The organism is Nesiotobacter zosterae (assembly GCF_033843645.1).
Lineage (GTDB): Bacteria > Pseudomonadota > Alphaproteobacteria > Rhizobiales > Stappiaceae > Pseudovibrio > Pseudovibrio zosterae.
Window position 1 is genome coordinate 285,276 of the sequence record NZ_JAWXVZ010000003.1, and the last position, 57,671, is coordinate 342,946.

Consider the following 57,671-nt stretch of genomic DNA (forward strand, 5'->3'; position numbering starts at 1 on the left):
GAAGGCTTTTTGGCAGGGTGTCCGTCAACCTCAATTGTGCCACGCAAAATGGCATCTCGAGCGCGGGCACGTGTTTCAAACTGTCCCCGCTCCACCAGATATTGGTCCAGGCGCATTGTTTATTGTTGTCCTTGGCTCAGGCCATAAAACACAGTCATGTTGCCTTTGGTGGCAACTATTGGCGCATCAATACGTGATGGAGTGCCGCTGCACCAGAACCCAAGCCGGGAAATCCAGCGTTTTGGTGTGCAAGCCATGGGTTAGGTATCCAGACCCCGGTCAATTGAGAGGTTTGGGGCCTGACTTTTAGAGCCATACCTGACAACCGCGCTCTTTAGGTGAGCTGCTGTTTAGCCTTGCTCAATCAGTTTGCGAATCTTTTCGACGGCTGCGTTGTGGGGTTCGCCATAGCTGATTGTGCCAAGAAACTCCTGCGCTGGGTTCATCATGTAAACGCCCGCAGTGTGGTCCATGGTGTAATCGCCATCGTCCAATTCAACCCGGCGCGCATACACCCGATAAGATTTCACCACTTCAGCAATCTGTTCAGGTGTACCTGTGAGCGGGGTGATCCGGCTGTCAAATGCAGAGACATAATCGGACATGACCTCAGGTGTGTCGCGTTCCGGGTCAACGCTGACGAAAACATAGTTCAGCTTGTCTGCTTCCGCACCCAGCTCCTCAATCCAGCCCTGCATTTCAAAGAGGGTGGTTGGACACACATCCGGGCAATATGTGAAGCCAAAGAACATGAGCGACGGTTTGCCCTTCAGGTCTTCCTGCGTGACGGTTTTTCCTTCGCCGTTCACAAGCGTAAAGGGGCCACCAATGTTGGCGACCGGTGCCATGGGAATTGTGCTGTCAGAGCGCCAACTGATCAGGGAAACAGCGGCGACCGCAAAGGCGAGGGCAGCGACTGCTGCCCAAGCTGTGTAACGGATAATCCGAGACGTTTTCATGGCGACCTCAATGAGTTGAATGGTGCTTCATGGCAGACTTGGAGCCCATTTTGTGAACAGGCATCTGAACGTCAACCGGGCCGCCCGGTTCAAACATGAGCGTTACCGATACCGTTTCACCCTCGGTGAATGCTTCATGAATACCCATGAACATCACGTGGTAGCCGCCGGGTTTCAGCTCCAGTGTTTCGCCTGGAGCGATGGAGAGGCCATCTTTCATTTCCCGCATCTTCATGATGCCGTCAGTAACCGCCATTTCGTGAATTTCGGTACGCTTGGCCACATCGGAAGCTGCGCTCTTGAGCACGACGGCTTGGGAACCGTCATTTGCAATGGTCAGAAAGCCGCCACCAGCTTTTGCCTTTGGAGGGGTGGCGCGGGTCCAAGCGTTGGAGATGGATACCTCGCCTAGCTTGATATCATGGGCCTGTGCAAACGACAGAGGTGAAAGTGCGAGCGCCAGCGCAATGCCAGCGGTTTTCAGGTTCAACATGGTCTTTTCCTTGAGTGTTTGATCTGGTCGTTGGTCTAAGGAGATCAAACAGCCAAAGGTGGGCCACGAATGCTGAAGTGGGAAAACGGCTTCTCAAAGGTGCTGTGGTTCTGTGGTGGCGCTAGCGTTCCAGCAACTTTAACCGCACCAGCTTGAACGACAGGAAGGTCGCTGAGATGCGTGAAGAGCTTGCTCGCGGTGTTTTGCGCGCACAAGACGCCGCACAGACATAAATCTGCTGTGGGCTCCTGATCAGAAACAGGCGTTTGTGCTGAATATCCGGAAGGGGCACATAGGTGCCCCAGACCGGCAAGAGCTGGGTCGGATGCGCTTATGACCCCGAGAGACAACAGCAACACGCGTGCTGCGAGAGCCAGCCCCGCCAGTATCGCGAGAGGCTTGCGCTCAAGTCGCAGTTGTTGCAGGAAACCCGGAGTCCTCACCATGGTGGTGATATAAGCAATTTTGGCTAGGCCTGTCCATCTTCCTTTTGTTCAACAGGGGTGAACTCCTGCTCAGGATTATGGAAGTCCTGAACAAAGTACTCGCCCTCTTCTTCGGTGGAAATGGACATGGCTTCATCGGCTGCCAACGCATCCTCGCCGTCATAGGCGGGGAATTCTTCCGGCGCGATAACGTTGTCGGCTTCAGGGTCAAGCGGTTCTGGTGTGATGGTGGCACCAACGTTTGCAGTCGACGTGAACTCGAAGTCTGTTTTGTCGGCTTCTTCCACGGCTGGACGCACAAACAGGCGGCTCACCACGTAAAGCACCAGCACCACCTCTACAACGGCAACCCAAACGAAAAGGCCGCCGGGGCCGATGGAAACCATCAAGGCGGAGGCGGCAATAGGGCCCACGATTGAGCCCACGCCATAAGCCATCAAAATGCCGGAGGAGGTCTGCACGTACTCGTCTGCTGCCGTATGGTCGAATGCGTGGGCAACGATAACGGCATAAATTGGCTGAGTGGCCATGCCGAGCAAGATGAAAACCACCATGGTGATGGCGAAGGCAGGGCTCGGAATGAAGAACAGCATTGCCGCGGTCACCGCAGAGGCAATGCCAAGACCAACAATCACCAAGCGGCGGTCGACCTTGTCTGAAAGACGTCCCACTGGCCACTGGATGACTGCGCCGCCAACAACTACGGCTGCGGCGAGGTAAGCTACTTGGCTGGTTCCAAACTGCATTTGAGACGCGTAGAGCGGTACCAGCGTCCAGACGGAGGAGTTGGCAAGACCGATCAACAAACACCCGAACAGCGCAATCGCGGAGGTGTTGTAGAGCTTGATGGGGTTAAAGCTGACGACTGCGAGCGGTGCGGGCTGGGTCGCGTTGGTCATGGCGACAGGCACCACGGCCATGCTCACCAGCACCGAGGCAACAGCAAAGGGCGCAAAGGTTGCGATATCGAAGCCGATCATGCTCAGCTGGCCGACAATAACCGCCAGGAAGGTGAGCACAACATAGATCGACATCACCGCGCCACGGTTCTCGTTGCTTGTCCGTTCATTCAGCCAGCTCTCGACGACAAGGTTCATACCAGCAAAGCAAAAGCCGGTCAGGCAACGGAAGGCAAACCACCAAACTGGATCAACGATCAGCGGATGCAGCAGGGCCGCGCCCGACATGATGGAAACAAGGGCCGTAAACGTGCGAATGTGCCCCGCCCGCATGATGAAAGTGTGAGAGTAAAAACAGGCAGCAACATAGCCGATGTAAAACGACGATGAGATCAGGCCGATCGAGAAGTCGCTGAAGGAAGCCAGTTCCGCGCGAAGTGGGATCAGGGTGGAACTCAAGCCATGTCCGGCAAGAATGAGGACCACTGAGATCAGCAATGCGCCGATCGGGACCAGTAGCTGCGCCATGGGCAAACTTTCAGGAACGTTAGTTCGTTTCAACTAAACAGGAGATGAGTATACTACGTCGGCGCATCGAGCCAGAAAGCTCGATGACAATCAAGTGCGGGATCGCATCGTGAAAGAGTTTATGCCAGTTTTGCAGAGCTTTCCTCAGAACGCCCCAAGGCCTCGAATACCTGTTTCATGATGCCTGCGGAAGTGAGCTGCGCATCTGCGTACATGATCTCTGGCTTGTTGTGGTCTTGATAGGTGTCTGGCAGCGTCATGCAGCGCACTTTGAGGCCACGATCCAGCAAGCCTGCGTTCACCAACGACTGCGCCACATGGCTGCCGAAACCGCCAATAGAGCCTTCTTCAATCGTAATCAGGACATCGTGGTTGGTGGCAAGCTGGCGCAGAAGGTCAACATCCAGGGGCTTTGCAAAGCGTGCATCTGCAACAGTTGTGCTCAAGCCTGCTGCATCGAGGTTCTCGGCGGCGTCCAAACATTCTTGCAAGCGCGTGCCGAATGAGAGGAGGGCTACGCGGGTTCCTTCCTTGACGATGCGACCTTTGCCAATTTCAAGCACGGTGCCGCGGTCTGGCAGTTCCATGCCGACGCCTTCGCCACGAGGATAGCGGAAGGAGATCGGCCCTTCGTCGTAAGCAGCTGCGGTTGCCACCATATGCATGAGTTCGGTTTCATCGCTTGCAGCCATCACCACAAAACCGGGCAGGCAGCTCAAGTAGGCTGTGTCGAAAGACCCCGCATGGGTCGCGCCATCGGCACCAACAAGACCAGCGCGATCAATTGGGAAACGGACCGGTAGCTTTTGAATGGCCACATCATGGACCACTTGATCATAGGCGCGTTGCAAGAACGTAGAGTAGATCGCACAAAACGGCTTGTACCCTTCCGTGGCAAGGCCTGCAGCAAAAGTCACTGCATGTTGCTCGGCAATTCCGACATCAAAAGTCCGTTTCGGAAACGCTTGGCCAAACAGGTCCATGCCAGTTCCATCTGGCATTGCGGCTGTGATGCCGACGATCTTGTCATCGCGTTTGGCTTCTTCAATGAGGCTTTGCGCGAACACCTTGGTGTAGCTGGGCGCGTTCGCCTTTGGCTTGGACTGCTTGCCGGTGACCACATCGAACTTAGCAACGGCATGATATTTGTTGCTCGCGCTTTCTGCGGGCAGGTAGCCTTTGCCTTTCTGGGTGACAACGTGCACCAGAATGGGTCCATCTTGCGCATCACGCACGTTCTTCAGGATCGGTAGCAGATGATCCAGATTGTGGCCGTCAACTGGACCAACGTAATAGAAGCCAAGCTCTTCAAACAGGGTTCCACCCGCCAGGAAGCCGCGAGCATATTCTTCAGCCAGAGCGGCCTTTTCCTGAAGCGGCTTTGGCAGTGCGCGTGCCAGATTTTTGGCTACATCGCGGATAGAGGTGTAGGTCTTCCCGGACACGAGGCGTGCGAGGGAAGCCGACAGGGCACCGGTTGGTGGAGCAATCGACATGTCGTTGTCGTTCAAGATCACGATCAAGCGGCTCTTCAACGCTCCGGCGTTGTTCATGGCTTCATAGGCCATGCCAGCGGACATCGCACCATCGCCAATGACAGCGATCACGTTGTTGTCGTCTCCGGACAAGTCTCGCGCCACAGCCATGCCGAGCCCGGCAGAGATAGACGTTGAGGAGTGTCCTGCGCCAAACGGATCGTATTCGCTTTCTGCGCGCTTGGTGAATCCAGACAGGCCGCCAGCCTGGCGCAGTGTGCGTATCCGGTCACGGCGTTCCGTTAAAATCTTGTGGGGATAGCACTGGTGACCCACGTCCCAGATCAAGCGATCTTTCGGCGTATCGAAGATGTAGTGAAGGGCGAGCGTCAGCTCAACAACACCCAAGCCGGCGCCCAGGTGACCACCGGTCACCGAAACTGCGTCGATCAACTCACCTCTCAGCTCGTCCGCGAGATCCCGCAGTTTGTTTTCGGGAATGTGCTTCAGATCAGCTGGACTGGAGATGCTGTCGAGCAAAGGAAATTTCATTCTTGTCACCGGTACTTGAGTCTTTATTGATGCCCGTCTTCGACCTCCACGCTTACAATAGTCGTTTAACGCAGGCAATTATTAGATAGGTTCACGCACTCAAGTTAGGCAAGGGGCGGTGAAATATTGGTCAATTTGGTTAGATTACTTAAATTTTGGGAGTTCTATCGGAAATTGCGGAGATCTCACCCCGTAGGGTGATGCATTTTGTCGTAAAACCGCTTATCCCATTCTCCGTGGTCGATGGGGCCACGTGCACAGTGATCGACTTAGGGCCGTGTTTTTACGCGGCCCTCTTTTTTGTCTAGGCCCCAGAAACCATGCTTTCCAGCATTTCATTTCACTAGAGCACTATCAATAACATACCCGTATACGTGAATCGTTTACGTGGGTTATATGATTAATTTATGAATGAATGCCGTTATAGCTGAATCGTTGTTATCTATTTCTTTGGTCGGCCAATTTAAGTCTTGTGCTCCAGTCCCCTAAGCGGGTGCAGCTCAAAGTTGTTGACCTGTAGCTAGCATGCAAATTTCGTGGGGATATATTAGGAATCGATTCTTCTGGGTGCGATATGGCCCGCGATCTTGCACGGTGAATCAAAAAACCCGCCGAAGCGGGTTTGATAATTTTCAGGGCACGTCGCCAGACTACTCGCCCAATGGCTCAGCGCCAGCGGCCTTTCCGGCCGTATCAAGTTGGATTTTTTCTACACGCGCCTCGGCAGCTTTGAGGAGTTTGTCGCAGTGCTTGCGCAAAGCTTCGCCGCGCGTATAAAGCTCGATGCTCTTTTCCAGAGGCACGTTACCCTGTTCCAAGTCGCGAACGATTGTTTCGAGCTGCGCCAGAGCTGTTTCGAAAGACAAAGCCTCAACAGAGGTCTGTTCGTTTTCGTCTGTCGTCACGTATTCTCTTTCCGATTTTTATTGCCACAAGTGATGTCAGCCCGAGTCAAACTCTCACTGGTTCATCAAAGTCATTACATGCGCAGCGACAGACCGCGCAAGACCTTCAAGATCATAACCGCCTTCCAGCAGCGACACAACGCGCCGCTCGCAGTGTTTGTCGGCAATGTCCATCAGGACTTGGGTGGCCCAGGCAAAATCAACCTCTTTCAAACGCAGGCCGCCCAGCGGGTCCCGTTCATGGGCGTCAAAGCCTGCGGATATGACGATAAGGTCAGGTTCAAACGCCCGAATTTTGGGAAGAATGACAGAATTCATGGCATCTCGGAACTCGTCACTGCCCATACCCTCTGTCATTGGCGCGTTGACAATCGTTTCATGCTCACCGCACTCGGTCTTGTGCCCGGTGCCGGGGTAGAGTGGCATCTGGTGAGTTGAGGTATACATGACCGTGGGGTCGTCCCAGAAGATTTCCTGTGTACCGTTGCCGTGGTGCACGTCGAAGTCCATGATGGCGACTCGTTCCGCCCCATGTTCCTGTTGGGCATGGCGCGCTGCAATGGCTGCATTGTTAAAGTAACAAAAGCCCATGGCGCGTGCGCGCTCGGCGTGATGCCCCGGTGGCCGTATGCTGGCAAAGGCGTTCACAACCTTGCCGGTCATCACCTCATTCACCGCTTGGCAGGAGGCTCCAACGCCGCGCATAGCCGCTTCCCATGTGCCGGGCGACATGGTGGTATCATGATCGATATGCACGAGGCCTTCATCTGGGGAGAGCGTGTGCAGCCGATTGATAAAGGCAGAAGGGTGTACCCTTGCTGCGTCAATAAAACGGCCAATGGGCGCGAGATCGCGCTCTAGTGTTTGAAAGCGTTCATTTTCCAAAATGCGGTCAATGGCACGCAGGCGGTCTGGGCGTTCTGGATGCCCAATGGGCGTCAGATGCTCCAGAAAACTCGGATGATGCAGATAAAGTGTAGACAATAGACCTGTCCAAGAAGCATGGCTTAAGTATTGTCCTTAGAAGCACCAGAGTGTCACCAATCTGTCAACTCCAGATCAGCTGGATTAGAGCCAGTCTAGACCAATTGCCGAGAGGGCTTTGCAAAACAAAACCCTACGTCTTCCGTATGATAACGCTAGGAAAGAAAGTGCCGGGACGTGTAGTACGCACACCGCCCCGGGCCAAGGTGCGAGCATGCCTTCATGCTCGTGGGGGAGGTCCGCAGCATCGCTCACTTCATGTATTTAATGGTAAACAACAAAGGTTAACTTGGGAACCGCTGAGAAGGTCTTAAGTCAAACTATCGTGCGTGATCTAAGGTTATTTGCGTATTTTTGGGATGAGTGTTGCCTGATTGCAATAGTTCTGATCAGCAATTACAATTTTATCTATTGCTATTTGTTGGGATGTTTCTTGCAGGTTGTGGAGTTGTTCATGTCCGCGGCGCTGCAGCGCGACTGAGCCGGTCGTTGATTGCTTCCCCGAGCCCCTCTTCTGGCACGGGGACGACGGCTATTCCCACAGTTGTTGCTTTGTCCGCTTCCCGCAGAGCGATGAACAAGCGACTTGCCGCTTCAGTTAGCGAGCCCTCAGTGCTTAGATTGATGACCGCCGCTGCCTTGTCCTGACCGGCCAACTGTGCTGAGCCGAAGTTGATCAATGCTTCCCCTTCATGCACTTCGCTGGCATTCAGGCGCACATAGCCCCGTGGGGCGTAGTGGGATGTCAGCATGCCGGGCGCTGCTGGGGCGCTATCATCTGTACCAGCCCGCACCAACTTCTTGCCCAGCACCTTCTCAACGTCTTCGCGTGCAATGCCGCCGGGGCGCAGCAGGGTTGGCTGTTCCCCGATCAGGGAGATGATGGTGCTCTCAACCCCAACTGTGGTTGCGCCAGCATCGATAATGAATGCAAGGTGCGCCTCAAGGTCGTTGATCACGTCGTCGGCTGTCGTGCCGCTTATGCGACCGGAGAGGTTAGCGCTTGGAGCGGCCAGAGGGCAGCCGGTGGCTCGGGCAAGCGCCTGCATGATCGGTGCATTGGGAACGCGGATGGCAATGCTGTCGAGACCCGCTGTGGCGAGTGTGCTTACATTGGATGTTTCGCGGCGCGGCAACACAAGGGTGAGTGGTCCCGGCCAAAAGGCAGCTGCCAGTTTCTCAGCATCCTCATTGAAGACACCGTGCAAACGTGCAGCCTCTACACTTTCCACGTGCGAGATGAGCGGATTGAACTGAGGGCGTCCCTTCGCCTCATAAATGCCAGCACAAGCCAGTCCATTGGTAGCATCTGCGGCAAGGCCGTAAACGGTTTCGGTAGGCACCGCGACCAGTTGCCCAGCCTTTAATGCCTCGCAAACACGAGCAAATCTCTCATCCTTTTCAAAATCAAGGTTTGAGGGTGCCAGCCGCCAGCGTTCCATACTCTAATCCGTAGTTCGACCAATGTAGAGGTGTATCTGCCCCAGCGGAAAGCTTGACGATAAGGTTAAGCGTACTAATGTCCGAGGCAACACGAGTTAACTGCGGCGTTTTGGGGGGCAAATTGCTTTTCGTCAAGCCGCTGTTCGGGAGGATGACAAAATGTATCGCGCACCAGTTAATGAAATTGCTTTTACCCTTAGAGAAGTGACCGGCCTCAAGCAGCTTCAGGGCATGCCGGGAAATGAAGAGCTGACGGATGATCTGGTGGACGCAATTCTTTCTGAAGCAGCCAAGTTTGCAGAGGAAGAGATCGCGCCATTGAACCGCAAAGGCGACCTGGATGGTGCCAAGCTGGTAGATGGGTGGGTGAAAACCACGCCAGGCTGGAAAGAGTGTTACACCAACTGGTATCAGGGCGGCTGGAACTCGCTGACGGGTTCGCCTGAGTTCGGCGGGCAGGGTCTGCCCAACATGCTTCATGTGGCTGTGATGGAGATGTGGAACTCCGGCAGCATGGCCTTTACGCTCGGCCCGACCCTGACAATCGGGGCGGTGGAGGCGATTGAAGCCCATGGCTCCGATTACCTCAAGTCCACCTACCTGCCAAAACTGATTTCAGGTGAGTGGACCGGCACGATGAACCTTACTGAGCCTCAGGCGGGGTCCGATCTTAGTGCGCTGCGCTCGCGGGCAGAGCCTCAAGGGGATGGCACCTACAAGATCTTTGGCCAAAAGATCTACATCACCTATGGCGACCACGACATGACCGACAACATCGTTCATCTTGTGTTGGCGCGCCTTCCGGATGCGCCTGCAGGCACACGCGGCATCTCTTTGTTTGTGGTGCCGAAGTACATGGTCAACGAAGATGGCTCGCTTGGAGAGCTGAATGACGTCCGTGTAGCAGGTGTCGAGCACAAGCTCGGTATCCATGGCTCGCCAACTTGCACAATGGTTTATGGAGACGAGGGCGGCGCCATTGGCTACCTCGTTGGTGAAGAAAACCGCGGCCTTGCCTGCATGTTTACCATGATGAACAACGCCCGCCTCGCTGTTGGTGTGCAGGGCCTTGGCATTGCAGAGCTCGCCTTCCAGGAAGCGCTGGCCTATGCCCTTGAGCGTCGTCAAGGCAAGGCACCGGGCTCCACTGAGGAAGGCATGAGCCCGATTGCTGAGCTGCCGGACGTCAAGCGCATGCTTCTTTCCATGAAGTCCAAGGCACAAGTCGCCCGTGCTATCTGTTTCGCTTGTGCCCACGCCTTGGATATGGCGAAAGCGGCAACAGACCCAGAGCAGAAAAAGTTCTGGAGTGAGCGTGCTGGTCTGCTGACTCCAATCGCAAAGGGTTACTCCACCGATATCGGTGTAGATGTTGCCTCCATCGGCATTCAGGTGCACGGAGGCATGGGGTTTGTAGAAGAAACTGGTGCCGCCCAGCATCTCAGAGATGCGCGTATTGCACCAATCTATGAAGGGACCAACGGCATTCAGGCCATGGACCTCGTCATGCGCAAGTTGCCTCTGTCTGGCGGTGAGCACCTCAAGGCGTTTGTTGCAGAGCTGCGTGAGGTGGAAGCCGCCGTGAGCGCAGAAAACACCTCTGATCTCGGCCATACTGCTCGCAAGCTGAAGTCCGCAATTGATGACTTTGAAGCTGCAGCCTTTTGGCTTCTGGAGGCGCAAGGCGCGGGCAAAACCGGCGAAGCCCTTGCTGGTGCAACTCCGTTCCTGAAGCTTGCGGGCCTCACTCTGGGTGGTGCAATGCTCGCCAAGGGCGCAATTGCGTCTAAGGGGGAAGATGAACTTGCCCACAAACGTCGTGTACAGCTGGCACGTGCCTTCGCAGAGACAGAACTCGGTGAAACAGCAGGCCTGAAGGAAGCCGTGATTGAATCAGGCGAAGGCGTACTTTCGGTCAATATGGCGGAATTCGCTTAATCCTCGAAAGGGCTGCTACATGATTACCATCGAAATGAAGGGCGCGGTTCAGGTCATCCGGATGGACCGCGCTGAAAAGAAGAACGCAATCACCTCAGATATGTACAAGGGCATCACCGAGGCATTGAGCCGTGATGACGATACTGTCGGGTGTAATCTGATCTTGGGCGTTCCAGGGGCGTTCTCTTCTGGCAACGACATTGGCGACTTCATGAAGTTCGCAATGGGTGGCGAAGTTGGTGGCTGGGTAGCCGAGTTTCTCAAGGTTCTGCCGAACCTGCCAAAGCCGACAATTGCGGGCGTCGACGGCCTGGCCGTCGGTGTGGGAACCACAATGCTGATGCATTGTGACATGGTCGTTGCCTCTACTCAGGCCACTTTCAAAACGCCATTTGTCAATCTCGGTCTGGTGCCGGAAGCGGGTTCCACTTTGCTGGCTCCTGCGATCATGGGGCATCAGCGCGCGTTCGAGTTGCTGTGTCTTGGCGAAAAGTTCGACGCTGAGCGCGCACGTGAAGCGGGGCTCGTCAACAAGGTGGTCTCTCCAGAAGACCTCGAAACGGAAGCGCTGGAACTGGCAACGCGCATTTCGCAGATGCCTGCTGAGGCAATGAAGCTGTCACGCGATTTGGTGCGCGGCAACAGGGCACCTCTGGAAGCCCGAATTGCGGAAGAAATCGGCCTGTTCGGCGAGCGCTTGCGCTCGGAGGAAGCCAAGCAGGCGTTCATCGCGTTCATGCAGAAGTAGTCCTGCGCACTATTTTTTTAGGGAGGGGACAAATGTCCTTAAAAGGTAAAACACTTTTCATCACCGGCGCTTCTCGCGGCATCGGTTTGGCCATTGGTTTGAAGGCCGCTCAAGATGGTGCCAACGTCACCATCGCAGCCAAGACGGCGGAGCCACATCCAAAGCTAGAAGGCACCATCTACACCGCAGCAGAGCAAATCGAAAAGGCGGGCGGCAAGGCTCTGCCACTGGTAGTGGATGTGCGCGATGATGAGTCCGTCGCTGCAGCCATGGCGAAAACCGCTGAAACCTTTGGCGGCATCGATATTGTGGTCAACAACGCCAGCGCTATTAATCTGACCCCTGTTGAAGCGATTGACATGAAGCGCTTTGACCTCATGCACCAAATCAATACCCGTGGCACCCTTTTGTGCTCAAAGCTGGCGATCCCTTATCTGAAGAACTCGGATAACCCGCATATCTTGATGCTGTCACCGCCGCTCGACATGCAGGAAAAGTGGTTCAAGAACCACACCGCGTACTCCATAGCCAAATATGGCATGAGCCTTGTGGTTCTTGGTCTTGCCGGGGAACTGCGCCCCAAGGGCATTGCCGTCAATGCCTTGTGGCCGCGCACTTCCATCGCAACAGCTGCGGTCAACAACCTGCTCGGTGGCGATCAGATGATGCAGGCCAGCCGCACGCCGCAAATCATGGCGGACGCCGCCTATGAGATCTTCAACCGTTCCTCGAAAGAATGCTCAGGCAACTTCTTCATCGATGACAACCTGCTGGCTGACACCGGTGTTACTGATTTCGATCAGTACCGCGTCAACCCGGAGATGGATCTGTTCCAGGACTTCTTCGTACCAGATGACATTCCGGCACCCGCCTCGTTAAAGGCGGTCGTCAAGGACTAGCTCAAACTAAAAAGCCCGCCAACTCGGCGGGCTTTCTTTGGGGGCAGGACCGCGCCCTAATCGTATTCAGGGCCGCGCGCCTTGTAAGGTGCAACTTCCTTCCACGCCTTCATGAGCGTGTTGAGTTCGTCGTCCTGGCGCTCAGGCATCTTGATGCGCAAAGTGATGTAGATGTCACCACGTCCGCCGGACTTCTTCGGCAAACCCTTCTCACGAAGGCGCATCACCTTGCCGCCGCTGGCATACTCAGGAACGGTAAGATTTACGGCACCATCCAACGTCGGCACCTTCACCTTGGCACCAAGCACCGCTTCATAAAGGGCAATCGGCAAATCAACGCGCAGGTCATCGCCATCAACGGTGTAGATCGGGTGCTCCTCAAACCGGATTTCAACGAGTGCATCACCCGCAGGGCCACCGGGCTCGCTCGCAAAACCGAGGCCCTTAAGGCGGATCTTGTCACCTTCACGGGTGCCCGGAGGGATCTTGACCTCAACGGTCTTCTTGTTCGGCAGCTTGACGCGGGTCTTGCCGCTCTGGACCAGATCCTCCAAGGGAACACGGGTCACAATGCTTGCGTCCGCGCCGCGCTTTGCCTGACGCGCTTTGCCGCCTGCTGCGCCGGCTTGAGAGAAGTCACCAGCGCCTGCGCTGCCGCTCCATGCACTGCGCCGCCGGCCGCCGCCAAAACCGCCGAGAATGTCATTTAGAATGTCGTCGAAACCGCCGCCGCCGCCGCCGCGGGCCTGATCGAAGCGAAAGCCACCTCGAGGGTCGGCCGTTTCATTGTAGCCATGGAAGCCTTCAAAGCCACCGCTGTAGAAGCGCTGCTTGCCATCTGCATCAATCTCGCCACGATCAAACTGGGCGCGCTTTTCCGCGTCACCAAGGATCTCATAGGCTGAGTTTATTTCGGCAAACTTCTCCTGAGCCTTCGGATTGTCCTTGTTCTGGTCAGGATGATATTTTTTAGCCAGCTTTCGGAATGCGCTCTTGATGTCAGCAGCAGTTGCTTTCTTGTCGATACCGAGAACGGAATAGGGATCTCTCATAGGTCAGCCATCAGAACACAAGGGTTAAGTGTGCGTGCGCACATGTACACATGCCAGATTGTCAGGAGGCATTAGAGTACTACTCAATGTAGGAAGCAATGATTAGTTTCTCCAGAGGCCCGTCGCCAAACTGATGTATAGCCAGTTCGTTAAGAAAAGGCAGCCGTTTGCAGCTGGTTCGGGCGCTATCCCAGAGTATTAGCCTTGTCCGCCGCTGGAGAAGGGGGCAAGACGCACTATTTTCTGGTTGTTGGCACCGTCTGGGCAGGTTCGGCCATGATAGGCACGTACACCGCCCACGGTGTTGGCACTGGTGATGAAGTCGGCGCAGCCTGACATGCCTTCAACATCGATCTGGAAGATGGAGGTTATGGTGCCACTGTTGCCACTGCGCGGATTGTTCCAGGCGACGGGTTCTGCGGTGTAAACACCGTTTTCCTTCTCCTGCAGTGCCTCGGCGATTTTTAAGGTAATCAGATCCCGATCGGTGCCATCTATTGCTGCTTCCGGTTGGGCTTCGGTCGAAGAAAGTGTCTCCGTAAGGTCCTTGGGCTCGGTGTATTCAGAGTTTCCCAAGGTGAAGGACATCTGTGAACAGCCTGACACTAAAAGCAGCGAAAGCACGCATAGACCAATCTGGCTGAGTTGTCGCAGTTTGCTATAAGTAACTTTCAACACTTGCATCGGACCGTCGGCCCTCTCTAAAACGCTTATCTAGTGATTGCCTGAATTTCACAGATCCATGCCCAAAGCTGCGAGAACACAACAATGAGCGATGTAAACGAAAATCTAGAAAACTTGTTTACAAAAGGTTACCCGGATGACGAGGACATACCTTTTAGACTGTTTGCGGATTGGCTGAAAGAAGCTGAGAAATCAGAGATCAATGACCCAAATGCCATGTCACTCGCTACGGTTGATGAGACCGGCCTGCCGAACGTCCGCATGGTTCTCTTGAAGGGAATTGATGAAAAGGGCTTTGTTTTCTACACAAACTTCGACAGCGCCAAAGGGGAGGAGCTGTTGTCTCACCCAAAAGCGGCCCTGTGTTTCCATTGGAAGAGTCTGCGCCGTCAGATTCGGGTACGCGGTCCGGTTGTACGGGTGACCGATGAAGAGGCGGACGATTACTACAAGTCCCGTCCGCGCGGCAGCCGCATCGGAGCATGGGCTTCAAAGCAATCTCGGCCGCTGGAAAGCAGATTCGCTTTGGAGAAGGAAGTGGCGCGCTACGCCGCAAAATTCGCAATCGGCGACATTCCGCGCCCGGACCATTGGTCAGGCTTCCGCGTCGAGCCACTCGAAATCGAGTTCTGGCACGACAGAACGTTCCGCCTTCACGACCGGTTCGTCTTCCGTCGTTCAACGCTGGAAGACGGTTGGGATAAAGAGCGCCTTTATCCGTAAGCTAAAACAGCAAAGAGACAGTCCATGTGGAGGACTGTCTCTTGCGTAAGAACTTATCAGTCTGTTGGGAGCGGATACTCGAAGCTGCGATCCTTGGCGGACGTCTGCTTCTTTTCCTTGGAGCAGCAGCAGTCGCAGCTTGCTGCATTGATGGCATTGATGCCGACCGGCTTGTAGTAAGCGTCGAGGTCTGGCTTTTCGGATTTCTTCGGTGCAAGTGCTTGTGCGCTAACCATCTATTTTGTCCCTCAGGACTCTGCTGCTGGCGAGAGACCGCATCTTCTGCGTGCAGTTCCCCGCGTCATTTCGTGTATAGGGTTCCACCTAAAGGAATGCTCTCCAAATCAGGCAAGATCATGATGAACCCATTCCGGTTAACGAAACTACAGGACGGAATGTCTCGGTCTATGTTTCCCACATATGTTGTTTTACATAATTACCTTTACGGAATAGATTCTGAGGGAGGGGCAGTATGCAAGGAAATACAAGGACCTAGACCTTCGGCGAGCGACTTCGTGTCACGTTGAAGCGAACCTTTCTCAGAATCGGGAATTTTCCTGAGTGACAATTGATCGCGTGATGTTGCCCGCTGGGCACACCAGCTCCCCGGCAAGCCGTAGGTTTGAACCCGTAGTTTCAGCCACAGACGCCGACTTACCTTAATGCTGTGCCATTAGTGGCACATCCTGCCGCGCGCAATCCAAGACCCAAACCAACCTCTCGCAAAGAGAAAGAAGGCCCCTTTGACTATCAAAGCCATTGTTTTTGACCGTGACGGAACCCTTACCGACCTGAATCGCACATGGGCTCCGGCATACAAGTACATGCTGTCCAATCTCGCGGATGGAGATGAGGCTCTGGCGCACGAAATGGGTGAGGCAGCTGGCTATGATTTCCACGCCGGAGCGTTTCACCCTCACAGCCCGATCCGCGTCACCACGCTCGTTGAACAGAGCAAGCCTTGGCTGAAAATGCTCGGGCGCGAGGGCGACATGGAACTGGTTTCCCAAATCGAACGTTGGACCGTTGAGAAGGCCGCCGAAACCATTACCGCTTTTCCAGATGTGAAAGAGGTGTTGGAACGGATCAACCAGGCGGGCTTGCCGATTGGCCTTGCGACGAACGGCAGCGAAGAATCGGCGATCTCTCAGTTGAAACAACTTGGCCTTGCAGATTACTTCTGCTTTATCGCTGGCTTTGACAGCGGTTTTGGCGCCAAGCCGGAAGCAGGGCAGCTCCTTGCCTTTGCGGACCGTGTTGGCGTTGAGCCAAAGCACATCGCCATGGTGGGCGACAGTCTTCATGACATGCATGCAGCTCACAAGGCGGGGATGGTTCGCGTTGGTGTTGCCACGGGCGTGTTGTCTGCGGAAGAATTTGAAGGCCACAGTGACGTGACCCTTTCAACTCTTGCTGGGCTGAAACAGGTGCTGGGCCTGCGGGACATGGCGCTGAACCTCTGATCACGTCCGAAGCAATTGAAATAAATGTCTCTTATCCGCCCATTTGGTAAGGGCCTTTGACTAGACAGAGCATAGTTCCCCTTGGCAGAGTGTTCCGTAAACGGAAACATGACAGTCCAATACAATATGGGGGGAACTATGTTAGGTCTCATGCAAGACTGGCCACTGGTGTGTTCAAAACTGATTGACCACGCAGCGCTGAATTTTCCAAATAGAGAGTTTGTAACGCGTTCGGTTGAGGGTGATATCACCCGGGTCAACTACGCTCAATTGCGGGCGCGTTCGCTGCAGCTGGCCAAAAGGCTGGATCAGAGTGGTGTGAAAATGGGGGACCGCATCGCCACGCTCGCGTGGAACACCAGCCGCCACGTTGAGGCCTGGTTCGGCATCATGGGCGTTGGAGCGATCTACCACACGGTCAATCCGCGGCTGTTTCCAGAGCAGATTGCATGGATCATCAATCACGCCGAAGATCGAATGATCTTTGTCGACCTGACTTTCGTTCCGCTGGTTGAAGCCATTTGGGACAAGCTGAACACGGTTGAGAAGGTCGTTGTTCTCACGGATGATGCACATATGCCAGCTACGGATCTGCCGGCAGTCGCGTACGAGAGCTTCATTGCCGCAGCAGACAGTGACTTCCGTTGGCTAGAGTTGGACGAAAACGCAGCTGCAGGCCTGTGCTACACCTCCGGCACAACAGGAAACCCCAAGGGGGTCCTGTACTCGCACCGCTCCAACATTTTGCATGCCATGACAGGCTGCCTGCCAGACATGATGGGTCTGGGCAGTAGAGACCGCATTCTGCCTGTGGTGCCGATGTTCCATGCCAATGGTTGGGCCTTGCCATTTGTTGCGGCTCTTAATGGCTCTGGAATGGTGCTGCCGGGCGCGCGCATGGATGGCGAAGCCATTTGGGAACTGTTGGACAGCGAAAAGGTAACCTTCACGGCGGCCGTGCCGACTGTTTGGCTCATGCTGCTTCAGTACCTTGAGAAAAGTGGCAAGGAACTCCCGCATCTTGAGCGTGTTCTGATTGGTGGTGCCGCGTGCCCTCGCACGATCATGGAGGCCTTTGAAAACAAGTATGGCGTTCACGTCATGCATGCATGGGGCATGACAGAGATGAGCCCCTTGGGCACCATTTGCTCCATCAAGCCGGAACTGGCCCATCTGGAGGGGGATGCCCGTCTCGACCTTCAGGAAAAACAAGGGCATGCGCCGTTTGGTGTTGAAATGAAGATCACAGACGATGAGGGCAACCGACAGCCGTGGGATGGCAAGACCTACGGCAAGCTCATGGTGCGCGGGCCAGCCATTACCAAGTCCTACTTCAAGGGCGAGGGCGGTAATCCTCTCGATGACGAAGGCTACTTCGACACCGGCGATGTGGCCCATATTGATGAATATGGCTACATGCAAATCACTGACCGCTCCAAAGACGTGATCAAGTCCGGCGGCGAGTGGATTTCTTCCATTGAGTTGGAAAACCTTGCTGTTGGGCATCCACAAGTGGCGGAAGCCGCTGTGATTGGCATTCATCACCCCAAGTGGGATGAGCGCCCTCTGCTGGTCATCGTACCAAAACAGGGGGAAGAGATTGCCAAGGATAGCATTTTTTCATTTATGGAGGGTAAGATCGCCAAGTGGTGGATGCCGGATGATGTGGTGTTTGTAGAAGAGCTGCCACACACGGCAACCGGTAAGATCAAGAAAACGGCGCTTCGTGAACAGTTCCGGGAGTATGAACTGCCGACTGTCTGAGCCTGTAGAAATTGGGGCGCGGTCTTTGCCGGGCCCCATAAGACTTGGAACAGGGAGTAGACAGGGTGATTGTCAGCCGCTTGCCATTGCGAATCTCCAAGGCCGCATGGCGAAGCCGTCAGATCGGCGCTGTTTCCATTCCCACGCTCGTCGTTGCGGTTCTTGCCCACCGGTGGGAACTCATTAACGCCAACACTCTCGTCATCGTGATGTTGTTTGGGAGTGCGCTGGCTGGCCTCTCCATTCTTATGTCGCTTTATGCGGTGGTGGACCTGTGGCGCGATGGCGGAAAAGGTTTCGCCAATGCCTTCTGGGGGTTCCTTTACGGCTGTATTGCATTGGTTCCATTGGCTTTTGGGGTTTGGAGTGCCTCTGTCTATCCAAACATCAATGACGTCTCAACCGACATGGTGAACCCGCCTCCGCTTACCATTGGCGCGACAGCCAGCGATCGATTTACTCCGCAGCACCAGGACCTGCAAAAAACCGGCTATCCGGATGTAGTGCCACGTAGATTCCGCATTTCGCCGCATGAATTGCACCGTGCCGCGCAAGAAACAATGGGCCGTCTCGGATGGGAAATCGTCAGCAACCAGCCGCCTGATCTTGCGGATGAGCCTTCCTTGCTGTTGGCGGAGGTGACAACGCCAGTGATTGCCTTCAAGGATGACTTCTCCATGCGGATCACGCCAGACCGTGTTGGCGCGTTGATGGACATTCGCTCCGCTTCACGGTTCGGTCAGCATGACCTAGGCGCTAATGCGCGCCATATCCGGGAATTTTTGGAGTTATTGGACAGCGTACTGCTTGAAACCTACGGCGTCACACCGGTTTTCGAAGCTGAGGCGGCTGTAAGTGATGATGAGCCTCTGTCCGATGTCGGACCAATGCCGGACTTTCTCGAGGAAGATCCCATCTCAGACTTCACACCTGTACCCGGTTTGAAGCCCACGCTGAACTAGCACAAAAAAAGCCGCCCTCAATGAGCGGCCTTCTTTCTTAGGTGTTCGCAACAGGTTAGCCGATTGTGGCCTGCGTACGAAGGTCTTCAAACACGTGCTCAATGCGCCCGAGTGCGTCCTTCACCACGCTCGTTGGGCAGGCCAGATTGAAGCGCATGAACTGCTCGCCGCCCTTGCCGAACGCTGCTCCCAGATTGGTCGCGATCTGGGCTTTTTGTTCGATACGGTTGACGATCTCCTTGAACTCCAAATCTACGCCCGACATATCGACCCAGGAGAGGTAAGTGCTTGGCATCCGCATGACTTTTGCGCCGGGAATAGCTGCCTCTAATCCCTCCGCGAACCTTTCCTCATTGTGTTTGAGATAGGGGAGTAACGCTTCAAGCCACAGCTCGCCATGATCGTATGCGGCAACGGTTGCAAGAATGCCGAGCCGGTTCGGCCCAAGTCCGCAAGCATGTACCTGCCTTACATATTTTCTGCGGATTTCCGGGTTGGAAATGATCGCCGCAGCGGTCATGAAACCTGCCAGATTAAAGGTCTTGGATGCAGCAGCAAAGGTGATGGTGTTGGCTGCAATTTCCTCAGACAGGGTGGCCGTTATAACATGCCGGTGCCCATCGAACACCAGATCGTGGTGCACTTCATCAGAGATGATAAGTATATTGCGTTTGAGGCAGAAGTCGCAGAGTTCGCGCAGCTCTTCCTCGGTCCAAACGCGCCCACCCGGATTGTGCGGAGAGCACAACAGAAGGATCTTGGTGCGCTCGTCAACCAGATCAGCAAGGCCTTCAAAGTCCATGTGATACTGGCCATCCCTTTGAACCAATTCACTTTCTACAACTTTGCGGCCATTGGCCTCAATCGCGCGGCCGAATGCATGATACACCGGTGAGAACACGAGTACGCCGTCGCCCGGTTCTGAGAATGCCTGAATGGCGAGGGAATAACCGGGAACCACACCGGGGACAGTAGTGATCCAAGCGGGATCAACCGTGTACCCATGGCGCCGGTCCAACCAGGATACAATGGCATTTTGGTAGGAGCTCTCATCTCCATAATAGCCGTTGATGCCGTGGGCCGCATTCGCCTGAAGCATCTCGTTGACAGCATCCGGCGGCAGAAAGTCCATGTCCGCAACCCACATTGGAATGCCGGTGTCCTTGGAAACTCCATAACGCGCTTCCATCAGATCCCACTTCAGGGAATTGGTGTTTCGACGGTCGATTATTCTATCAAAATCAAAGGTCATGGATGTCCACGTCTAGGGGGATAAGGGGGTTAAAGACTATTCAGCCATCAACGCTAAAAGGTGCGCTGTTTTTTTCCAAGGCCTCAAGACGACAAAACCGCCATGGCCCTTCGCAATACGCCTGAGTTTTACGCCAGAAAGCGGTAGTAACTCTCAAGAGAGATGGGGCCTTCGCAGTCAACCTCACCGCGTGCGCACAGCTCCTCAAGGTGAGCCAGAACGTTCAGGGCGGCCGCGCCGTGGAGGTTCCTGGCCACGTCGGCGTAGATCACTTCAACCATCTCGGGAATGGTCTTGTCGCCCGCCTTCAGGCGCTCAATGATGGCGGCTTCCCGGCTCAGCCGGTGCGCGCGCAGGCCCTCAAGGTATTGATGCGCCTTTGCAATTTCGCCGCCATGTGCAGGAAGGTATCTTCGCTCCGGGCGCTCCAAGAGGCGCTCGATCGAGTTCATGTAAAGGCCCATCGCGCCGTCTGGCGGAGCGACCACCGTCGTCGCCCATGCCATCACATGGTCAGCAGGAAACAGGAGGTCCTGCTCGGTGAGCGCAAAGGCCAAATGGTTCACGGTATGACCGGGAGTTGGCACTACTTCCAGCTCCAGCGAATCCACATGAAAACGCTCGCCTTCGCCAAGGATTCGGTCTGGCTGATAGTCCAGATCAGCACTCGCCTCCATGGGATTTTCGGGCATATCTGAAAAGGCTTCAGCACGCATGTGAGGGGGACAACCGAAAATTGGCGCCTTGGTTTTGGCCTGCAGCTTCCGTGAGAGCGGAGAATGGTCCACATGGGTGTGGCTGACCAGAATGGCCTTCACAGGCCGCCCGCCAATAGCCGAAAGAAGAGCCGCCAAGTGATCGTCATTTTCGGGCCCGGGATCAAGAACAGCGACCTCATTTTCACCAATCAGATAGGAGTTGGTGCCGAAAAACGTAAGCGGGCTAGGGTTTTGGCAGGTCACGCGTTGAACCCGAGGTGCAACTTGCACAGCGCTTCCGTAGGCGGGATCGAAGTCACGATCAAAGGTGAGTTCTGTCATTCTGTCGTCTCCCCAGTTGGGGCAGTCATAGAATGCGCGCGCGGCAAGCGCAACTAAACGTTGGTTTGCATGAAAGGCGTATTTTTTGCGCTGGCGGGCGTTGTTTTGCGTTGGCCAGCGCAGACCTGAGCGCATGCGTCGCGGCACCGTTGGTGAAGCGTTAAGAATGCCGAGAAATGCGTAGGACGAAATGACCTTACCGTAATGACGGGGCTCACCACTTGGTGTAGTCAAACTGTCTTGTGCCACCTTTAATTGTTAGATGGTTACTTTCTCGGGGGCGATCAAATTTGGAGGAGAAGTCGGAGATGCTCATGGCTGATCATCAGTCCTTCATGCATGGCAGTCGCCAAGAATGCACCTATCACATGTTGCTCCCGTGTGCTCCTGAAACAGCATTCAAGGTGTTTGAGCGTGAAATCGATCGCTGGTGGCCCATGGAGTATCGATTCTCCGAGATGGGGCAAGGCGTCGTGGGCATGGAGGCTAGAGAGGGCGGGCTGTGCTTTGAGGACCTGCCGGATGGCCGCCGTCTGATATGGGGCACTGTCCTTAAACGGCTGCCCGGTGACTCGCTCCGCATTGCTTGGCAAATCTCCCCGAACAGCCTGCTCATTCCCCTGCCAGAGGAAGCAGGTGAAGTCATCTTTCGCTTTGCGCCTGTAGGCAATAATACGCGCTTCGAAGTCAAACATGTTCACTTCGAACGGTATGGCGAAGGGTGGCCAGGCTATCTGGAGGCGATGAGCTCCGGAGCAGGGTGGGCCTTCATTCTGAGGGGCTTCAAAAAGCGCATTCAGAACGATCGTTGAGCATTCCTCAGTTTAAAAACTAGATTTAGCCGGTCATCTTGTTGTGCTGGCGGATGCTGGCGTCGTTTCGTGGTTTTTCATGAGATTATTTGCTGGCTATCATGTTTGATTAAATTCTGTTTATATTTCACAGGCTCCGAAGCGTCTCGTCTTGCACGTTAGATACTATTGCGTAGAGCAAAATATTGTTTGGCGGCTAAAATGAGTAAAGATCGTCAACACCCTACGAAATCAGCAGTATAAGACCTGCGAAATTTGGCTTTCTCGTCGCGAGAATGTCATGCAGGCTCTGCTAAGCTTCGGCAATTACTCGTCGAGTTGTCGGTCCCACCGTGAGCCGTCGTGCGTTAAAAAAATAATTGGTCTTAAATGTCCGAAGAGTATTCAGAGCGTCCCCAGCTGTCTAATGAGCCCCTTGGAATACGGCTCAATCGGCAAACAGTTTACAGAAAGACCATCGATGTTCGGTGGGTTCTGCTGGCTGTTGCGCTGGTGTTTGGACTGTTTCAAGTCGCATTCAATGTGCCGCTCTGGGCTGCTTTCACCGGTTTTGCTCTGGTGTTCACGGTGATTATTGGGGGCGGCATGAAAAGCCGCACAATTCTTAAGCCCCCAAGCGGGGCGTCCCGGCGCGCCGCCGAGGAGATCGTGGATCGCGGCATGAAATCTGCGGTGAACGCGCTGCCGAATCCCTGCTTCGTTGTCGATGACCGGGGAACGACGCGCTATGTGAATCTGGCCGCGCAAAAACGCTTCGGCATGATCGCCGTCGGTGACCCACTCTCCTTTCGCATTCGCGCGCCTTCCTTGCTGGAGGCTTTGGACCGCGTCAGCGAAGGTGGCCCCTCCGAGATTATTGAGTGGTCTGAGAAGGTGCCCATGGAACTTTGGCTGGAAGCGCATATTGCTCCGCTGTGGTCTGTGTCCGGCACGCGCAATCAATCAACGGGCCAATCCCGACCCGGTCTAATACTTGTCGTGATCCGGGACCTTACGGAATCACGCCGCCTCGAACGTATGCGTGCGGACTTCGTGGCCAATGCCAGCCATGAGCTGCGCACTCCGCTTGCCTCCATGACAGGTTTCATTGAAACCTTGCAGGGGCCCGCTCGGGAAGATGCGCAGGCCAGAGATCGCTTTCTCCAGATCATGTTGGATCAGGGGGAGCGCATGCGACGGCTCATTGATGACCTTCTGTCTCTGTCTCGCATTGAAATGAAGGTGCACGTTCAACCGGAATCAGTGTTGGACTTGCGTCATGTGATTCAACATTCCTCGGATGCGCTGGCGCCGCTTGCGCGAGAGCAGGGTGTTACTGTTAATTTATCCCTGCCTGATGCGCGGGTTGATGTGCGCGGCGAGCGTGACGAGCTTGTGCAGGTGATCGATAACCTGATTGAGAACGCTCTGAAGTACGGCGGGAGCGGTGGGCGAGTCGACGTGACCCTCAAAAGGGATCAAGAGCGGCAGGAAGGCGTCAGCTGGATCGTCGAGGTTCGTGATTATGGGCCGGGAATTGATCAGGAGCACCTGCCCAGATTGACGGAGCGTTTCTATCGCGCTGACACTGAAACCAGCCGTCAAATGAAGGGCACCGGCCTCGGATTAGCTATTGTAAAACACATCCTTACGCGCCACAGAGCTCGCTTGGAAATTGAGAGTGAGCCAGGTTCCGGGGCCTCATTTTCCGTGTTAATTCCGGGCGCTGTAAAACATTTAACTGACTTGGAAACCTAATCATTACCCTAGAGTTTTCAAGGCCTTGGTGTGTCATTAAACTGAAATAAAACCTTCATATAAACATCACCCGTGACGGTTAGGTTACGCGGGACTCGCAGGGATGGCCGCGGGTTCTCATTCAGTTTACAACCTAGACTCCCAAGGAGACTTAAGGTGAAAATCAAAGCATTCGCAGGCGTTGCAGCGCTCGCTCTTGCTGGAACCATTGCAGCAGGTTCCGCACAGGCACGTGATCAGATCCAGATCGTTGGTTCTTCTACAGTTTTCCCGTTCTCTACAGCAGTTGCTGAGCAGTTCGGTCAGAAGACTGAATTCAAAACTCCAGTAGTAGAATCCACTGGCTCTGGCGGCGGCATCAAGCTGTTCTGTGAAGGCGTCGGTGAAGGTACTCCAGACATTACCAATGCTTCTCGTCGTATGAAGGAGAAGGAACTGGTATCTTGTCAGGGTAACGGTGTAACTCCAGTAGAAGTTACCGTTGGTTTCGACGGTATCGTACTTGCAAACGCGATCACTGGTCCTTCCATGGACGTAACTCGCGAGCAGATCTTCCTGGCACTTGCAAAGCAGGTTCCAGTTGACGGCAAGCTGGTTGCAAACCCATACACCAACTGGTCTGAAATCGATCCTTCTCTGCCAAACGAGAAGATCGAAGTTCTCGGTCCTCCTCCGACCTCCGGTACCCGTGACGCTTTCGAAGAACTGGTCATGGAAGAAGGCTGTGAAGCAGTTCCTGGCGCAGCAGAAGCTGGCCTGGAAGGCGACGTTTGCACCGAAATCCGTGAAGACGGCGGTTATGTTGAAGCTGGCGAAAACGACAACCTGATCGTTCAGAAGCTCAACGCTAACCCAGCTGCTTTCGGCATCTTCGGCTTCTCCTTCCTTGATCAGAATGCTGACAAGGTTAAGGGCGCAAGCATCGGTGGCGTTGCACCAACTTTCGAAGCTATCTCTGACGCTTCTTACCCAGTATCTCGCTCTTTGTACTTCTACGTGAAGAAAGAGCACGTTGGCGTGATCCCAGGCATCGCAGAATACGTTGCTGAGTTCACCAACGAAGACACTTGGGGTAGCGAAGGTTACCTGGCTGACAAGGGTCTGATCCCGCTGTCAGACGAGCGTCGTGCAGAAGTTGCAGCTTCCGCAGCAGCGATGACTCCACTGAAGTTCTAATTGCTTGATTAGAACGGGCCGGTCCGCGTTTGCGGGCCGGCTCTTTTTGGCTTCCGATCCAGCCGAATTTTGTACCGATCTCTTTAAAAGGGCCAGATTTAGATGTTCTGGACTTACTTCTTCATCCTAATTGCAGTGTTTGTTCTGGCCACTTTCTATGGCCGATCGAGATCACTCCAAGTTGTTAACGGTCAGTTGTCCGCTTTGCATTCCCGCCCTGGTTACCATGGCGGTTTTCTTGCAATTGTGACCGTGGTTCCAGCGCTGATTGCCCTTATTGTCTGGGTGATTGTTGCGCCTAACATCATGAACAACATTGTGAGCAGCCAGAGCGCCGACATCATGAGCGGGTTGTCCAAACCTGCAGTGGAAGCGTTCCTGCGTGATGCCCGTGCGCTTGCGTTCGGCGGCATTGTTGGCTTCGTGGATGCTGGCAAAGAACATGCAGCTGAGATTTACAAGAGTTTGAACACGACAAGTAACATCCTCATGGGTGTTATCATGGCGCTTCTGGTCGCGGGTGGCTTCTTCTATGGTGTTCGCACCATTCAGCCGCAAATGCGGGCGCGTCACTTCGTCGAACGCTCTGTGATGGCTTTGCTCATCCTGTGTTCCGCAGTGGCGATCTTCACCACCATCGGCATTGTTCTGTCTCTCATTTTTGAAAGCCTTCGCTTCTTCCAGCAGGTTCCGATTCTTGATTTCGTGTTTGGAACTCACTGGAGCCCGCAGAGCGCGTTCATTGGCGCAGGCGCAGAAGCAACCGGAACCAACTCAGAAGTGTTTGGCGCGATCCCACTGCTCGTGGGCACCATGCTGATCACCTTCATTGCTATCCTTGTAGCAGCACCAGTTGGTCTTCTCTCAGCTATCTACCTGTCAGATTATGCCGCCCAGCCGGTGCGCGCCGTTGCCAAGCCCATGCTTGAAATTCTGGCCGGTATCCCGACTGTGGTCTACGGCTTCTTTGCCGCGTTGGCGGTGGCGCCGTTCATCCGCGGTTGGGGTGAAAGCTTTGGTCTCACCGTTTCCTCCGAGTCTGCTCTTGCAGCTGGCGTGGTGATGGGCATCATGATCATTCCGTTCGTTTCCTCCCTTTCGGACGACGTGATCAATGCAGTGCCCCAGTCCTTGCGCGACGGTTCCGCAGGCCTTGGCGCAACAAAGTCTGAAACCATTCGCCGTGTTGTTCTTCCAGCAGCGCTGCCGGGCATTGTTTCTGCTCTGATCCTGGCAATCTCCCGCGCCATTGGTGAGACCATGATCGTGGTGATGGCCGCAGGCCTTGCTGCGAACATGACAATCAATCCGCTTGAAGCTGTAACCACCGTGACCGTGCAGATCGTGACCCTGCTTGTTGGTGACCAGGAGTTTGACAGCGCAAAGACCCTAGCTGCGTTCGCGCTTGGTCTGCTGCTCTTCTGTATCACCCTTGCACTCAATGTTTTCGCACTGCGCGTCGTGAAGAAGTACAGGGAACAGTATGACTAGTCTTGCCCAACAGAACACAGCTTCTTCTCGTGTGGGTATTCATACCTCGGATGAAGCTCGTAAGCGTCTCAAGGCCCGCTATGGGACAGAGGCACGCTTCAAAGCTTATGGCCTGAGCGCGATCCTTGTAGCTGCGGCCTTTCTGGTGCTGCTGCTCACGACGATCGTCAGCCAGGGCATTCCGGCGTTCTACTATAACTACGTGACGCTCGACCTGAACCTGACGGAAGAAGAGGTGGATCCTTCCAATCCGGGTTCTGCTTCCTACAACACCATCATCCGTGATGGTCTCAAGGAGGCTGTACCTTTCGCGACCAGTCGTACAGACCGCCGCGTTCTTTATGGTCTGGTTTCTTCTGGTGCCAACATCATCCTGCGCAATGAAGTGCTGGATGATCCGTCGATACTGGGCTCCAAGGGACCGGTTCAGGTGCCGCTCTCTGACTTCGCTGATCTTTATGCGAAGGGGTTGGTCACTGAGATCAACACCAAGGAGACCACCGGTACGGCGACCGTTTCCGGGACCGAAGGAACCATATCCGTTACTTCAGATGACGGCGACTTTGACTTCATTCGGGACCAGCTTCGTGCATATCTCGAAAGCCAGCTGGCCGCAGTACAGCGCGACCTTACCCTGCGCGGTACATCTGAGGACAGCCTGAACGCGCGCATCTCCGGTCTGCAAGAGCAAATGGCCGATGCGGACGAGTTGGTGCGTCAGCGTCTTGAAAATGAGATTTCTGCAACCGAAGACATGAAAAGCCGTCTTCAGGTCGCCATTCAGGGCATTGAGGCTGATCTCGCCGAGCTTCAGGGTCGCCTGAACTCTCTGGAACAGCGTCAGGTACTGAGCTCCCGTCTGCCGTCCTTCCTGATCAACGTCAATGGTGGTACGGCGAAGGTTACAGCAATTGATGCGACCTCAGTGGAAGCTGAAGTGCTGGTGCCGTTCAGCATCGCTGGCACAATCCCTGCCGGTGAGTGGACCATCGATGAGATCGAAACACCGGAAGCATTGCGCAAGTTCAACGACCAGGAAATCGCATATACCGATTACCTGCTCGAGCAGGGCGCGATCACATCCAGTGTGAACTCCATCTTCTTCTCCGCAGGTGCAAGCCGTGAACCTGAAATGGCGGGTATCTGGGGTGCAGTTGTCGGGTCCTTCTGGACCATGGTTGTCACTCTGGCTCTGTCCTTCCCAATCGGTGTGGCGGCTGCCATCTATCTGGAAGAGTTCGCCCCAAAGAACCGTTGGACGCACCTCATTGAGGTGAACATCAACAACCTTGCGGCTGTTCCTTCCATCGTGTTTGGTTTGCTTGGTCTTGCCGTGTTCCTGAACGCCTTCGGTCTGCCGCGCTCTGCGCCGATCGTAGGTGGTATGGTGCTGGCACTCATGACCCTGCCAACCATCATCATTGCGTCCCGCGCAGCTTTGAAAGCCGTGCCACCATCCATCCGCGAAGCGGCTCTGGGTGTGGGGGCATCCCGTCTTCAGGCCGTGTTGCACCACGTGCTGCCACTGGCAATGCCAGGCATCTTTACCGGTACCATCATCGGTATGGCGCAGGCACTTGGTGAAACCGCTCCTCTGCTGATGATCGGTATGGTCGCGTTTATCGTGGACATTCCGGGTGGTCCGGTCGATCCGTCTACCGTTCTGCCGGTGCAGATCTTCATGTGGGCAGACTTCCCGGAACCTGCCTTCCAGCAGAAAACGTCCGCAGCCATCATGGTTCTGCTGGGCTTCCTGATCACAATGAACGCCATTGCTATCGTTCTGCGCAAGCGCTTTGAACGCCGTTGGTAATAATGAAAGGCTGAGGTTATGGCTATGGAAATGACTGCAGGCAACGTACAACAAGCAGACCTGAACGGCGCCCTTCCAGTGACTGAAGATGGTGTGCCGATCAAGATGCGCGCCAACCAGGTGACTGTCCACTACGGTGAAAAGCAGGCGCTTTTCGGTGTGGATCTCAACGTGCGCAAAAGCAACGTGACAGCCCTGATCGGCCCATCTGGCTGTGGTAAGTCCACGTTCCTGCGCTGCTTGAACCGTATGAACGACACCATCGACATTTGCCGCGTAGGCGGTGAGATCGTGCTCGACAACGAAGACATCTACGATCCGAAGATCGACGTTGTGGAACTGCGTGCCCGCGTTGGCATGGTGTTCCAGAAGCCGAACCCGTTCCCGAAGTCCATCTTCGAGAACGTAGCTTACGGTCCGCGCATTCACGGTCTGGCACAGTCCAAGAGTGACCTTGAAGAGATCGTTGCGACATCGCTTCAAAAGGCTGGTCTTTTTGAGGAAGTGAAAGACCGCCTAGATGAGCCGGGCACTGGCCTTTCTGGTGGTCAGCAGCAGCGTCTTTGCATTGCGCGTGCAATTGCAGTGTCCCCGGAAGTCATTCTGATGGACGAACCATGTTCCGCGCTTGACCCGATCGCTACCGCGAAAGTTGAGGAGCTGATCGACGAATTGCGTGAAAACTATACCATTGTTATCGTAACCCACTCGATGCAGCAGGCCGCCCGTGTCTCGCAGCGCACTGCGTTCTTCCACCTCGGCTATCTGGTGGAAGAAGGTAAGACCAATGATATCTTCACTAACCCGAAGGATCAGCGTACTCAGGATTACATCACTGGTCGTTTCGGCTAGCATCTCGATTAACTGCGACAACTAACAGGTAAAAAAATGAGCGATCATATCGTCTCCTCTTTCAATGAGGACCTGAAGGATCTGGCGAGCCGTATTGTTGAGATGGGTGGCTTGGCTGAAACTCTCGTCAACGACTCTGTGCAGGCGCTTCTGCGCCATGACCTGGCTCTTGCCGAGCGCACCATCGAAGCAGACAAGCGACTGGACGAAATGCAGATCCAGCTCGAAGAGCGTTGCATCGTGGTCATCGCCCGTCGCCAGCCAGTAGCGCGCGACCTTCGCGAGATCTTTGCTGCCCTGCGCATCTCCAACGATCTGGAGCGCGTGGGCGACATGGCAAAGAACATCGCCAAGCGCGCTCAGGCAATCGAGAGTGACTTCAATAACAAGACACTGGCAGTAGGTGTTGAACACATGGCTGAGCTGGCTCTTGCTCAGCTGAAAGCTGTTCTTGATGCCTATACCACCGGTGATCTGGAAGCTGTCGAGCAGGTACAAAAAGGAGACAAGCAGATTGACTCCATGTACACTTCTCTCTTCCGTCAGCTTCTGACCTACATGATGGAAGATCCGCGTAACATCACCATGTGTGCGCACCTTCTGTTCTGCGCAAAGAACATTGAACGCATCGGCGACCATGCGACCAATATTGCGGAGAACATTTACTTCATGGTTTCTGGCGACCACTTGCCTGCAGATCGTCCCAAGAAAGACGAAACTGACGTAACGCTGCCATAAGCTGTGCTTGATGTGAAAGAGACTAACTGGAATGCCTGAAATTCTGATCGTGGAAGACGAAGAGCCGTTAAGCCTTCTTCTGCGTTACAATTTGGAAGCTGAAGGGTACAAGGTTGACGTTTGCGACCGCGGTGATGAGGCGGAGCTGCGACTACAGGAGAGTCAACCAGATCTCCTTCTTCTGGACTGGATGCTCCCTGGCCTCTCCGGCATTGAATTGTGCCGACGCCTGAGAGCGCGGACTGAAACGGAACGCATGCCAATCATAATGCTCACCGCGCGCGGTGAGGAATCTGAGCGGGTGCGTGGTCTCGCAACGGGGGCGGATGACTATGTGGTCAAACCGTTCTCCATTCCGGAGCTGATGGCACGCGTGCGTGCCATCTTGCGCCGCACCAAACCTGAGAGCGTATCTACCGTTCTCAAGGCCGGTGACATTGAGCTGGATCGTGAAACCCACCGGGTCCATCGGACGGGCAAGGAAATTCACCTTGGCCCTACTGAGTTCCGCCTGCTGGAATTTCTCATGTCCTCACCGGGGCGTGTGTACTCCCGCGAGCAGCTCTTGGATGGTGTCTGGGGGCACGACGTTTACGTGGACGAACGCACAGTGGACGTACACGTTGGACGCCTGCGCAAGGCAATCAACAAGGGGCGGATGAAGGACCCGATCCGCACCGTTCGCGGTGCAGGCTACGCCTTCAATGACCAGTTCCTGAACAGCTGATCAGATGCGGGTGCCTGCCGCAGACAGAGCAGGGCACAGCATTTTGAAAGGCAAAAGAAAGAACCCCGTCACATCGTGGCGGGGTTTTTCATAGGCTCGCCCGGCGCTGCTGGCCAAACCCTTGCGCCTCATGTCCCTGCATACCGGCCTCCGCCTTTGTCGTAAGGCGCCGCTTTTCCAAATGCGCCCGGGTTGCCTGCAACACGATGGCAAGGCCAATGATGATCACGCCGACACTCTTCCTTGTCAAAGATGGCGGGCTTTCTCTCATAATGGGAGACGCTGCGGATAGTTTGCGGCGTATGGTTCGCGCCAACACTTGTGGGGCGGCAGACCATTAGCTTGACAGGATTGCCGAACAGTGATCACTGGCACGCGTCTTTATGCGAGCTGTGAAAGAGATATGATGGCAAAGGTTGCTCTGATTTTGACCGAAGGGTTTGCCGACTGGGAGTATGCGCTGATTGCGGGTACTGGCGGTCCTTACTATGGAGCGGAAACGCGTTTTTTTGCCCATAGAGCAGGCGAGGTTACCTCTCTCGGCGGGTTGAAGGCCATGGTGCCTCACGGGCTTGATGAGCTGGCAGCTTGGAAGCCTGAGGTTGTTGTTGTCGTCGGCGGCAGCATTTGGGAAACCGAAAGCGCTCCGGATATTGCTGATCTTCTGGCCCGGTGTCACAAAGAGGGCGCGACCATCGCGGGTATTTGCGGAGGTACATTGGCGCTCGCACGTGCCGGGTTGTTGAACGGTGTCGCCCACACCTCCAATGCTCTGGAGTTTTTGCAAACCCACGTGACGGACTACAACGGCGCAGAAAATTACAAGGAAACGCCAAAGGCAGTATCCAGCGACCGAGTTGTTACTGCGGCCGGAACGTCCCCTGTGACTTTTGCTGCTGAAGTTCTGAAAAGTGCTGGGGTTCCTGAAGCGGCATTGGGTGAATTGCAGAACTGGCTGGCCGCCGAACATGCGTAAGCGCTCAGGGCCATGATGGATGTAGTAAAAAAGCCGCCTCATTGGGCGGCTTTTTGAATTCTTTATAGCTGTTGCTCAGGCGCTCTTGCGTTCTCTGCGACGGTCGTTAACCGGCTGATACGCGATCGTGCGATGATACTCGCAATAAGGAGAGGCGGCATCACAGGAGTGACCGCAGAAGTGGAAGTCCTCATCCGTCGGGTCGCCGATTGGCCATTTGCAGGTGCGTTCGGTCAGCGTCAGAATTGAAGCACGCTCAGACACAGGAACAACCACTTCGGTGGCTGCAACTGGGGTGAGATCGCCGACAATGTCGTCTTCTTCCGGCGTGATTTTCAACGCGGTCGCACCTGCGACAGCGGGTTGAATGGTCCGGCGCTGCACGCTGGCCGCAACCTTGGTAACTGCGATGGGTGCTTCCGCTGCTGGCGCGCTCTCTGCTATGGCAGCGGCTGGCTTTGCAGCAGTTTCGGCTGCTGGCGCTGCTGCACGGCGAGGCTTTGCGGTTGAGCTAGAAGACTTGGCCCGACCGGAAAGGCCAAGGCGATGTACTTTACCGATTACGGCGTTTCTGGTGACATTCCCGAGTTCCGCTGCGATCTGGCTGGCGCTTAATCCCTCTGCCCAAAGTTTGGTTAAGAGTTCCACGCGTTCTGTCGTCCAGCTCATAAATAGGCCCCCGTCTTCCCTTAGGTCTTGCTGCGCAAGTCATTGCAGTGCCGAGTTTTCTCGTTTGGCCCTTACCCCGGGCACAACATCTGCAGCAACAGTATATACGAGATGATGTATCGCTAAGGCCGCACCATACTATATGGCGACTTGGCTGAGCAAGGAGGCCTCCATACTGATATGGGGATGACCATCCTTTTCCCCAGAATAGGCAAGGCGCTACAAGCCCTCCAATTCCGCAGATTGCCAGCAATACACGACCCGGAAACACAGGTGTTTCCAAGCTTCAAAAGGCCAGAAAAACCGCCGCTTGGCTGGCCCTCTCGTCTGACGCTGAGACCCTTAAACACTATCAGCACGAACGTCAAACAAAAGTGGCAAATATTGTTTTCCGGCTCTTTTCACAGCAAAACGCAGGGCTTAAAACTGTGTTCTGTGCAGAACTCTGGTGATGACCGCGCTCAGGGCTGGTAAAGGCGGAAAGAGCAGAGTTTGCCTGAAAGGCCCGTGGGGCAAGAGGCAGGTAAATCCAGAGTTTGAACTTGAGTTTACAAGAGAAAAGCTCGAGGCATGGATGATTGACAAGTGAAATATCTTGGGTTTTAACCTTGAGGTTCTAATCCTCCTGATCGCTGTTGGTGGCGATCTTTCCTGACACAATCTGAGCAAAAAATGGTTTCGCTCACAACGGCCCGGCCGTTCCAAAAGGGAGTATCCTAATGTCGACTTCGTCGCTTTTTCAGACCTATGCACGCGCGGACATCGAGTTCGAGCGCGGTGAAGGCGTCTGGCTGATTGCGACCGATGGCCGACGATACATGGATTGCGCCTCTGGCATTGCGGTGAGCGGATTGGGGCACTCCCATCCCAAACTTGTTGAGGCGCTGCAGGAACAAGCCGGCAAGCTTTGGCACGTGTCAAACCTTTATCAGGTAAAGGGGCAGGAAGAGCTTGGCGCTCTGCTGGTCGAAAATACGTTCGCGGACCGGGTTTTCTTCTGTAACTCCGGCGCTGAAGCGATTGAAGGTGCGCTGAAGACCGCGCGCCGCTACCATTATGCGCAAGGGCATCCGGAAAAGTCTCGTGTCATCACTTTCGAAGGCGCGTTCCATGGCCGGACCATGACCGCGCTGGCAGCAGGCGGACAGCAAAAGTACCTTGAAGGCTTTGGCCCGGCGCCGGAAGGCTTTGACCAGGTGCCTTTGGGGGATCTGGAGGCGGTGAAGGCAGCGATCACCCCTGAGACGGCGGCAATCTTGATCGAGCCTGTGCAGGGCGAGGGCGGCGTTCGCCCGGTGGAACTTTCATTCTTGCGTGCCCTGCGTGAACTGTGTGACGAGCACGGGCTGCTTTTGGTGTTGGACGAGATCCAATGCGGTGTGGGCCGAACTGGCAAGCTCTTCGCCCATGAGTGGGCAGGGATCACGCCAGATATCATGGCCATTGCAAAAGGCATTGGCGGTGGCTTTCCGGTTGGAGCCTTCCTGGCAACGGATGAAGCTGCTTCTGCCATGGTGCCCGGTACGCACGGCACCACCTATGGCGGCAACCTCTTGGCCATGTCCGTTGGCAAAGCGGTGATGGAGGTGGTGACAGAACCCGGCTTTCTGGAAGGTGTTCAGAACAAGAGCCTGTTGCTGAAGCAAAGCCTGGCGGAAGTGGTCGACCGTCATCCCGAGGTCTTTGAGGAGCTGCGCGGCTCTGGCCTGATGCTGGGCCTGAAGTGCAAACCGCAGGTGGCTGAAGTGCTCGGGGCCATGCGCTCGGTGGGACTGCTGCCAGTGCCCGCCGGAGACAACGTGCTGCGCATCATGCCGCCGATGACAATCACGGCAGAGGAGATCAGGCTGCTCACTGAAATGATTTCCGAGGCGGCCTCGAAAGTTGAGGCCAAAGACTGAGTTGAGGGGGCCGGGCTGGAAATGAGCACCGGCCCTTTTCACATCTCGGTGCCAAACAGCAAGTTGGTGCGGGTCAGAAGGTGACAAACGACCTTTGATCCGGCATAACCGCGCGTGAGCGCTGGCGTGCGTAACACCCGCCACCCTAGTAATTTGGAGGGCAGTGCCTATTTTACTGCCTTCTGGCTCATCGCAAACGCGACACGACCCTTTGGTTGTGAACGAGCCCAATTTTGATAGAACGAGAGGCAGACAACCGACCTCGCGCATCGGCTTGATTGAGGTGTGTGGGGGAGCGGACTTGCTGCCGGAGGCATATACTGTGGATCAGAACTCAACTGCCAATCAACCGCTGGCCGGAGATGACGCCGTCGTTCCGTTCGCCGTTGAAACCTTGGATGTTCGTGGCCGGGCAGTGACCCTTGGCCCGGTGCTGGACAGCATTCTGGGCCGTCACAACTATCCAGAGGCGGTGAACAAGCTGCTGGCACAGGCGGTAACGCTGACTGCGATGCTGGGCAGCACCTTGAAATTTGACGGGCGTTTGACGCTGCAAACCCAGACGGACGGGGCGGTCTCCATGATGGTGGTGGACTTCAACGCGCCTGATGGCCTGCGCGCAACCGCAACCTTCGACGCCAACCAAGTGGCAGAAGTCGCCGCCAAGGAGGACTTCCGTCCGGAATTCCTGCTGGGCCGCGGCCATCTGGCTTTCACCATCGATCAAGGCCAATACCCAAGCCGCTATCAGGGCATTGTGGTGCTGGACGGCATTTCTCTGGAAGAGGCAGCGCACGATTACTTCTTGCGCTCCGAACAGATTCCGACCCGTGTGCGCTTGGCCGTGGGCGAAGTGTTGACCCGTCAGGACGAAGGCCCGAACACGCACCAGTGGCGTGCAGGGGGCATCATGGTGCAGTTCCTGCCCCATTCACCCGAGCGGATGCGACAGGCCGACATTCATCCGGGCGACGCCCCGCATGGCACCGAGATGCACGAGATCGACGAGGATGATGCGTGGTTGGAAGCGCGCTCGCTGGTGGATACGGTACGGGATGTGGAGCTGACCGATCCGGCCCTGCCCGTTGAACAGCTGCTGTTCAGGCTGTTCCACGAGCGCGGTGTGAAGGCGTTCGAACCGCACGTGATGAGTGATCGCTGCACTTGTTCGGAAGACAAGATTGTCTCCATGCTGCAGGGGCTGGGCGAGCAGGATCGTTCCGAAATGACTGAGGAAGGTGCCATCGCGGTGAAGTGCGATTTCTGCGGTACGGATTACAATCTGGACCCGGAAGTGGTCTTCAAGGCCTAATCGATTGGCGCAGCTCAAGAAGATGTGAAGGGCGGATCCTCGGATCTGCCCTTTTTTACATCAAACTTCCTAGGTGCATTTACACTTTGTCACACTTTAAAGCTTGCTGGATAATCCAAGCTGCGGCAACTAATGTAGAAACCTAGTGAAACACTTGAGCTGTTGCTCGCCGTGGTGACGGTCGTCATCACAAGGACAGGCGAAGCTATTTGATCGGTAGGCCCGTGGTATGCTGAATTCGTTGGAAGATGAGGCCAAACAAAACAGAGGTGCAGATGCTCTTCAGCCACGCACTGCAAACACGCCCACTCATCACCGCCGGTCACCTCTTGTCAAAACGGGAAAGGCCTTCCTTCAAGGGCTGATTGCGCTGGTTATTCTGATGATCGCCGTAATGGGGATGCGCTATCTGATCGCGACCAAGCCGGAAGTGGCAACGCGCCCTGCCGCCGAACGGGAGTTTGCCGTTAGGGCCATGGCGGTCGAGATCGGAGACTACGCCCCCTTGCTCACCGTCTATGGAGAGGTGGTCGCGGGGCGCGAAGTGGATCTGCGGGCGCTTGTGGGCGGCGAAGTGGACATGGTGAGCCCAAATCTTCGCTCTGGCGGAGTGGTTGGCGCTGGCGAAGCGCTGCTCCAGATCGACCCATTCTCTTACGAAGGGGCGCGGACGGAAGCGATGGCCACACTGGCGGAAGCACGAGCCCGCCTCGTTCAGCTGGAAAGCCAGCTTCGCATCGAGAAGAACAACATTGTGCGTATTGAAGAACAGGTTGCGTTCGCAGATCGCGATCTGGTGCGTGTAGAGGAGCTGTTTCAGCGCGGCGCTGCAACAGAGCGGTCCGTGGATGAACGCAAGCTGATCCTTTCGCAAAGACAGCAGAACCTGGAACAGACGCTTAACACCTTGGCAGTGGAAGAAGCCAAGATCGAGCAGCAGAAAGCGGCGATCGAACGGGCGCAATGGCAGCTTGAACAGGCAGAACGCAACGTTGAGGACACCACCCTGTTGGCACCGTTTGAAGGCGTGGTGCGCACAGAGGCCGTGGAAATGGGCCGCATGATCAACCAGAATGACGTGGTAGCCGTGCTCTATGACCGCAATTTCCTGGAGGTGCGCTTCACCCTGTCCGATGCCCAGTACGGTCGCTTGTTGGCCGACAGGGAACCGTTGGCGGGCCGTCCGGTGAAAGTGATCTGGAACATTGGAGACACGCCGCTGGAGTATGACGCCGTGATTGAACGCGCGGGGGCGGACATTGCCCGTTCGCGCGGCGGCGTCGACGTTTTTGCGCGCTTGTCACTTGAGGACAAGGACCTTCTGATCCGACCCGGTGCGTTCGTGCAGGTAGAGCTGCCGGATCGCACCTACACCGGCGTGGCCCGTATTCCCGAAGAAGCCCTTTATGACGGCAACAAGGTCTATGTGATCGATGCGGACAGCCGCATGGAACGGCGTGATGTCCAGCCGCTCGCCTTTGACGACAATGCCATTTTGGTGCGCGGAGACCTGCAAAGCGGTGAGCGGTTGGTATCCTCTCGCATTCCCGAAGCTGGGCCGGGCCTAAAACTGCGCGTAGTCAGTGAACAGGCCGCGGGCACTAATTGATCTGTTTGAGTGATTGACGAAGAGATGAGGGAGACCCTGAACCATGCTTCAGGCCAGAGAGTCTACGGTCAGCCTGATTGGCGCGTTTGTGCGCCATCGCAATGCTGCCAATCTGCTCATGACCGTGCTGGTGCTCTTCGGGGTGTTTGCTCTCGTCAAGTTGAACACGCAGTTCTTTCCAACCATCACCACAAGCTCCATCACGGTTAGCATTTCATGGCCCGGCTCCAGCGCCGAAGATGTGGAAGCCAACATTCTGGCTGCTGTCGAACCGGAGCTGCGCTTTCTTGACAGTCTGGATGAGGTGACCTCATACGCTCGGGAAGGTGGCGGCACCATTTCTCTCGATTTTATCGAGGGGACCGACATGCAAAAGGCGCTGTCCGATGTGGAGCAGGCCGTCAGCTCCATCACAACGCTGCCGGACGACGCGGACACGCCAGAAGTCTCCTTCGCAGCTTATTATGATAACGTTGCCCGCATTGCGCTTAGAGGGCCGTTCACCGAACAGGCACTGAAGATCTTTGCCAAAGACATCCGCGATGATCTCATCGCGCGGGGTATCGACAAGGTGACAATTACCGGGATGCGCGATGAGGAGTATCTGGTTGAGGTGCCGGAAGAAAACCTGCGCCGCCTCAACCTGACCGTGGCGGATATCGCCAGCCGCATTGAGGAGAACTCCGAGGACATTCCTGCTGGCAACCTGACAGGTGCGGTGGAACGGCAGGTGCGCGCGGTCGCGGATACTTCCGATCCGATGGACATTGCCAAGATCGCGGTCAAGACTTTTCCGAGCGGCGAAAAGGTGCGGCTTGCGGACATTGGCAGCGTGGAACGCAACCTTGACGATGATGACGTGCTTGGTCTTTCACGAAAGGACCCGGCCATTGAGCTGCGTATTCAACGCGCTGAAAACTCGGACACGCTGGAAGCCTCCGCCATTGTGAAGGGGTATCTGGAAGAAATCCGGCCGCAGCTACCGCAGAGCCTTGAACTGGTCATGTACAACGTTTCCGCCGACCGGGTGGAAGGGCGCATCATGCTACTGGTCAAAAACGGCCTTGGCGGTCTCCTGATCGTGATTGCGGTCCTGTTCCTTTTCCTCAATGCGCGAGTGGCGTTCTGGGTTGCCGCCGGTATTCCGGTGGCCATCATGGCGACCCTCGGCATCATGTGGGGGCTGGGACAGAGTATCAACATGATCTCCTGTTTCGCATTGATCATGATGCTTGGGGTGATCGTGGATGACGCCATTGTGGTGGGGGAACACACGGCGACCTTGTCGAGCAGGGGCGAGCCGCCCATCACAGCCGCCATCCTGGGAGCCAACACCATGTTCTGGCCCATCATTGCGGCTGGAACCACCACAATCGCTGCCTTTGGCCCCATTCTCATGCTGGGCGACACCATGGGTCAGATCATGGGTGTGCTTCCCGTGGTGGTGATTGCCGTGGTAATCGCCAGTCTGCTGGAGTGCTTCTTTGTTTTGCCCGGCCATTTGGCGCACTCGCTGAACTCCAAGCCAGGTTGGAGCTGGTGGCGCGTGATCTTTGTTGGAGCCGTACCTGCCGTGTTCCTGCTGACCATTGCTGCAGCAGATCCAGCCTCCATCGCGCCCTGGCTGAAACCGCTGGCCGCAAGCATCGGTGGACTGAAGCAGACCTTTGGTTTCACCTTCGAACTTGCCCTGATGGTGGCGCTCTTTGGTCTTGCACTGGCCCTTGAAACGCTCTTGATGATCATGCGCCAGCGCAAGGAACGCATGGGCCTTGACCACAATGACCGGGGCGGGTTCCGTGAAGCGTTTGATCGGGGCTTTGCATGGTTTCGTGACAAGCCGGTACAGTCGTTTTTGCGCGCAACCTTCAAGTACCGCTACATCACAGTTGCCGTGGCCATTTCCACGCTGATCCTGTCAGTAGGCATGATGCAGGGGGGGCGTGTGGGCTTCACCTTCTTCCCCTCTCCGGAGTCCGAGAATATTCGGGCAAGCATCACCTTCCACTCCGGCATTTCGGAGCAGAAAGCCCGTGAGAACATCGGACTTATTGAAGACGCGCTTTACGAAGTGGCGTCAGACCTGTCTGGGGGCGACCCGAACTCACTGATCGAAGCGACTTTCACGACCCTTGGCCAAAGCGGCAACAACCGCGGCGACAACGTGGCACGGCTGAACGTGCAGCTGACCTCCTCAGAGGTGCGGGACGTGCGCACACCGACGATCGTCACTGCATGGCGCAAGGCGATCCCACAGATGCCGGAGTTGTCCCGCATTGCCATTCAGCAAACACGTGGCGGGCCTCCCGGCAAAGATCTCGACATTCGGTTGACGGGTACCTCATTGGCAAACCTGAAAGAAGCAGCGGACATCTTGCAGGTCGCGCTCTCAGGATTCCCGGGCGTGACCGGGGTTGAGGACGATCTGCCCTATGGCAAGCCGGAGCTGGTGCTGGCGCTCACCGATCGGGGCAGGGCGCTGGGCTTCACGGTGGAAAGCGCTGCCCGTCAGGTGCGCTATGCAATTGAAGGCGCCATACCCCGTCGCTTTGCAGAGGGCGATGAAGAAATCACGGTCAAGGTGCGCCAGACCAACAACGGCGAGGGACTGGCCGGATTGCGGGATCTTTATCTGCGCTCTCCGGATGGCGAGTTCGTGCCCATGACAGAAGTCGTGTCTTTGCGGGACAAGCAGGGGTACTCCCTGATCTTGCGCCGCGACGGCAAAATCACCGTGAGTGTGGTGGCGGATGTGGACCCGGATGTGACCAGTCGCGCCGAGATTTCCAGCAAACTGGAAGAAAGCACTCTGCCGAACCTGCAAGACCTCTACAACATCGACTACACGTTTGATGGCAGGGCGAAAGAGCAAAGTGCCGCATTCTCCGACCTGATGCTGGGAGCCGTTCTGGCCGTCGCCATCATCTATCTCATTCTGGCAGCGGTCTTTGCCAGCTACACGAGGCCGCTTGCGGTCATGTCCATCATCCCCTTCGGCATCGTGGGAGCCATCGTTGGTCACTATCTCCTCGGCTTCAAACTGACGATCCTGTCGATCATCGGGCTTCTCGGGATGGCCGGGATCCTCGTGAACAACTCGATCATTCTCGTTGCCCGATATGAAGACCGACTTTCCCTCGGTAACTCGCTGGAGGATGCGGCAGTAGGCGCGTCCATGGACCGCCTGCGTGCCATTATCCTAACCTCCTGCACCACCATCGGCGGATTGTCACCGCTGCTGTTCGAAACCAGCGTTCAGGCGCAGTTCCTCATGCCCATGGCAATTACGGTGGTGTTTGGCCTTGCCGCCTCCACATTGCTGGTGTTGGTGATCGTACCGGCGCTGATCGGTATCGGGAACGATGTTTCCAGCTTCCTGTCGCTGCGGGGTGGGCAGGGCTCTGATGGTCATGTGGAACCGGCAGAGTAGGTTGGCTGCGCTGCTGTGCTATTGCGTGGCTTGAAATCCGGCGCCTGCACAACGCCGTGCCCCGGCTTCGGCTGCACCCGGTAGATGCGGACAGCCTTGTGAGTACAAAAGCAAAAAGCCCGGATCATTCCGGGCTTTGTCACATGATAAAACAGGCGGAGCCTCAAGCTGGTGTCAGGCTCTGGGCAAAGGTTGCCGCAGCCTCGGCGGCCTGCTTGATGTTGCCGTCCCATGTGGCAGGAGACGCACCGCGCGGAGCAAGGTCGTGGTTGCCGTCTTCAAGGTAGGTCAGGCTCACGTGCTCTGGCAGGGTGACTTCTGCAAGCTCGCTCTGTGAGCCAAACTGGTCACGATCGCCTTGAAGCACAAGGACCGGGCGCTTGGCCTCCTGAAGAGGCTGAAGACGCCAGTTTTCCGGTTCAGGCTTTCCGCTCGGGTGGAACGGGTAACCCAGACAGACGATGCCTGTAACACGCTTTGGCACCGAGCCACTGCCCGCCAACATGGCCGCAACGCGGCAGCCCATGGACTTGCCGCCGATCAGAATGGCGCCTTCGCTCTGCTCGGCCACCATTTGCACCGCGCGTTGGTACTCACCAACCAGCTTGTCCGCACGAGGAGGCGGAGCCTTCTTGCCAGTGACCCGGCGCTTGGCCATGTAGTCAAATTCAAACCGCGCAACACTCAGGCCATTGGCGGCAGCAGCTGTCGCAAAGCGCTCCATGAAGTTGGAGTCCATGCCAGCGCCCGCACCGTGGGCAAACACGAAGGTTGCATGAGAAGGGCCTTCAGGCCGTGTCCAGAGAATTTCAGTCATGTTCGCGTTGTAGCCGAAAAATTTAAATTGACCATATGTGAATTGTAAAACCCGGCACCAATTTCTATGGAATTGAGAGATGACAGGGTACGGCAGACAAATCGGGAGCAGCAGACAATGATCAATGAGGGCGCAATTCGGCTCGGCATCTTTCTGGGGGTGTTTGCACTTCTGGTGCTCATTGAACTCGCCATCCCGCGCCGGGAAGAACCTCAGGACCGCAAACGCCGCTGGGTTACTAACCTGGGCATGTCCGTGGTGAACTCCGCGATGCTCCGCTTCGTCATGCCAGTGGCGGCGGTTGGCAGTGCGCTTTGGGCAGAAGAAATGGGCTGGGGCCTGTTTAACGTGGTGCCGGTAGATCCGGTGATCGCGGGGATCATCTGCTTTGTCGCCCTGGACTTCTTTATCTGGCTCGAACACTGGGCGAGCCACAAGATTCCGTTTCTGTGGCACATGCACAAGGTTCACCATGCGGACCCGCATTTCGATGTAACCACGGCGCTGCGTTTCCACCCGCTGGAAATCGCTGTTTCCATGGTGTGGAAGGCGCTTTTGGTTGTACTGCTCGGTGCGCCTGTGGTTGCTGTGGTGGTGTTTGAGGTGGTGCTGAATGCGGCGGCCATGTTCAACCACGCCAACATTAAGCTGCCCCTTCGGGCAGACCGTATCCTGCGCAAGATCATTGTGACACCGGACATGCACCGGATCCACCACTCCAAGATCCGAGGCGAAACCGACAGCAATTACGGCTTCAACTTTCCGTTCTGGGACTACCTGTTTGGCACATACACCCACGAACCAAAGAAGGGGCAGTTAGGCCTTGAAATTGGTTTGACGCAATATGGCGGGCCAGAGCCACGCCGCCTTGGCTGGTCTTTGTGGCTGCCATTTGCCGCTTACTTGCGCCGGGAAAAGCCGGAGGCAGATCCAGACAAGGAAGCTCCGGCGTCCGGCAACACCTAGAAGAAGCTGCGCGGGAAGTAACGCAGGTAAAGCTCATCCAGCCGGCCATCTTCCTGAAGACGGGCAAGTGCGAGATTGATGGAGCTCAGAAGCACCTCATCTTCCTTGCGCACCGCGATGGCCATGCCTTGCCCGAAGTAATCCGGGTCGAGCCACGCATCCCCGGCAAAACGGCAGCAATTGGCCGAGGCCTCGCTTTCAAGCCAAAATGACAAGCGCATGCTGTCGCCGAAATGCGCATCAGCATCGCCGCGCACAAGTGCCTGACGGGCGCGTTCTGTGGTTGGGAAGGCTTTCAAAATGGTCAGCGGAAAGAACCGCTCAATGTACGCTTCGTAGCTTGAACCTGCCTCTACCGCGACCGTCTTGCCCTCCAGCGTATTGGGCAGGGGGGCAATGGCTTTGTCCTTTGCCATGACAAAACGTGCGGGAAAGCGCATGTAAACTTCAGAGAAGGCTACCTTTTGCAGGGTATCCGGTGTGATGGAAACCCCGGCAATGACAGCGTCTCCCTCTTTGCTCTCGAGAGCCGGGATCATCTGCGAAAACTGCTTCACGGTCAGGCTGCATGGAATTTCCAGCGCCTCGCAGATGGCACGGGCCAGATCCACATTGTAGCCGACCAGCCGACCGGAACTGTCGCGGAAGGCAAACGGCGGAAAATCATCCGATGCCATGAAGGAGATCTTGTCCGGCTTTTTTGCATTGCTGGAAAACAGGCTTTGCGGTTCCACAAAGGACGGAAGACGCGGTGCCTCCAACTTTTTACCCGGGAGAGTTTGGGACACTGCAAAAGAGGGCATCACAATCAGGGAATATAAAAAACACAGTGATACAATTATCAATTTAAAGCTACGGCGCGCTGTCATTCTTACCAACAAGTCCCTTGGCTCCACACTGAAGGAGATACTAGGTGAATGCCAGCATATGGGAAAGATCAGAAAAACTGGTGAACGGCGGCAAGCGAAAGCTGTCCAATGCACTGTTTTTACGAAGCCTGTTTGTTAAGTCCTCCCGGAAGGCTGAGGGGCTGGAAAATTCCATGACCAAGCGCGGGCATTTCATGAGCGGTGAGGCCGACATGTCCCCGGTTGCCATGATGCCCAAGGTCCGACCGGCACAGTCCACGCCGCAACGGTATCTCAGCGTGTCTGCGCTGGAGCTGGCCATTTTGCGGCAATGCAATGTGACCGACATCGATATGTTGGAGGGGCTTCGGCAGATGAAGTTGCTGGGCAAGCCGCTCAGTCTGGTGCTGACAGAGCAGGCCAAACTCTCCACCTCGCATTATTACTTCGTTCTGGCGGGCAAGTTGAACCTGCGGTTTGCGCAAACCGGCGCCCTGCGGGTGGCGTGTGATGCGCTGTTCAGCGAACGCCCAAGGCGGATTGAGGGCCTGCTGTTGGTGCCTGCCAGAGATGCGAATGAGCGCCTTGTTCTTGCTGCTGCGCCCATCGGCGCTCAGGTTGACGTGCTGGCTCGGGTGGCCTCAGGAGAACTGGGCAAGCGCTACCGAATGGTCGTTGTCACGCCATCTGAGCTGCGCCGTCTTGTGTATACCGGCCACAGCACGGCCGCGCTTGCGGAGGCGGGTGAAGAATATTCAGCGCAAAAGCGCCTTTCGTCAGGGCAAAAGACCTTGTTCTCCTTCACCGGGTTAGTTCCCATCGCCGCCTTCTTTACCATCTGGCACGTTCTGGGAATTCTCTCGCTGTTTGTGAAGCTGCTGGCAATCGCGTTGGGGGTCATACGCCTGAGTGCCGCACAGGAGCACAAGTTGTTGGGCGCGGATGAGGAGCCTTCCGTGCCGATTGGCCCGCTCTTCGACCTGCCACGCTATACGGTTCTGGTGCCGCTCTACGATGAGGATGCCGTCTGCGAACAGCTTGTGCGGTCCATGTCACGGTTGGACTATCCCAAGAACCGGCTCGAGATTCTGTTCTTGACCGAGCAAGACGACACCAAAACCCGGACCAGACTGAACAAGCTGATCGAACCGCACATGAAGGTCATCGCACTGCCAGATGGCCGCCCGCGCACCAAGCCAAGGGCGCTGGGCGTGGGGTTGCAGCTTGCCCGAGGCGACCTCATCACGGTTTTTGATGCAGAGGACCGGCCTGACGCCGACCAGCTCAAGCGTGCTGCCGCCGCCTTTGCCCAAGCCCCGGACACAACAGCCTGTCTGCAAGCCTCCTTGTTCATTGACCATGCTCAAAAGGGGTGGCTGCTTCGCCAGTTTGCATTCGAATATGCTGCACTGTTCGATGTGATCCTGCCTTGGTTTTCCCGCCGCGGTGTCCTGTTGCCATTGGGGGGAACGTCGAACCACTTTCGGGTTGCTGCCTTGAAGGATGTCGGCGGATGGGACCCCTTCAATGTGACGGAGGATGCAGACCTTGGCGTGCGGCTGGCTCGCAAGGGGTATCAGGTGAAAACGTTGAGCAGCACCACCCGCGAAGAGGCCCCGCTAACGGTGAAGGCCTGGGTGGCCCAACGCACGCGCTGGCACAAGGGCTGGATGCAGACCGCCGTGGTGCATCTGCGTGATCCGTGGCGTCTCTGGCAGGAGTTGGGGGTAAAAAGCGCTGCGGTTTTCTACCTTTGGCTGGTCGGCGGGCTGTTTTGCCTGTTGGTGGCACCTTGGACAATCGTGGCGGCGTGCTATGTCGGCTATATGGTGGTACGAGACGGCATCAGCTCCGCCATATTGGTTTTCTTGGGTACGTTGGGGATTGCCAGTTTTCTCATCAGCCTTGGGGGATCAATCCTCAGCATATGGCGTGGGGCCAACTATCGGGGCTTCAATCCAACTTTGTTCGAGATGCTCACCATCCCCGCCTATTGGTTGTTGGGCAGCTGGGCCTGTTACAAGGCGGCCATTGAGTTTTGGTGGCGTCCACACCACTGGCGCAAGACAAGCCATGGACACATCAAAACGGACGGGAACCAAACTGATGCGCCTTCTCAAGCTTGAGGCGCTGGAGAGGTCATGGCCTTCTCCAGCTTTGGAAGAAAGCTCCAAAAGTCGCGATTGAAGCTCTTGAGGTTGGCGATTGTCTCGTCAATCTCCTGAAAGCGCTTGGCGTTGACGGGGCGCACACGCCCAAGAAAGACCTGATCCTTTGTCTCCGTAATGCGCATGGAATGGGTGTGGGTAATGGCTCCTTGGTCGCTCAAGGTAAACATGCAGTGGTTCAGTTCGTTGCGGATCCGAGTGACCTTTTCAAACTTGCGGATCAGCGAAGTGAGTTCCTTGCGAACCGCCTCATTGCGCAGGTTCGCCTTGCTGAGACGGGCCACCAAATCAAGGCGCGCACGGGAGGTGTTGAGCGTAAAGAAAATGATGGCGGCTGATTTCTGATCGATGCCCAGCAAAAGCATCATCACATAAACAAACAGGCTCTCATTGTTGGACCAACTGAAATTCAGGGTGCCAATTTGTGCCAGAAAGCGTGTCCTTTGCTCCGAGGTCTGGTCGGCTGCGGCCTCAATCGAAGCGAAGTCGGGTGTTGGGGGCAGTTTTGTCATTATATTTAAGCCCACTTTTGTCTGTGTTACGGCAAAAGCCATTTCCATCTAAAGTGAGGCACCTTGATTGCTTCATCAAATAGTTTTCCTGTGACTTCGCGAGGGGAGAGGGATGGGTGGTGTTCGGTCTTTTCTTCGCAGCCTGTCCAGCAAGCTTCGAATGGGGCAGTCGCTCCATGCCCCCGTCAAGCGGATTGCCAAGAGGCTGCGGCCCTTCATGGCAGAAGCCAGGAACCGGTATGGCTCAAATCCCGCGTTGTTCTATCGCCCTTTTGCCATCGGCTTCCTCGGACATGTCATTGACGGCATGGCCCGGGTCGAAGGACACACCCAGGATGTGGATCTTGTCGGGGTGCTGCAGGTAAAGGTGTGGCAGGAGATTACCGGCATAGATGATCCAGCCATCGGCGATTTGATGAGCCAGGAAAGCGTAAGGCAGTCAGAGGCTTTCTTGAAAGGGTGGGAAATGGGCGCGCGCTTTTGTGAAGTGTTGGCCGACCCAGAAGTGTTTTCGTTGTACTTTGATGTGGAGCAGCCGGAAGTAGAAAACGAAGAAAGCGTGCTGGATTCCTACGAGATATTTGATGTATTTTCGCCGTCAAACGAAGTTGAACTGCTGAATTACGACCCCAGAGTAGTTGCTGCTTGGCGCTTGTCACTTGATCGCGGTCTCTCCTGAGCTTTTTTACTTCGAATTTCATATATCACGCTCTGTCAATGGTCCTGGCGCAGCTGGAGTTCCTGTTAAATCACAAAAATCTCCTAGGAATTGTGAGGGCCTTACGCGATTAAACTCACTAAAATCTTAAGTGTTAACCATGTTTTTATAGTTAAAACTTTGTATTACGCTAACGTAAAAATATAATCGAATTTTACGTTGACTTAACGGAAGGCGGGCGTTTTACTGATCTCGTTACCAACGGACCAACCAGCTTCGGCTGAAAAAAGAAGTCGCGAGGTTAACGAGAGACACAACGAACCGTTAGGCGCGTAAAAGAAGAAAAACATCGCGCTGTCCGACCTTCACAAAATTTCGAAGACGGCTTGGTCATTTCCAAGAACGGGAGAGCTGTGTCTGAGCCGGGGTGAGTACTAAAAAGCCCCACAACATAAGAAGAGTGACGAGAGTAAAGCACACGCGAAGAAGACGGTGCGTTCTTGATCACTCCACAAAAAGTGGAGAAGACCATGGTTTTGGGTCGTAACAACAGCAATACCAATATTTTGTTCGATGACATCAAAGTTGAAGATGCTGATTTCGATGTAGATGTGAAGTTTGACGACGTGGAAATCGATGAAGCTTCGCTCCAGAGCAACCAGAACGATAACGACGTCGACAACAAGGTAGAAAGCGAAAACAAGAACGAACAGGGTCAGGGTCAGGACCAAGGTCAGGGACAAGCTCAGGGCCAAGGACAGGATCAAGGCCAAGGACAGGATCAGGGCCAGGGTCAGGACCAAGGTCAGGCTCAATCCTCTGAATCCGGTGCCCTAGCCGCAAACAAGACTGACGTTGATACCGACGTCAAGACCGACGTTGACAACAAAGTCGAGAACGGTAACGACATCGACATCACCATTCAGGATCTTCTGCCAGAAGACTGGATGCGTCCGGAAGATAATGACTTCATCGACATTGATGATGATGTGAACGCTCCGATCCTCGCAGCCCAGAACAACAGCTCGGTCGATTATAATCCTGGCGATGACGTCAATGTTTACGCCGACGGTGCTGGTAACGACGCTGCCTTCAACATCTCGCAGATCGGCGACTTGGTGGACAACGATCGTCTGTCAAGCCCAACCGTCTCCAATGACGCAAGCTATGATGCTGATGTGACGCAGTCTGGTGGTCGCGCACGGACCGAAGACGGTATCGATGCTGACAACGCAGATGGCGATTGGGGTTCCGGTAACAAAGATGACGGTTCCGTTGCTGGTACTGCTGAAGCGTCCGCTGACAAGTCTGCAGACATGGAAGCATTCAATCAGGACATCGTGATGGGTGCGAACCTGCAGTACAACCTCGTTGATGCAACCGTTGTTGGTGGTAACAACTACGACAACGACACTGGCGAAGATGGCGCCTAAGTTCTAGCTACGCTCACAACCGAGGCGGGTTCTTGCTCCAGAGCGAGGGCCCGCCTCGTCTCCCTTAACTCCGTCTCTCACAACTTGATCAATGCTTGACCAGGTCCAAGAGGTGGGCTGTGGAGGATGCAGCATGTATAGTCCAGGCGTCTCTGAAATTTTGCAAAGGTTTACAGGCGAGTGGAAAATTCCAGAAGACTTTGGCTTTTGGAAAAACTTCTACGAGGATATGGAAGTGGAGCTGGCAGGGCCCGACTTGGGGTGGGCAGCTCGCGAACTATATCTGGGACGAGTGCAAGATGGTGAGTTCGGCATTGATTTGAAAGACATCAAGTTGCCGTCGTCAAACCTGAGCGATCTGGAGCGCCCGGATATCTATCCAAACCGTTTCTTCAGCATCTCTGACCGCGCCCTTCCAGCTCAAGAAGTTGAAGCAACCTCATCAACGGGTGGCTTTGGCGGCTCATTCACTGTGCGCGTTAACGGGGAAGTGTTCACGCCAGCACTCTATACCTATGGCGAAAACGGCGGTGTTGCGGGTGTAATCACGCAACTTCACTACCTCTGGGACGATGACATTCTGCTGAACGGAGAGTTCGACGTTGGCCTTTCCTATTACAACAGCGCATCTGCTGCTTCTGGGCAGTTTGTAGTTGAAGCCTTCTGGAATGTAGCCAGTGTCGGCGATGTTTCGGGCATGGGCCCCAATGACATGGCTGCGCAGCTCGCGACGACCCTGACCACCCAGATCTCGCTTACGGCCGTCGCCTCCTACGGTGTGCTCAGTCAGGAAGAATATGAAGCTCTATTGGAAGAGCGGCGTCTCGAAATGGAAGAGATGCAGGAAGCCATCGAAAATGGCGAAGTGCCAGAAGGCCCACAGCCCGGAGATACGGTGACCGTCTACAGCCACAATGGCGAGGAGGGTGAGGCTTCATTCGAGTTGGACCTATCGTTGTATCTGAGAACCCAGTCGCCGAACCCGATAGACGGCAAGGTCGATCCCGAGGCGGACGTCGGCACGCTTGACGTGGGGGGCAATACGGCAATCAACACCGCCTCTATCGTGGACGGACCGGAGACCTATGGTTCTGCGATGATCCATGGTGACTACTACGACATCAATGTGATTGCCCAGATCAACATCCTGCATGATGGCGATATGGTGCCAGACACGTACTGGAATGTGCAAGACCAGTCATCCGAACAGTTCATCTCCAGTTTAGCGCAACAGCAGACCATCGTTTCATCCATGGTGAGCGCAGGGACCACCAGCAGTGCGTCCAATACAAACACCATGGACAATTTCGCGCGGTTTGACGACGTGGTGGAGGCTCCAGCGCCGACAGAAGCGCCCATTCTTGAAGTTGGAGCAGGGGCATCAAACGCGCTCTGGACCATTGATTACGCGTATGGCGACTACTATGACGCGCTGCGGTTTACTCAAATCAACCACATCGTTGACAACGATGTTGTTGGGCAGATCGAGATCACCGATAAAATGTCGATTGTAGTGGGCAACAACTACGCGCAAAACTCTGCTTCATTTCTGGAACTTTCCACCAACTATGATCTCATTATCGTTGGTGGGGACTATTATGAGACAAGTTACATCTATCAGAAGAACATCATTTACGATGCGGACTACATGCAGGGCATGGGGCAAGCATTTGACGATGATGGTATTTCGTCTTCAACAAGTGGCAATACGCTGATCAACAGCGCCAGCATTGGTGATGCTGGCACACCTATTGCCTTTGATTTCATGACAGAGAACGCAGCTGAGCTGAGCAGTCTGATCCAGGCCGGTGAGACCGAACTGGACCCATTGCTGACCAGCATGTTCGCTGGCAATGGCGGCGGCACATTCAGCGTGCTGTACGTCACCGGAAACTACTATGACACGAAGGCGATCTTTCAGACCAACATCATAGAAGACGCCGACGCCGTGGCAGTGGCCTCGTCTACCTCAGTGGATACCGACGTGACGGTGTCCTTGGGGGGCAACACTACAATCAACACGGCGAGCATCATTGAATATGACAGCGCCTCCGAGCTGAAAATGCTTGAAGGCGACCACTACGAGGAAAGCTTCCTCATGCAGGCCAACCTGCTTCCAGAAGATCTGGAAAACGAAGAAGCGATGGATGCGCTGGCATCTGAAGTGGTCGTGTTTGCTGTCGAAGGATCCAAGGAGGAAACCGTAACGGGTAGTGATGCTGAAATCGTCAAACCAGACGCTTCCAGTGACGACATGCTCGCATCGGTTTTGGCTTAGTATGGTTTCAAAAAACAACAAGAACACAGCGGAGGACTGGCAGGGCCCACCCCAGCCTCCGAGCGACGGAACTGTGAGCGGCAAGCTGGTCTATCTTTGGGACAAGCAGCAGAGCCAAGACGACAAGGCCACGGATCATGACCAGACCGTCGCGTCACCTGATCCCTCCGAGAACAAAGCCGCAGAAGAGCCTGCGGCCGCGGATCCTGCGCAAGCAGGCGAACAACAGCCAGAGACAGGCAAGGCACCGGAAGAGGCCCGTGAGCACGGCAAAAAAGATGGCCAGACCATTGATGGAGCTGTGAACACCAAAACGAATGCCCATGACAAAACCCCGGTCAAGGAACCAAGCACGGGAGGTGGTGGCAAACCGCCGACGGATGGCGGCGGCGGACCAGGTGGCGGCGGTGGCGGCGGCGACAACGGTTCCCCCTTGCAGGTGCGTGGCGGAGCGCCCAATTTCCGCAAGATCATGGCAGACGGGTTGGCCGTGTGCCGCAAGAACCTCATGATCGTCTTTATTTTCTCCTTATTTGTGAACCTGTTGGTTCTGTCCATTCCCATCTATCTGTTCCAGATTTCAGACCGAGTTTTGACCTCGCGCAGCACTGATACCTTGATGATGCTGACGGTGATCGTGATGGGCGCCCTGACTTTCCACGTCATGCTCGACATGATCCGGCGGTTCATCTTGATGCGCACGGCCGTGCATCTGGAAACCCGCCTTGGCGGCCCGGTGATGAATGCGGCGGCCAAAGCATCCATCGATGGGTCCAACCGCGAGTTTCAGGCGCTGGGCGATTTGCAGATGATCCGGAACTTCATTACCGGTTCCACTTTGCTCACGATCTTCGATGTGCCCATCGCCCCGGTTTTCCTGCTGGCCGTCTTCATGATCCACCCCCATCTGGGTATGATCGTCTCCGGCGCTATCGGTCTTCTGTTCATCGTGGCGCTGATCAACCAGCGCTTGACCGTAGTTCCCTTCAGCCGTGCCAACGCCTTTGCTTCCCGCGCAAACCTTCAGGCCGATGCCATGTCCCGCAACTCGCAGGTCATCAATGCCATGGGTATGGTGCCGGAAAGCGTGATGATGTGGGGCAAGGACACCGCTGAATCCCTGAAGGCGCAGGTCAGCGGTCAGGACCGCAACGTGGTGATGTCCGGCATTTCCAAGCTGGTTCGCCTCGCCACACAGGTTGGCATGCTGGGGTGGGGGGCCTTCCTCGCACTGGAAAATGAGGTGACCGGCGGAATGGTGATCGCAGGTTCTATCATCGCCTCCCGTGCGCTGGCACCCATTGAAGGGGCGATCGAAGGCTGGAAGAACATGATCCAGGCGCGCTCGGCCTACTCCCGGATTCGTAACCTCTTGAACAGCTCGCCGCTCAACGTGGACCGACTGCGCTTGCCTGATCCAAAAGGTCGCCTTGATGTGGAGCGCATCCTGTACGTGCCAAAGCCAAGCAAAAAGGTGATTTTGAACGGTATCTCCTTTGCGCTTGATCCGGGCGAGAGCCTTGCAATCATCGGCAACTCCGGAGCTGGTAAATCCACGCTCGCCAAGATGTTGGTGGGGTCCATCACGCCAACGGCGGGCAATATTCGCCTCGACCGCATGGACCTTCGCAACTGGGACCCACGCCAGCTCGGCGAAAGCATTGGCTATCTGCCGCAGGACGTGCAGCTGTTTCCGTCCACCATCAAGGCAAACATCGCCCGAATGCGTGACGATGCGACCGATGCGCAGATCTTCCGGGCGGCGGAACTCGCTGACGTGCACGACATGATCTCAGGCTTTCATCAGGGCTATGAGACGATGATATCCATGGATGGCGCTCCCCTCTCGGGCGGGCAAAAGCAGCGGATTGGTCTGGCGCGTGCCTTCTATGGCAGCCCAAGACTGGTGGTGCTGGATGAGCCCAACTCCAACCTTGATCCCATCGGCGAACAGGCTCTGGCCCGTGCCATGGGGCGGGCCAAACAAGAAGGCATCTCCATCGTCGTGATTACCCAGCGTCCGTCGCTTTTGCGCAGCGTGGATCGCATCATGGTGCTGAAGAACGGCAGCGTTCAGCTGCAAGGCCCACGTGATGAAGTGAGCGAGCAGCTTTCCGCCGCAAAGCAGCGTGCGCGCAGACTGCCGGACCAGAAGGGTCCGCAAAATGGTCCAGAAGGGTCCATCGAGCCGCCATCCGAGTGATGGCACAAGACTGAAACCACTCAAAAAGAAACGATAACAGGAAACAGTCATGACGCTCGTCCCTACCGATCTTCAACAGTGGCACCACGATGTGCCCCACAAAATCGGGGTCCCGGCCTTCATCGGCTTTGCGCTCCTCATCTTGCTGGTGGCTGGCTTTGGTGTGTGGGGCAGCATGGCTCCGATAGCGGGTGCAACCATCTCCAAAGGCAGCTTTGTGGTGACCGGCCAGAACAAGATGGTGCAGCATCTGGAAGGCGGCATCATTCAAGACATTTTGGTTCAAGAAGGCGATGTGGTTGAGAAGGGGCAGACGCTGGTGCGCCTCGACAAGACTGCGCCCCTTGCCAACCTGCGCCGTCTGGAACTGCGGCTCAGCCGCTTTCAGGCCATTGAAGCCCGGCTCAACGCGTTGATCTCGGGCAAAGAGGCAATTGTCTTTCCTCAGGAGCTTTTGAACCGCCGTCAGGATCCGGATGTGGTGGAAATCATCAACAGCCAGAAGGCGGCCTTTGCAGTGGACATGGGACAATTGCAGAGCGAGACGGCCATTCTGGAGCACAGCATCGACAGTTTGCATCAGCGCATCAGAGGCAACGAGGCACAGCAGGAATCTGCCCGGCTTCAGCTTGAGTACCTTGAGGCGGAGCTGGCAGACAAGCGTGAACTCATGAAGAAAAACCTGATCCGCAAGCCGGAAATCCTCGCAATTCAGCGGGCGCAGGCCAACCTGAAGGGCGATATCGGCCGCCTGCTGGGGGAGATCGGGGACATTAACGAGCGCATCGCCCGCACGCAGGAAGAGATCTTGCGGGTAAAGTCCATCACCCGCCAAAAGGCGACCGTCCAGTTGCAAGACATTGAAGCGCAGATTGATGATGTGCAGGAGCAAATCCGGGCCGCAAAGGACGTGCTCAACCGCGTCAACATTTTGGCCCCCAATGCTGGGGTGATCGGCAATCTTTACTACCACACCTCCGGCGGGGTGATTGAGAGCGGCAAGAACATCCTTGAAATTGTGCCGCTGGACAGCGAGATGCTGTTGGAAGTTCGCATCCGCCCGCAGGACATCGATACGGTGCATGTGGGCCAGCAAGCGACAATACGGTTGACGGCCCTGAACCAGCGCACGACGCCCACCATGTACGGCGAAGTGATCTACGTTTCGCCGGATTCCAAGCCAACGGACGAAATCGGTCAGGTGGGTGACATCTATCTGGCGCGTGTGAAGCTCGACAAATCCCATATGGAGGGTATGCGGGCCGAAATGGCAGACTTCACGCCGTTACCCGGCATGCCTGCCGAGGTCCACATTACGACGAAAGAGCGTACCTTCTTCGATTACCTCACCCGTCCGCTTCGTGACAGCATGTCAAGAGCGTTCAAGGAGAACTAAGAGACGGCAGAGGAGGCAGAAAGGCGCGTCCGCTGGGCGCGCCTTTTTCATTTTGCTTCAAAGTGTTGCGCTGACGGCGGCCTTGAGCGCAGGGTACTTTGCAGTGACCTTGGATCCTGCAGGATAAAAGACGCAGACCGACAGAGAGCCTGTCGTGACATACTGACCCGCCTTGAAACCACCGCAGTGATCGCCCGCCGCTTTCACCGCGCCCTTCAGCAAGTCGAGTGGTGCGCCAAGTACATTGGTAACGCTGCCATCGATGACGGTTTCATCGTTGACGACAAGCTTGAGATCGACAGTGGTCAGCGCGTATGGATCCCATGTTTCGATCTTTTCGCCGACAATGAAGCCCGCGTTGGAAAGGTAGTCCGCCAGTTTCAAATCCAGTGAAGCCTGGTTCATGTCTTCAAGACGGCTATCGATCAGCTCAATCACCGCGTAAAGGCCATCAATGGCGGCGATGAGGTCCTCGTCCTTTTCCGGAAGCACAGGCAGATCCTTGCAAAGACGGAACGCCAGTTCAATCTCAACGCCAATCGGCTTCTCGCTGCCTTCAGAAAACACCGCGCCGTCTTCCTTGATGGTCGGCGTGAAGATGGGGGCAAACAGCGCTTCCCCGTCCGGCGTGACCGCAACCTTCCATGCGCCAACTTCGCCAAGGTCAGCGGCGACCTCGCGTTGAACAGCAAGCGCGCCGTCCCGCGATGGCGTCAACTCTGCAAACTTTGATAGGGGAACTGGGGTTTTGTGCGCCCGTGCGTCAAGCAGCGCCTTGGTGGTTGCGTGCATGATTATCTCCAAAATGGGTCGATGGGTCAGTTAGGTTTATCGTTTCACCTACTGCGCAGGGATCATTGGGGTCAAGCTTGGCGTGTGCAAGTCTGCCATTTGCAACCAAATTTACGGGTTTCCCCTCGTGCTGCTGGGTGACGAGAGGCCGCTTTGTAAAAGTGTAGCGCTGGGCGACTACGCTTCAGAAAGGAAGGATGTTGTCAGATCGCAGCGCACGCCGTCATAAAACACGTCCAGCACTTGAGTGAAGGGAGCGGCATTCTGGCTCGCCAAAGCAAACAGCGTGGCGCTGGATCTCAGCTTCTTGGCGTCAATGGGGCCAAGCACCGCCTCCGCGCTTACATCCGGATGGCTCAACATCAACGCCATAGCCTCGGTCAAGCGCGGACCAAGCACTGGGTGAGCCAGATAAGCCTTGGCTTCCACAAGGTCTTCAATCCCATAGAAGTGAGCAGTGCCTGAACGCCCCAGTTCCCTTAGCTGGGGGAAGATGAACCACATCCAGTGACTTGCTTTTTTGCCCAGGGTCAGTTCGCTGACGACCGTGGGCCATACTTTCTCTTGAGCTTCGACAAATCGCAAAAGATCGGTCTTGCCTGCACTCATTATCTCCGCCTTTTCCCGCCACCTCCTCTTGAACGGTGGCTTGCCTTGCGCGCTTGTGGTCTGGCCTGCCGTGTAGCCGGCTTGCGAGCCTCGCGGCTTTTATGAACCCGTTTGTTCCCAACTTGCCGTGCTCTTTGGTCCTTGCGCAAGTGGGTAGGGGCTTTTCGTGCTGCGGGGCGCTGAACGGCAGCGGGCTTCCTCTGTTTTACCGCCTCCCGTGTTTGGGGTCTGGCAGCGGGACGTTCAGCGCGTGGTTGGTCCGGCCGTGCTGCCGGGCGTTGAACGCCGTCAGGGCGTTGCTGGGCACGGTCCTTGATGGTCTGTCCAGCGCCAGAGCCTGCGGCGCGATCCCGGACTGTTTGCCCAGCGCCGGAGGCTGCGGCGCGATCCCGAACCGTTTGCCCCGCGCCGGAGGCTGCGGCGCGATCCCGAACCGTTTGCCCAGCGCCTGTTCCTTTAAGGCCTTGAACAGCTCCGGCTCCAATTGCAGCGCCTGCTGCGCCTGCGGCCACGGTTTCCAGGCGATCCCTGTCAAGCCGTTCTGCTGCTGGGCCGTCTATACCTTCCCAGTTGCCGCGGTCAAACTGCTGCCATTTGCCCTCCATGTTGCGATAGACCTTGCCATCCTGTCCGGCAAAGATCTCTCCACGGCGACCGCGTTCAACAAGACCTTCCTTCGACGCACGGTTCCAGCGCCCCGGTCCGGCCCCGTCCCGCAAGCGGTCTGCCGGATTGGCCCGCGCCCACTCACTGCCAAGCTTCACACCGCCGGTGTTCCAACTGCCGTAGATGTTTCTGCCTCCGCCCACGAAGGCCTTGTTGCCGGTGATGGGGTTGGTAACGGAGATGAAGCCCGCAGCGCCACGCGGGCCTGAGGCATAGCCGCCGCGAATGTAACGGCCCGTAGAAGGGTTATACACCCGGCCCACCGCGATGCCCCGGTTGGGGCCATAGGCATAGCCATATCGGCCAAAAACACCGCGCGCCGGGTTGTAGTAGATCCCGGAGCCGAAAGTGACAGGGCGAGGGAAGTAGGGCGGATAGTACCCTGGTCGCCATGGCCGGTAGTAGGGCGGATACCAATACCCATTGCCATAGACGTAGGTGTCCCATGCCAGATAGCTCCAAAGATAACCCATGGTGAAGCCAAACCACACGGCACCAGCTGAGGTGTCGCTGGCCGGTTCGCTCTCGTAGACCCGCACGTAGGTAGTGTTGTAAACCGGGGAGCTGGGCGGGATCTCGTAGATCTCATCGGGCACGGAAGTCGCCACTTCCCACGGTCCGTTGGCACTGGGGCCAGTAAACCACACGCCGTCTTGCACCACATAATAGGCGGTGCCCACTTGAAGCACCTGACTGCTCGTATTCACAGCATAGGACAGGGAGGTGCCGTCTATGGGCTGGAAATCAGGGTTTCCCGCGTAGCTGACCTCTGGCTGAATGGACCCCACTTCCACACGGGCGGTGGTTGGAATGCTGGCAAGCAGCCTTGCCTCCGCACTTTCCGAAGTACCCGGAATGGACGCACGCACAGAGTAGTAAGGGGCATCCTCAGGGATGAACTGAAAGTCCTGTGGCAAGTCCGGTGTGGCAAATGTCCAAGGCCCATCAAGGCTTTGGGCGCGGAACCAGCGACCTGAAAGCAAGGTGTACCAGTTCTTCTCCGTTTTGTGGAAGAACACGTCACTGGTTGAGTTGGAAGCCCATTGCAGTTCCGTCGTGCCGACATCCTCCAAGGTTGGTTCACCTTCGAAGAGCAACAGTTCTGCTGGTCGGTCGCTGTAGAACACAACGGGCACTGCAGCGCCCTCCAATCCCTTGTTGGGAAAAGCAGCCTTCGCGTTCTGCCAGCTCTCGTCATCCGGCAGCTTGGAAAAAACCTCGGGCAGCTGCCCCGCGTCTATCCAGGTGCCATCCAGCTTGTCCGAAGAAAGCCAAGCCTCCTCATCTCGCAGGTAGTAGGTGCCGGTTTCATTCAGCTTGAACAGGTCCCAGTTGGTATTCACGATGAAAAGAAGCTCATCCACCCCTTGAACAGGCGCTTCAATGGGTTCGCCATCGGTTTGAAGCAGAACGGCATCCTGTGTGCTGTGAAAGATGGGCGGCGCTTCGGCCTGCAACCCTTCCACGTTCTGCATCTGCTGGGAATTGGCAAGCGAGGCGGCGATGCGCTGCTTGGACAAGGTGATGGTATCGACCGGGATCAGCTTGCCGACCTCAAGATTGAGTTTGCTCAGCTGATCCTTGGAGAGGACGGAAAAAACAAGGCCGGTTACCTTGATGCCTTGAAGGAACACCTCGTCGCTGTCCTCATTGGCAAAGGTCTTGCCCTCCAGATTTATGACGCCAAAAACCGGAGCTTCATTGGCGGCTGGGCGATATTCGGTAGCCACCATCGCTTTCAGGGTGGTGAAGTTGGCCCACTCCGTGATTTGAGGCTGGTACAGCACGATGACCGCACCGTCCTCGGCCTGAAAGGTGCGTGGCCAGCCGCCTTCTTCTTCCGAGACACTGATGTACTCGCCACTTACAAATC

The 57,671-nt window shown here is 55.8% G+C and carries 48 protein-coding genes (2 of these 48 cut by a window edge); 27 read left to right on the top strand and 21 right to left on the bottom strand.

Annotation, left to right across the window (positions count from 1 at the left end):
- From Q3Y58_RS06055 to Q3Y58_RS06090, 8 genes are all read right to left on the bottom strand, one after another.
- Positions 1 to 116, bottom strand: partial view of a TlyA family RNA methyltransferase gene (locus Q3Y58_RS06055; RefSeq protein WP_319621488.1) — the start only. It extends 616 nt beyond the left edge of the window; the window shows 116 of its 732 coding nt (coding positions 1–116); it begins with the start codon at positions 114 to 116; its stop codon lies beyond the left edge, outside the window.
- 234 nt (positions 117 to 350) lie between these two features.
- Positions 351 to 959, bottom strand: a complete 609-nt coding sequence (locus Q3Y58_RS06060; RefSeq protein WP_319621489.1) for an SCO family protein — start codon at positions 957 to 959, stop codon at positions 351 to 353.
- Positions 960 to 966: 7 nt separating this feature from the next.
- Positions 967 to 1,452 carry a copper chaperone PCu(A)C gene (locus Q3Y58_RS06065; protein WP_319621490.1) on the bottom strand — a complete coding sequence of 162 codons (486 nt, stop codon included), beginning with the start codon at positions 1,450 to 1,452 and terminating at the stop codon, positions 967 to 969.
- Between the two features lie 469 nt (positions 1,453 to 1,921).
- Positions 1,922 to 3,325, bottom strand: a complete 1,404-nt coding sequence (locus Q3Y58_RS06070; protein ID WP_319621491.1) for an MFS transporter — start codon at positions 3,323 to 3,325, stop codon at positions 1,922 to 1,924.
- Between the two features lie 119 nt (positions 3,326 to 3,444).
- The gene (gene dxs / locus Q3Y58_RS06075; RefSeq protein ID WP_413697788.1) at positions 3,445 to 5,352 is read right to left on the bottom strand and encodes a 1-deoxy-D-xylulose-5-phosphate synthase; all 1,908 of its coding nucleotides are present in this window, start codon (positions 5,350 to 5,352) and stop codon (positions 3,445 to 3,447) included.
- Positions 5,353 to 6,002: 650 nt separating this feature from the next.
- Entirely contained in the window at positions 6,003 to 6,257 is a 255-nt protein-coding gene (locus tag Q3Y58_RS06080; RefSeq protein ID WP_319621492.1) for an exodeoxyribonuclease VII small subunit, read from the bottom strand.
- Positions 6,258 to 6,311: 54 nt separating this feature from the next.
- Positions 6,312 to 7,241 (bottom strand): histone deacetylase family protein, encoded by a 930-nt coding sequence (locus Q3Y58_RS06085; protein WP_274219350.1) that lies wholly within the window; start codon positions 7,239 to 7,241, stop codon positions 6,312 to 6,314.
- Between the two features lie 452 nt (positions 7,242 to 7,693).
- Positions 7,694 to 8,683 (bottom strand): L-threonylcarbamoyladenylate synthase, encoded by a 990-nt coding sequence (locus Q3Y58_RS06090; protein WP_319621493.1) that lies wholly within the window; start codon positions 8,681 to 8,683, stop codon positions 7,694 to 7,696.
- A 160-nt stretch (positions 8,684 to 8,843) separates the two neighbouring features.
- Between Q3Y58_RS06090 and Q3Y58_RS06095 the strand changes: the two genes are divergently transcribed.
- Genes Q3Y58_RS06095 through Q3Y58_RS06105 form a run of 3 tightly spaced genes read left to right on the top strand, consistent with a single transcriptional unit; the run spans position 8,844 to position 12,269 of the window.
- Positions 8,844 to 10,622, top strand: coding sequence for an acyl-CoA dehydrogenase family protein (locus tag Q3Y58_RS06095; RefSeq protein ID WP_319621494.1), 1,779 nt, complete (start codon positions 8,844 to 8,846; stop codon positions 10,620 to 10,622).
- Positions 10,623 to 10,641: 19 nt separating this feature from the next.
- Positions 10,642 to 11,370, top strand: coding sequence for a crotonase/enoyl-CoA hydratase family protein (locus Q3Y58_RS06100; RefSeq protein WP_274219347.1), 729 nt, complete (start codon positions 10,642 to 10,644; stop codon positions 11,368 to 11,370).
- Positions 11,371 to 11,402: 32 nt separating this feature from the next.
- Positions 11,403 to 12,269, top strand: coding sequence for an SDR family oxidoreductase (locus Q3Y58_RS06105; RefSeq protein ID WP_274219346.1), 867 nt, complete (start codon positions 11,403 to 11,405; stop codon positions 12,267 to 12,269).
- Positions 12,270 to 12,325: 56 nt separating this feature from the next.
- On the opposite strand, the gene Q3Y58_RS06110 is transcribed toward Q3Y58_RS06105, so the two are convergent.
- Together Q3Y58_RS06110 and Q3Y58_RS06115 are read right to left on the bottom strand one after the other, a co-directional pair.
- Entirely contained in the window at positions 12,326 to 13,321 is a 996-nt protein-coding gene (locus Q3Y58_RS06110) for a J domain-containing protein (RefSeq protein WP_319621495.1), read from the bottom strand.
- 198 nt (positions 13,322 to 13,519) lie between these two features.
- On the bottom strand, positions 13,520 to 13,909 hold the full coding sequence (locus tag Q3Y58_RS06115; RefSeq protein ID WP_274219344.1) for an RT0821/Lpp0805 family surface protein: 390 nt from the start codon (positions 13,907 to 13,909) through the stop codon (positions 13,520 to 13,522).
- A 180-nt stretch (positions 13,910 to 14,089) separates the two neighbouring features.
- Here Q3Y58_RS06115 and pdxH point away from each other — a divergent pair, with 180 nt between their 5' ends.
- Entirely contained in the window at positions 14,090 to 14,728 is a 639-nt protein-coding gene (gene pdxH, locus Q3Y58_RS06120; protein ID WP_274219343.1) for a pyridoxamine 5'-phosphate oxidase, read from the top strand.
- 56 nt (positions 14,729 to 14,784) lie between these two features.
- Here the strand turns inward: pdxH and Q3Y58_RS06125 are convergent, their stop codons facing one another.
- Entirely contained in the window at positions 14,785 to 14,964 is a 180-nt protein-coding gene (locus Q3Y58_RS06125) for a hypothetical protein (protein ID WP_274219342.1), read from the bottom strand.
- Positions 14,965 to 15,471: 507 nt separating this feature from the next.
- On the opposite strand from Q3Y58_RS06125, the gene Q3Y58_RS06130 reads away from it, so the two are divergent.
- The 3 genes from Q3Y58_RS06130 to Q3Y58_RS06140 all read left to right on the top strand — a co-directional run bounded on the left by Q3Y58_RS06130 (position 15,472) and on the right by Q3Y58_RS06140 (position 18,917).
- The gene (locus tag Q3Y58_RS06130; RefSeq protein ID WP_319621497.1) at positions 15,472 to 16,191 is read left to right on the top strand and encodes an HAD family hydrolase; all 720 of its coding nucleotides are present in this window, start codon (positions 15,472 to 15,474) and stop codon (positions 16,189 to 16,191) included.
- A 138-nt stretch (positions 16,192 to 16,329) separates the two neighbouring features.
- Entirely contained in the window at positions 16,330 to 17,955 is a 1,626-nt protein-coding gene (locus Q3Y58_RS06135; protein ID WP_319621498.1) for a long-chain-fatty-acid--CoA ligase, read from the top strand.
- 65 nt (positions 17,956 to 18,020) lie between these two features.
- Positions 18,021 to 18,917, top strand: coding sequence for a DUF1499 domain-containing protein (locus Q3Y58_RS06140; protein WP_319621500.1), 897 nt, complete (start codon positions 18,021 to 18,023; stop codon positions 18,915 to 18,917).
- A gap of 55 nt (positions 18,918 to 18,972) precedes the next feature.
- On the opposite strand, the gene Q3Y58_RS06145 is transcribed toward Q3Y58_RS06140, so the two are convergent.
- Together Q3Y58_RS06145 and Q3Y58_RS06150 are read right to left on the bottom strand one after the other, a co-directional pair.
- On the bottom strand, positions 18,973 to 20,169 hold the full coding sequence (locus Q3Y58_RS06145) for a MalY/PatB family protein (RefSeq protein ID WP_319621501.1): 1,197 nt from the start codon (positions 20,167 to 20,169) through the stop codon (positions 18,973 to 18,975).
- A 128-nt stretch (positions 20,170 to 20,297) separates the two neighbouring features.
- Positions 20,298 to 21,209: an MBL fold metallo-hydrolase gene (locus Q3Y58_RS06150; RefSeq protein WP_274219337.1), complete on the bottom strand. Its 912-nt coding sequence runs from the start codon at positions 21,207 to 21,209 to the stop codon at positions 20,298 to 20,300.
- A gap of 314 nt (positions 21,210 to 21,523) precedes the next feature.
- Between Q3Y58_RS06150 and Q3Y58_RS06155 the strand changes: the two genes are divergently transcribed.
- The 8 genes from Q3Y58_RS06155 to phoB all read left to right on the top strand — a co-directional run bounded on the left by Q3Y58_RS06155 (position 21,524) and on the right by phoB (position 30,555).
- Positions 21,524 to 22,021 carry an SRPBCC family protein gene (locus Q3Y58_RS06155; protein ID WP_319621502.1) on the top strand — a complete coding sequence of 166 codons (498 nt, stop codon included), beginning with the start codon at positions 21,524 to 21,526 and terminating at the stop codon, positions 22,019 to 22,021.
- A 369-nt stretch (positions 22,022 to 22,390) separates the two neighbouring features.
- Complete coding sequence (locus tag Q3Y58_RS06160) at positions 22,391 to 23,758, top strand: ATP-binding protein (RefSeq protein ID WP_319621503.1); 1,368 nt, start codon at positions 22,391 to 22,393, stop codon at positions 23,756 to 23,758.
- A gap of 156 nt (positions 23,759 to 23,914) precedes the next feature.
- The gene (locus Q3Y58_RS06165; RefSeq protein ID WP_274219334.1) at positions 23,915 to 24,934 is read left to right on the top strand and encodes a substrate-binding domain-containing protein; all 1,020 of its coding nucleotides are present in this window, start codon (positions 23,915 to 23,917) and stop codon (positions 24,932 to 24,934) included.
- Positions 24,935 to 25,036: 102 nt separating this feature from the next.
- A complete protein-coding gene (pstC, locus tag Q3Y58_RS06170; protein ID WP_319621504.1) occupies positions 25,037 to 26,425 on the top strand; it encodes a phosphate ABC transporter permease subunit PstC in 1,389 nt (462 codons plus the stop codon).
- Positions 26,418 to 28,238: a phosphate ABC transporter permease PstA gene (gene pstA, locus Q3Y58_RS19545; protein ID WP_319621505.1), complete on the top strand. Its 1,821-nt coding sequence runs from the start codon at positions 26,418 to 26,420 to the stop codon at positions 28,236 to 28,238. The genes pstC and pstA overlap by 8 nt, the downstream gene beginning before the upstream one ends.
- 105 nt (positions 28,239 to 28,343) lie before the next feature.
- A complete protein-coding gene (pstB, locus tag Q3Y58_RS06180) occupies positions 28,344 to 29,090 on the top strand; it encodes a phosphate ABC transporter ATP-binding protein PstB (RefSeq protein ID WP_274219580.1) in 747 nt (248 codons plus the stop codon).
- Positions 29,091 to 29,126: 36 nt separating this feature from the next.
- Positions 29,127 to 29,828 (top strand): phosphate signaling complex protein PhoU, encoded by a 702-nt coding sequence (gene phoU / locus Q3Y58_RS06185; RefSeq protein ID WP_274219331.1) that lies wholly within the window; start codon positions 29,127 to 29,129, stop codon positions 29,826 to 29,828.
- Positions 29,829 to 29,859: 31 nt separating this feature from the next.
- Positions 29,860 to 30,555: a phosphate regulon transcriptional regulator PhoB gene (gene phoB / locus Q3Y58_RS06190; RefSeq protein WP_274219330.1), complete on the top strand. Its 696-nt coding sequence runs from the start codon at positions 29,860 to 29,862 to the stop codon at positions 30,553 to 30,555.
- A gap of 88 nt (positions 30,556 to 30,643) precedes the next feature.
- Here the strand turns inward: phoB and Q3Y58_RS06195 are convergent, their stop codons facing one another.
- The gene (locus Q3Y58_RS06195; RefSeq protein ID WP_319621506.1) at positions 30,644 to 30,784 is read right to left on the bottom strand and encodes a hypothetical protein; all 141 of its coding nucleotides are present in this window, start codon (positions 30,782 to 30,784) and stop codon (positions 30,644 to 30,646) included.
- A 177-nt stretch (positions 30,785 to 30,961) separates the two neighbouring features.
- Between Q3Y58_RS06195 and Q3Y58_RS06200 the strand changes: the two genes are divergently transcribed.
- Positions 30,962 to 31,531, top strand: coding sequence for a DJ-1/PfpI family protein (locus tag Q3Y58_RS06200; protein WP_319621507.1), 570 nt, complete (start codon positions 30,962 to 30,964; stop codon positions 31,529 to 31,531).
- A 75-nt stretch (positions 31,532 to 31,606) separates the two neighbouring features.
- On the opposite strand, the gene Q3Y58_RS06205 is transcribed toward Q3Y58_RS06200, so the two are convergent.
- On the bottom strand, positions 31,607 to 32,200 hold the full coding sequence (locus tag Q3Y58_RS06205) for a GcrA family cell cycle regulator (protein WP_274219326.1): 594 nt from the start codon (positions 32,198 to 32,200) through the stop codon (positions 31,607 to 31,609).
- A 719-nt stretch (positions 32,201 to 32,919) separates the two neighbouring features.
- Between Q3Y58_RS06205 and Q3Y58_RS06210 the strand changes: the two genes are divergently transcribed.
- The 4 genes from Q3Y58_RS06210 to Q3Y58_RS06225 all read left to right on the top strand — a co-directional run bounded on the left by Q3Y58_RS06210 (position 32,920) and on the right by Q3Y58_RS06225 (position 40,452).
- Positions 32,920 to 34,101 carry an aspartate aminotransferase family protein gene (locus Q3Y58_RS06210; protein WP_319621509.1) on the top strand — a complete coding sequence of 394 codons (1,182 nt, stop codon included), beginning with the start codon at positions 32,920 to 32,922 and terminating at the stop codon, positions 34,099 to 34,101.
- 322 nt (positions 34,102 to 34,423) lie between these two features.
- A complete protein-coding gene (locus Q3Y58_RS06215) occupies positions 34,424 to 35,413 on the top strand; it encodes an Hsp33 family molecular chaperone (RefSeq protein WP_319621510.1) in 990 nt (329 codons plus the stop codon).
- A gap of 229 nt (positions 35,414 to 35,642) precedes the next feature.
- Positions 35,643 to 37,022 carry an efflux RND transporter periplasmic adaptor subunit gene (locus tag Q3Y58_RS06220; RefSeq protein ID WP_319621511.1) on the top strand — a complete coding sequence of 460 codons (1,380 nt, stop codon included), beginning with the start codon at positions 35,643 to 35,645 and terminating at the stop codon, positions 37,020 to 37,022.
- 43 nt (positions 37,023 to 37,065) lie between these two features.
- Positions 37,066 to 40,452 (top strand): efflux RND transporter permease subunit, encoded by a 3,387-nt coding sequence (locus tag Q3Y58_RS06225; protein ID WP_319621513.1) that lies wholly within the window; start codon positions 37,066 to 37,068, stop codon positions 40,450 to 40,452.
- A 163-nt stretch (positions 40,453 to 40,615) separates the two neighbouring features.
- On the opposite strand, the gene Q3Y58_RS06230 is transcribed toward Q3Y58_RS06225, so the two are convergent.
- Positions 40,616 to 41,269, bottom strand: a complete 654-nt coding sequence (locus Q3Y58_RS06230; protein ID WP_319621514.1) for an alpha/beta family hydrolase — start codon at positions 41,267 to 41,269, stop codon at positions 40,616 to 40,618.
- Positions 41,270 to 41,386: 117 nt separating this feature from the next.
- Here Q3Y58_RS06230 and Q3Y58_RS06235 point away from each other — a divergent pair, with 117 nt between their 5' ends.
- A complete protein-coding gene (locus Q3Y58_RS06235; RefSeq protein WP_274219320.1) occupies positions 41,387 to 42,235 on the top strand; it encodes a sterol desaturase family protein in 849 nt (282 codons plus the stop codon).
- Here the strand turns inward: Q3Y58_RS06235 and Q3Y58_RS06240 are convergent.
- Positions 42,232 to 43,023: a transporter substrate-binding domain-containing protein gene (locus Q3Y58_RS06240; RefSeq protein ID WP_319621515.1), complete on the bottom strand. Its 792-nt coding sequence runs from the start codon at positions 43,021 to 43,023 to the stop codon at positions 42,232 to 42,234. The two genes, Q3Y58_RS06235 and Q3Y58_RS06240, sit on opposite strands and share 4 nt — an antisense overlap.
- A 125-nt stretch (positions 43,024 to 43,148) precedes the next feature.
- Here Q3Y58_RS06240 and Q3Y58_RS06245 point away from each other — a divergent pair, with 125 nt between their 5' ends.
- Positions 43,149 to 45,209 (top strand): glycosyltransferase, encoded by a 2,061-nt coding sequence (locus tag Q3Y58_RS06245; protein WP_319621517.1) that lies wholly within the window; start codon positions 43,149 to 43,151, stop codon positions 45,207 to 45,209.
- On the opposite strand, the gene Q3Y58_RS06250 is transcribed toward Q3Y58_RS06245, so the two are convergent.
- Positions 45,200 to 45,763, bottom strand: coding sequence for a hypothetical protein (locus Q3Y58_RS06250; protein WP_319621519.1), 564 nt, complete (start codon positions 45,761 to 45,763; stop codon positions 45,200 to 45,202). The two genes, Q3Y58_RS06245 and Q3Y58_RS06250, sit on opposite strands and share 10 nt — an antisense overlap.
- 112 nt (positions 45,764 to 45,875) lie before the next feature.
- Here Q3Y58_RS06250 and Q3Y58_RS06255 point away from each other — a divergent pair, with 112 nt between their 5' ends.
- The 5 genes from Q3Y58_RS06255 (at position 45,876) to Q3Y58_RS06275 (ending at position 53,731) form a co-directional block, all read left to right on the top strand.
- Positions 45,876 to 46,442, top strand: a complete 567-nt coding sequence (locus tag Q3Y58_RS06255; RefSeq protein ID WP_319621520.1) for a hypothetical protein — start codon at positions 45,876 to 45,878, stop codon at positions 46,440 to 46,442.
- A 509-nt stretch (positions 46,443 to 46,951) separates the two neighbouring features.
- Entirely contained in the window at positions 46,952 to 47,854 is a 903-nt protein-coding gene (locus tag Q3Y58_RS06260; RefSeq protein ID WP_319621521.1) for a hypothetical protein, read from the top strand.
- A gap of 133 nt (positions 47,855 to 47,987) precedes the next feature.
- Complete coding sequence (locus Q3Y58_RS06265) at positions 47,988 to 50,132, top strand: hypothetical protein (RefSeq protein ID WP_319621522.1); 2,145 nt, start codon at positions 47,988 to 47,990, stop codon at positions 50,130 to 50,132.
- Position 50,133: 1 nt separating this feature from the next.
- The gene (locus Q3Y58_RS06270; protein WP_319621523.1) at positions 50,134 to 52,335 is read left to right on the top strand and encodes a type I secretion system permease/ATPase; all 2,202 of its coding nucleotides are present in this window, start codon (positions 50,134 to 50,136) and stop codon (positions 52,333 to 52,335) included.
- 49 nt (positions 52,336 to 52,384) lie between these two features.
- Complete coding sequence (locus Q3Y58_RS06275; RefSeq protein WP_274219312.1) at positions 52,385 to 53,731, top strand: HlyD family type I secretion periplasmic adaptor subunit; 1,347 nt, start codon at positions 52,385 to 52,387, stop codon at positions 53,729 to 53,731.
- A gap of 57 nt (positions 53,732 to 53,788) precedes the next feature.
- Here Q3Y58_RS06275 and Q3Y58_RS06280 read toward each other — a convergent pair whose 3' ends face one another.
- The 3 genes from Q3Y58_RS06280 to Q3Y58_RS06290 form a co-directional block, all read right to left on the bottom strand.
- Positions 53,789 to 54,523, bottom strand: coding sequence for a hypothetical protein (locus tag Q3Y58_RS06280; RefSeq protein ID WP_319621524.1), 735 nt, complete (start codon positions 54,521 to 54,523; stop codon positions 53,789 to 53,791).
- 177 nt (positions 54,524 to 54,700) lie between these two features.
- Positions 54,701 to 55,132, bottom strand: coding sequence for a DUF1810 domain-containing protein (locus Q3Y58_RS06285; protein ID WP_319621525.1), 432 nt, complete (start codon positions 55,130 to 55,132; stop codon positions 54,701 to 54,703).
- Positions 55,132 to 57,671, bottom strand: partial view of an SH3 domain-containing protein gene (locus Q3Y58_RS06290; protein ID WP_319621527.1) — the 3' portion only. Its footprint extends 214 nt past the window's final position; the window shows 2,540 of its 2,754 coding nt (coding positions 215–2,754); its start codon lies off the right edge, out of view — the gene reads right to left on this strand; the stop codon is at positions 55,132 to 55,134. Before Q3Y58_RS06290 ends, Q3Y58_RS06285 begins: the two co-directional genes overlap by 1 nt.

Coding starts and splice junctions, on each gene's coding strand:
- dxs (WP_413697788.1), bottom strand. CDS start 5,352: ATGAAATTTCCTTTGCTCGACAGCATCTCCAGTCCAGCTGATCTGAAG.
- Q3Y58_RS06125 (WP_274219342.1), bottom strand. CDS start 14,964: ATGGTTAGCGCACAAGCACTTGCACCGAAGAAATCCGAAAAGCCAGAC.
- Q3Y58_RS06250 (WP_319621519.1), bottom strand. CDS start 45,763: ATGACAAAACTGCCCCCAACACCCGACTTCGCTTCGATTGAGGCCGCA.
- Q3Y58_RS06100 (WP_274219347.1), top strand. CDS start 10,642: ATGATTACCATCGAAATGAAGGGCGCGGTTCAGGTCATCCGGATGGAC.
- Q3Y58_RS06145 (WP_319621501.1), bottom strand. CDS start 20,169: ATGACCTTTGATTTTGATAGAATAATCGACCGTCGAAACACCAATTCC.
- Q3Y58_RS06255 (WP_319621520.1), top strand. CDS start 45,876: ATGGGTGGTGTTCGGTCTTTTCTTCGCAGCCTGTCCAGCAAGCTTCGA.
- Q3Y58_RS06260 (WP_319621521.1), top strand. CDS start 46,952: ATGGTTTTGGGTCGTAACAACAGCAATACCAATATTTTGTTCGATGAC.
- Q3Y58_RS06135 (WP_319621498.1), top strand. CDS start 16,330: ATGTTAGGTCTCATGCAAGACTGGCCACTGGTGTGTTCAAAACTGATT.
- phoB (WP_274219330.1), top strand. CDS start 29,860: ATGCCTGAAATTCTGATCGTGGAAGACGAAGAGCCGTTAAGCCTTCTT.
- Q3Y58_RS06210 (WP_319621509.1), top strand. CDS start 32,920: ATGTCGACTTCGTCGCTTTTTCAGACCTATGCACGCGCGGACATCGAG.
- Q3Y58_RS06150 (WP_274219337.1), bottom strand. CDS start 21,209: ATGACAGAACTCACCTTTGATCGTGACTTCGATCCCGCCTACGGAAGC.
- Q3Y58_RS06070 (WP_319621491.1), bottom strand. CDS start 3,325: ATGGCGCAGCTACTGGTCCCGATCGGCGCATTGCTGATCTCAGTGGTC.
- pstC (WP_319621504.1), top strand. CDS start 25,037: ATGTTCTGGACTTACTTCTTCATCCTAATTGCAGTGTTTGTTCTGGCC.
- Q3Y58_RS06090 (WP_319621493.1), bottom strand. CDS start 8,683: ATGGAACGCTGGCGGCTGGCACCCTCAAACCTTGATTTTGAAAAGGAT.
- Q3Y58_RS06280 (WP_319621524.1), bottom strand. CDS start 54,523: ATGCACGCAACCACCAAGGCGCTGCTTGACGCACGGGCGCACAAAACC.
- Q3Y58_RS06205 (WP_274219326.1), bottom strand. CDS start 32,200: ATGAGCTGGACGACAGAACGCGTGGAACTCTTAACCAAACTTTGGGCA.
- Q3Y58_RS06220 (WP_319621511.1), top strand. CDS start 35,643: ATGCTGAATTCGTTGGAAGATGAGGCCAAACAAAACAGAGGTGCAGAT.
- pdxH (WP_274219343.1), top strand. CDS start 14,090: ATGAGCGATGTAAACGAAAATCTAGAAAACTTGTTTACAAAAGGTTAC.
- Q3Y58_RS06115 (WP_274219344.1), bottom strand. CDS start 13,909: ATGTCCTTCACCTTGGGAAACTCTGAATACACCGAGCCCAAGGACCTT.
- Q3Y58_RS06065 (WP_319621490.1), bottom strand. CDS start 1,452: ATGTTGAACCTGAAAACCGCTGGCATTGCGCTGGCGCTCGCACTTTCA.
- Q3Y58_RS06270 (WP_319621523.1), top strand. CDS start 50,134: ATGGTTTCAAAAAACAACAAGAACACAGCGGAGGACTGGCAGGGCCCA.
- phoU (WP_274219331.1), top strand. CDS start 29,127: ATGAGCGATCATATCGTCTCCTCTTTCAATGAGGACCTGAAGGATCTG.
- pstA (WP_319621505.1), top strand. CDS start 26,418: ATGACTAGTCTTGCCCAACAGAACACAGCTTCTTCTCGTGTGGGTATT.
- Q3Y58_RS06265 (WP_319621522.1), top strand. CDS start 47,988: ATGTATAGTCCAGGCGTCTCTGAAATTTTGCAAAGGTTTACAGGCGAG.
- Q3Y58_RS06160 (WP_319621503.1), top strand. CDS start 22,391: ATGTCCGAAGAGTATTCAGAGCGTCCCCAGCTGTCTAATGAGCCCCTT.
- Q3Y58_RS06285 (WP_319621525.1), bottom strand. CDS start 55,132: ATGAGTGCAGGCAAGACCGATCTTTTGCGATTTGTCGAAGCTCAAGAG.
- Q3Y58_RS06110 (WP_319621495.1), bottom strand. CDS start 13,321: ATGAGAGATCCCTATTCCGTTCTCGGTATCGACAAGAAAGCAACTGCT.
- Q3Y58_RS06060 (WP_319621489.1), bottom strand. CDS start 959: ATGAAAACGTCTCGGATTATCCGTTACACAGCTTGGGCAGCAGTCGCT.
- Q3Y58_RS06105 (WP_274219346.1), top strand. CDS start 11,403: ATGTCCTTAAAAGGTAAAACACTTTTCATCACCGGCGCTTCTCGCGGC.
- Q3Y58_RS06095 (WP_319621494.1), top strand. CDS start 8,844: ATGTATCGCGCACCAGTTAATGAAATTGCTTTTACCCTTAGAGAAGTG.
- Q3Y58_RS06235 (WP_274219320.1), top strand. CDS start 41,387: ATGATCAATGAGGGCGCAATTCGGCTCGGCATCTTTCTGGGGGTGTTT.
- Q3Y58_RS06200 (WP_319621507.1), top strand. CDS start 30,962: ATGGCAAAGGTTGCTCTGATTTTGACCGAAGGGTTTGCCGACTGGGAG.
- Q3Y58_RS06230 (WP_319621514.1), bottom strand. CDS start 41,269: ATGACTGAAATTCTCTGGACACGGCCTGAAGGCCCTTCTCATGCAACC.
- Q3Y58_RS06225 (WP_319621513.1), top strand. CDS start 37,066: ATGCTTCAGGCCAGAGAGTCTACGGTCAGCCTGATTGGCGCGTTTGTG.
- Q3Y58_RS06155 (WP_319621502.1), top strand. CDS start 21,524: ATGGCTGATCATCAGTCCTTCATGCATGGCAGTCGCCAAGAATGCACC.
- Q3Y58_RS06275 (WP_274219312.1), top strand. CDS start 52,385: ATGACGCTCGTCCCTACCGATCTTCAACAGTGGCACCACGATGTGCCC.
- pstB (WP_274219580.1), top strand. CDS start 28,344: ATGCGCGCCAACCAGGTGACTGTCCACTACGGTGAAAAGCAGGCGCTT.